The organism is Sphingobacterium spiritivorum (assembly GCF_016724845.1).
GTDB classification, from domain to species: domain Bacteria; phylum Bacteroidota; class Bacteroidia; order Sphingobacteriales; family Sphingobacteriaceae; genus Sphingobacterium; species Sphingobacterium spiritivorum_A.
In genome coordinates this window covers 4,958,050-5,015,720 of record NZ_CP068082.1, presented here as the reverse complement: position 1 = coordinate 5,015,720, position 57,671 = coordinate 4,958,050, and the positions used below count along the sequence as shown (strand labels likewise).

Below are 57,671 nucleotides of genomic sequence, written 5' to 3'. Positions count from 1 at the left end.
AGAAGAATTATTTATTTAAGATAAGTTAAGGGTTATGAAGTATTCTTTACTGAACAAACAGGATGTCGTAAGAAAGATTGTTTCGGGTGAATTGTTATTAAAGGAGGCTATGGTTGAATATAATATCAAATCAGAAAGAACCATCATCAGGTGGTTAGATGAATATCAGCGAAAACAACAAAGAGAAAACGAAAAGGAAATAAGCTCAACGAAAGCTTCTCCGATATATGCAGAGCTTTCCAGCCGGGTATTGCCTTCGAAATTACTGGAAAATTTTGAACTCATACGAGTCGTGGAAAAAGACAAAGCTCTATTTTTCTATTTAGAAGAATATGAAAAAGCACCTCGCGGTTTTGAAAAGGATATATTGATACCTAAAGGATTTTTGGATTCTATAATTATTCAGGATTTCCCTATTCGTGGCCAAAAATCATTTTTATGTCTAAAAAGAAGAAAATGGATTATTGATGGACTTGATAGATTGGTCTATAGTAAGTGGGATGACTTTACAACCTTAGTAAGAGTTACTAATGAATTTGGCGAATATATGAAAAGCGGATAGTGTTTCCGGTTTAAATTGCTTTACACCAAAGGTGTAATACAAGTTGTTTAAGATTGTTTGGAGAGATGCTCTATAGTAATAAGAAGATTAAAAATGCTGAAATGAAGTGTACGTATTTGTCAGGTATTGTATTGGGAACGATATTAATGGTAGTTTTTGTTTCATGCAGAGATACTCATACAAGGATTCAGCATGAAAAAAAGGATACTTCGGATAGTTTGAATACATATTCTTCTGCTACAGGAAAGAGAACTATAGAGAATTTTTGGGATGATTTTGATTTTAATGATGATGAATTGTATAAGCGTGATGGTGAGCAGGCCATTGCTGATTTTATAGGTCTTTTTCCATCTTATTCACCAGAAGAAATCCAAAAATCTATATTCAGAATGTTAAGTAAAGCTGAAAATAATCCAGAGGCATTTGTTTTTTTTCAGGATTTGTTTAAAAAATACTTATACCACCCGAACTCTCCTTTGCGTAATGATATGTATTACGAATGCGTAATCGACTATTTGATAATTTCAGATAAGGTTTCTGCTGATGGGAAGAATAAATATAAGCAACTGCTGAAGATCTTAAAAAAAAATAAAGCCGGGACTGAGGCTTCATCATTTTCCGTTACACTACAATCCGGTAAAGATATTCGATTGGAAGAAATTGAAGCTCCGTTTCTATTACTCATGTTTTATGAACCTGATTGCAACAGTTGTAAGACTATTATTGAAAATATGAAGAATATGCCAGAACTGAATGAGTTGATTGACAATAAGAAATTACTTAAGATACTGGCTGTATATGCTATAGGAAATGAAGATATATGGAAAGATTATTTTCCGCAAATGCCTGCCAACTGGATTAACGGAATAGATAAGAACCAGTTCATTATTAACCGTAATCTGTATGACCTGAAGGCTTCTCCCACAATGTACTTATTGGATAAAAGTAAGCATGTTATTCTGAAGGACAGCGATTTGGGACATGTGCTGTATTTTCTTACAACTAATAAACAATTTAATTAGAGTATTGAGTGTGAATAAAGTATTCTGAAATTATAAAAAATGACTAGATGGAAGTTTTAATAGTATTTGTAATTCCTTTTGTTTTTGCTGTGTTCCTGAGTAAGGTGATGATTCCTTACATTATGCTTGTCACCTACAAGAAGAGATTGTTTGATCCTGTAGATTCGCGTAAACATCATCAGCGTATTATCCCGAGATTGGGTGGGGTGGCTTTTGCCCCGATACAATGCTGTGTGCTTGTCATCACATTAGTCGTGCTTTACAAAATGGGTCCATATTCACTGGATTTGAATATTGATGTCAAACCCTGGATTATAGTGCCCATGTTGATGATGCTGGTCTGCGGTCTGGTCATTCTTTTTCTGGTAGGAATAGCAGACGACCTTATAGGTATGGATTACAAATGGAAATTCACGGCTCAATTACTTGTCGCTTCGCTCTTACCTATATCGGGTTTGTGGATCAACGATATGTACGGTATTTTTTTTATCACATCCTTATCGCCGTGGGTAGGTATACCGCTGACCATTTTTGCTGTGGTCCTTATTATTAACGCTGTGAATCTGATGGATGGATTGGATGGTCTTTGTTCAGGCATAGTAGCTATAGGTGCGGTTGTGTTGGGAGCTATGTTTATTTTTTACGGTGCCTGGTTGCATGCGATGTTTGCTTTCATAACCGCAGGTGTTTTACTCCCGTTTTTTTATTTTAATGTGTTTGGTATAGCACATCGTCGTCGTCAGATATTTATGGGTGACACGGGCAGCCTCACATTAGGTTATTCCATTGCTTTTTTGGCTGTCAGCTTTGCTATGAATAATTCAGATATAAAACCATTCTCAGAAGGTGCTATCGTTGCAGCATTCTCTACTCTCATTGTACCTGTATTTGATGTGGCTAGAGTCATGTTCATCCGTTGGAGAAAGGGAAAATCATTGTTTAAGCCAGATCGTAATCATCTTCATCACAAATTGTTACAGATCGGGATGTCGCATCGACAGGCTATGCTGACGATATTAGGTATGGCGCTATTTTTTTGCCTGATTAACGGATTAGCGGTTCATTTTATCAGTAATAACATTGTGGTGCTGGCAGACATTGTATTATGGATATGTTTTCAGTACACTTTCGATAGAATCGGAAAAATGAGATCAAGCAGATCGATTGAAGATAAAGTGCCGGATAATATAGCAGTTCTTTCAGAAGAAAGTAAAACAACAAATGAGAGCTTATATCTGAGTACGGACGAGTCTCTTGGTGCATTTTCAGAATAGAAATAGAAATTAAAGGTCTGCTGATGAAAATAGTGGTAGTAGGAGGTTCCGGTTTTGTAGGAACACAACTGATCGATCTTTTATTAAAAACTACAAGTTACCAAATTGTAAATGTAGATAAGAATGAAAGTAAAAGATTTGCGGATATAACCGTATTAACGAATATTCTTGACAAAGAATTATTGTGCAACCGCTTGTCAGGATCTGATATAGTGATTCTATTGGCTGCTGAACATCGGGATGATGTAAGTCCCACATCCCTTTATTACGATGTAAATGTGCAGGGGATGAAAAATACGTTGCAGGCTATGAAGACTAATGGAATAAAACGTATCATTTTTACCAGTTCGGTAGCTATATACGGCCTGGACAAAGATAATCCGGATGAATCTTTTTCTGCAGATCCTTTCAATCACTATGGTAAGAGCAAGTGGCAGGCAGAGGAGGTCCTTCAGGAATGGTATAAATCGCATCCGGATTGGAACATAAATATTGTACGGCCTACTGTTATTTTCGGAGAGGGTAACCGTGGAAATGTATACAATCTGTTGCAACAGATTGCCAGCGGAAAATTTATGATGATAGGAAGAGGTAATAATCAAAAATCGATGTCCTACATCAGAAATATTATTGCTTTTATTCAATTTCTAATAGAACAAAAAGGGCAGGGGTATAACGTATATAACTACGTAGATAAACCTGATTTTACAACAAATGATCTGGTATTTCACACTGGAAATATTCTGAATAAAAAAATTCCGGCAACGCGTATTCCATACTGGTTGGGAATGTTGGGAGGATACGGTTTTGATGTATTGGCCTGGATAACCCGTAAAAAGCTCAATATCAGTTCTGTAAGAGTGAAAAAGTTTTGTGCTGTTACACAATATAATTCTACAAAAGCGATGGATTCAGGGTTTGTACCACCTTATTCTATGGAAGAAGGGTTGAGGAGAATGTTAACCGAAGAGTTTGAAAAGGGATAAGGAATGGATAAGAAAAGGTTTGTGATTAATCTAATGTCAAATTTTCTGAGTGTCATATCCGGATTAGGACTATCCTTTTTTTTAACTCCTTACTTGGTGGAAACGTTAGGAAAGGAAGCTTACGGATTTTATCCGCTCTCCAATAATTTTGTGATGTATGCGGGAATAATTTCTACGGCATTAAACTCTATGGCAGGTCGATATATAACCATCAGTTTGGAACAAAAGGATATGCAGAAAGTGAACGTTTATTTTAATTCTATTCTGTTCGGTAATATTGTGATTTCACTGTTTTTTATATTACTTGGTACACTTTTCTGTTTTTTTATAGACTCTATACTTCATATACCAGTTACACAGCTGAAAGATGTTAGGTATTTATTTATACTTATATTTTTAAGTTCGATCATCACTGTATCTTCTTCTGTTTTTTCTGTTGCAGCATTTGCATTAAATAGATTAGATAAGCTGGCTATTCAGAGTATAATTGTCAATATTCTTAAATTAGTAATTATCATTACTTTATTTTGTTTTTTCACACCCAAAATTTATTTTTTGGGTTTAATCACTGTTATAAGTTCCCTCTATTTTTTTTACGCAAATTATAAAGTTACACGAAGGTTATTACCTGAAGTGTACCTAAGTATCTCCGTTTTTTCCAGAAGTGCACTGATGCTGCTGGTCGGAGCAGGGATATGGAATTCTGTCTTAGCCTTATCAAATGTTATTAATAGTCAATTGGATCTACTGATAGCAAATCGATTTTTTGAATCTTCCGGTATGGGGACACTATCATTGACAAAATTTGTCCCGAACTCCATTCAAGTCTTATTGGGTATTATAGTACCTATATTTCTACCGGAAATGATCAAGGCTTATGCTAATAATGATAAGCAAAAAATGAAGGAAATTATGAGCTTTTCATTTAAGATCATCTTTTTAGTCGCATTAATACCAATGGCTGTATTTTTTGTTTATGGAGGTGAGTTTTTCAAACTGTGGCTACCAGGTCAGGATTATCAATCCCTTCATTACATCTCTATTTTAACACTGACACCTCTTATTGTACATGCAACTATAGAAACAGCAAATCTAGTTTTTATAGTTACCAATAAATTAAAAATCGCTTCTTTTTGGGGGATTTCTTCATCACTGCTCTATTTTTTATTGGTAATAGTATTATGCAAATATAGTGGTTTAGGGCTTTATTCAATTCCGGTTGCCGCATTATTTACAGGGCTTATCAGTCATTTGGGATTTACACCATGGTATACATCCTTATGTCTGGGTGAAAAGAGGAGTTACTTTTTTATAGAAATGGTTAAAGGCCTCTTTGGGTTTGTACTCCTGATATTAATCTCTTATCTGTGGAAGTATTTTGATCTGATTCACATTAATTCATGGATGAGCTTCATGTTGAACATGTTAATTATTGGTAGCATCCTGTTGATTGTATCTGTTACAGCAAGATTCAATAAAAAAACGATTCTATATATGATGCAGAAGTTATTAGTAAGAGTAAAAGTATAATGAATATAATTCGGTTAAAAATGTGTCTTAATGAAGTTGTACACTTTAGAAATGGTATAAAAACTAAGTGAAATGAAAGAAGAGTATAAAGTTTCGGTAATTATACCAGTATTTAACGTAGAATCATTTATAGAAAGATGTAGTCGCTATTTATTTAAGCAGACTTTAAAAGAAGTGGAATATATTTTTATTGACGACTGTAGTCCGGATAATAGTATAGCCATATTACAACAGATTGTTGAAGAATTTCCAATACGGAAAGGAGACGTAAAGATTATTAGACATGAAAAAAATCTTGGATTACCATCTGCCCGAAATTCAGGGCTACAGATAGCTAAAGGAGAGTATGTATTTCACTGTGATAGCGATGACTGGTTAGAAGAAAGCGCATTAGAAGAGATGTACATCAAAATTAAATCCGAAAATGCTGATATCGTATGGAGTGATTTTTATTATACATACAAAAATTATGAAACGCTAGCACAACAATCTATCGTAGAAAACTCTGAAGAATGTATTAAAGCATTGATGTCGGAAAAAATACATGGTGGAGTCTGGAATAAAATGTACAAAAGAGATCTTTTTTTGATAAACGATGTGAAGTTTCCTGATGGACGAGATATGTGGGAAGATTTATACACTAATTTTCGTTTATTCTATTATGCAAAAAAAGTGGTGTATATACCAAAAGCATTTTATCATTACAATCAGGATAATATAAACTCTCTTGGTAGAAATCTAAACAATAAAAAATTAGCTGACATTTTTAATAATACAGATGCTACAGTCCAATTTTTTGAAGACCAACAGGCTCACCAATATACACATGAGATAAACTTTCTGAAGCTCGCTGCCAAGCAGACTCTGCTGTTTACATGTAATATAGAGAGTTTTATAAAGTGGAGAGAAATTTACCGGGAATCCAATCGGTACATTATGAAATTCAAGGCATTACCTTTTCATTTGAGAGTATTAGGCTGGGCGGCCACAAATAAAAAATGGGCACTGATTAATGTTTGGATATTTCTAAAAAATAGAAAGTATAAATCATGAAAATCGCTGTATTAATAACTGTGTTTAATAGGGTCGAAAAAACCTTGTTGTGTATGAAAAGCCTGTTTGAAGCAGAAAGGACCGGAATGGCAATCGATTTTAAGGTTTTCATGACAGATGATGGTAGTACTGACGGTACAACTAAAATAATAAAAGAAGCTTTTCCGATGCAAAATATTGAAATTTTAGAAGGTAACGGACAACTTTTTTGGAATGGTGGAATGATTAATTCATGGACGGCTGCGATCAGAGAAGGAGTCTTTGATGGTTATTTATGGCTTAATAACGATAGTATTATTCTCCCGAACATCTGGACCGAATTAGTGGCAGCAGATAAGTATGCTAAAACGAAGTTTGGAAAGGGAGGAATTTACGTAGGTTCTACTTATAACAAGGAAAAAAACGGACTTAGTTACGGAGGGTTTGATTTTATTAATAAATGGACTTTAAGGGATAAGTTCTTAATTCCTGACGGTAGCTTTCAACATTGTGAGGCAGCTCATGGAAATATTACATATGTATCCAAGGATGTAGTAAAGGAGAAGGGAATCTTTTGCGATAAATATATTCATAGTGGAGGAGATCATGATTATTCTTATTTAGCTCATAAAGATGGCTTTCCGGTTTTTATATTAAGAGAATATGTCGGTATATGTGAGAATGACCATATAGAAAAAGATGGATCAGATTTTAAAAAACTATCGTTAAAAGAACGATTTAACTACTTAAAATCACCATTAGGTTTTAATCTGCATAATACATTGCTGTTTAATCGTCGTTGTTTTCCATATCGTTATCCATTTGTTTGGCTGGCAGGCTACGGAAAAGCATTATTTCCAAAAATATTTTTCTATGCGTACCAGAGAAATCGCCGATAAAATAAGGAGTGTATATACATTATATTAAATACTAAGTAAGCAATGCCAGTTATTTTTATTTCATACGCAGATAACAGAATGGCCTATTCTTTAAAGAGAATTGGGAAACAAGCCAGAAAGCTAGGAATTTTTGATGAAGTATTGTTATACACCCCTGCAACATTGCCGCATTACATAACATCCTCTCCATTAATGCAGTACGAACGGGGGGGCGGATATTGGGCATGGAAACCGGCGATTATATGGAATACTCTTCAAAAATATGAAGATGGAACTATAGTTATTTATGCAGACGCGGGTTGTTCTCTTTATAAATCTGAAGACTGGAATTTGTATTTCAGTTTATTAAAGCAATATCATACGATTTGTTTTGAATATAAAGATCAAATGCCGGAATGGGAGCAATTTGGACAGACTTCTACAAAGATAAAGTATTGGACTAAAAAGAAGACACAGCTTTATTTTAACAATATATTAAATGCCAATTATGGCGAAAAATACAATAAGATATTAGGAGGTGTCATCTTTTGTTCTGGACGAGAGAATGAGTTTATAAAACAATGGCTGGATATCACCTTACATCAGCCTGAGCTTATAATCGATCCTACAGAAGAAGAGTTGCAGACAGAATATGATTTCCTGGTTGATCACAAACACGATCAATCCGTGATTACACCATTAGCACACATACACTCAGGCGTCATCATACTGGAAGAAAAAGCAGAAACTGCAGTACATGCAGCCATAGTAGCTTCCAGAATAAGGGCTCAGGATTATAAACAATATCTGAAACTTATGTTCAAATTAAAGATGAGATCTTTACTGGGCTCAGATTTATACAATAATGTAAAGAGAAAATTAAAAGGCAGTTAATAGACAAAAGATAGCTCTTTACTGCAGGCATATAATTCGGCTATTATAACAATTAGTAATATATCCGGATTAATCAAAAAGACTCAAAACTAATAGTGATCAGGTAAAACTGGAAAAAATATATGAATACTAAAGTAGCATTAATAACAGGTGTCACAGGACAGGATGGTTCGTATTTAGCCGAATTGTTGTTGGAAAAGGGCTATATGGTACACGGTATCAAGAGAAGAGCTTCTTCCTTTAATACACAGCGTATAGATCATTTGTACATGGATCAGCACGAACAACATGTTAATTTTAAACTCCATTATGGTGATTTGACAGATTCTACCAATATTATCCGTGTTATACAAGAAGTGCAGCCTGACGAGATATACAATCTGGGGGCTATGTCGCATGTCAAAGTTTCATTCGACTCGCCTGAATATGTAGCAAATGTAGATGGTTTGGGTACTCTACGTATTCTGGAAGCTGTGCGTATTTTGGGGTTGGAAAAAAAGACGAGAATTTATCAGGCTTCTACTTCCGAACTATATGGTGGTCTGGCTGAAAATAAAAATGATAAGGGTTTTTATGATGAGAAGTCGGCTTTTTATCCACGTTCACCTTATGGAGTTGCTAAGATATACGGCTTCTGGATCACCAAAAATTATCGTGAAGCGTACCATCTCTATGCCTGTAACGGCATTTTATTTAACCATGAATCCCCAAGAAGAGGAGAAACTTTTGTGACGCGTAAAATTACAATGGCGGTAGCTGCTATTGCATTGGGAAAGCAAGGGTGTTTATATCTCGGTAATCTCAACGCGCAAAGAGATTGGGGACATGCAAAGGATTATGTTGAAGCCATGTGGCGTATTCTGCAACAGGAGAAGGCTGATGATTATGTTATAGCAATGGGCATAACGACTTCTGTCAGAGAATTTGTACGAATGGCATTTGCTGAGGTAGGAATAGAGTTATTATTTGAAGGTGATGAAGAAAATGAAATAGCGCGTGTGAAATCATGTAATAACCCTGATTATCTACTGGAAATTGGTAAAGTAGTGGTGAAAGTAGATCCGCAATATTATCGTCCTACGGAAGTAGATTTACTCATAGGGGATCCTTCAAAATCCAAAACTCAGTTAGGCTGGCGGCCCAAATATGATTTGCCATCTCTTGTACAGGAGATGGTGCAGGTGGACATTATATTGGCTAAGGGATAATAATAGCGAAATGTTAAAAAGAGATATGGAAAATTCTGTTTCGATTATCATTCCTGTATTTAATGCAGATCAAAATCTGAAGGACTGTATTAATTCTCTGTTGAATCAGACATATAAAAATCTGGAAATTTTATTCATTAATGATTGCAGTATAGATAATAGTATTCAGATTATTGAAAGCTTTAAAGAGGCTTTGTTAGAAAAATATGGAAGAGTACAGGTTTTATCCCATAGTTATAATAAGGGAGTCGCAGCAGCGAGAAACACTGGATTAGATAATGCTACAGGAGACTATATATATTATGTAGATGCGGACGATTATATTGATCATGATGCTATTGAACAATTGGTCAATGAAGCTATTAAAGAAAATGCTGATATAGTTGGATGTAACTGGAATCTCACATTTAGTAAAAATGAAAGAACAATGAATCAGCCGCATTTTACGAGTCCATTAGAAGCAATAGAAAAAATGCTTTATGGAGTGATGCGCTGGAATCTTTGGATGTTTTTGGTGAAAAGAGATTTGTACACTAAAAATGAAATACAATTTATACCTGGACAAAATATAGGAGAGGATATGCTTGTGATGTTTAAACTTTTTGTTAATGCTCAAAAAGTTTGTTTTTTAAATAAAGCTTTATACCACTACAGACAAGATAATGCTAGTTCTTTAACAAAAACACAATCAGATACCCATCTTCAACAGGTCACATTTAATGTATCCGAAGTGGAGAAATATCTGCTCAAAAGTAAATATCGTGAAGAGATAGAGGGATTGATTAATTTTTTTAAATTGAATATTAAATTACCAATGCTTATTTCAAATAATTCTGAAAATTATAAAGCTTGGTTGAATTGGTTTCCTGAAGCCAATGTCTCTATTAACATGAATCCATTATCTTCTTTGAGAACTAAATTTATACAGAACGCTGCTGCAAAACGTCAATTTTGGTTATTGAAGCTATATTATTACTGTATTATTCGATTTGTTTATGGTATTGTATATAAGTAATCTTTTTTGAAAATGAAAATTTTGTGTATTGTGCTTATGGTATGCCTTACCAGTTGCTTTTATTTTCCTTTTAATTTTTCTTTTCTACCATCTGTAAATACGAAGTTAATTTTGGCAGCAATGGGGATTCCTTTTTTCGTATATCATATGATAAAAACAGGAGGATTCTTTTTGTCCAAAGAATTAGTTATAGCATCAATGATAGCTGTTGTATTCTCATTGATGGGAAACTTTTCTGTTGAATATAATAACACGAATGATTATGCATATACAAGCTATATTATATCAATGTGGATATGGTTTCTCGGTTCGTACACCATAATTGCTTTCATAGGGTTAGTTCATAAGTATCTGTCATTCAGGTTGCTGGCTAATTACCTGATCGTAGCTTGTGTATTACAATGTATTCTGGCACTGCTGATTAACTTTATACCAGACTTTAAACTTTTTGTAGATACTTATTTTATTACAGGTAATCTGGAATTCTTAAATAGAGTTAAGAGACTTTACGGTATTGGAGCTCACTTAGATGCTTCAGGGGGGCGTTTTGCAGTCGTACTATGTATGATATCTATATTGTTATGTAATAATGATAAAGTTAAGCATAGTAGTGTGAGTATAGTGTTGTATACTTTATCATTCATTATAATATCCATTATTGGAAATGTGATTTCAAGAAGTACAACAATTGGTATGGTTGGAGGAATTGTATATTATCTTTTATTCGGGACGGATGTATTTAAATCTAATGTTAGAGTACAGAATCTAAAGCTTATGCAAATAATGGTAGTTTGTTTAATACTATTAGGTGTTATTACAAGCTATTTCTATAGTACAAACCAAGATGTTTTTAAATTACTGAGATTCGGTTTTGAAGGTTTTTTTAACTGGATCGAAACTGGAACATGGGAAACTGATTCAACTGAAAAATTGAAAACGATGTGGGTATTTCCCGATCATTTAAAAACCTGGATTATTGGTGATGGATACTTTGAAGACCCTAACAAATCGGGGTACTTTTATATGAATACAGATGTAGGTTATCTACGTTTTATTTTTTACTGTGGAATAATAGGACTTACTCTGTTCTCTATCTTTTTTATTTATTTATCATATGCACTACAATACAGATTTGCAAATATAAAACACCTATTTATTGTTCTGATCATTCTTGTATTTATTAATTGGTTAAAGGTATCAACAGATTTTTTTTTAGTGTATGCTTTTTTGCTTTCCATGAGTAGTCCTTATTTGTACAATACATATTACAGGGAAGAGTAATGAAAATAGTCTATAACATTGTCGGCACTTTTAACTCCGGAGGAATGGAGAGAGTACTGGCCAATAAAGCAAATTATCTGGTACGTCAGGGATATGACATCAGTATTATTACGACAGATCAGAAGGGCCGCAGCCCATACTTTACTTTAGATCCCCGTATAGATCAGCATGATCTGGGCATAAATTATAAGGATGACCTGGAGAAAGGACTGTTGACCAGACTGGTAACATATTTTAGAAAACAGAAAAAGCATAGAAAAGCATTAGGCACTTTGTTGAAAAAATTGAATGCAGATATCGCCATTTCCATGTTTGACCATGACGGATCTTTTTTACATAAAATTAAAGATGGCAGTAAGAAAGTGATGGAGATTCATTTTTCCAGATACAAGCGTATACAATACAACAGAAGAGGCATATGGAAATGTATAGATAAGTATCGTGCCGTACAGGATTTGAATATTGTAAAGGGTTATGACAGCTTTGTTGTCCTCACACAAGAAGACAAGGCGTATTGGGGAGATATGCCTCATATGACCGTTATACCCAATGCAAACAGCTTTGTGCCAGAACAGCAGGCACTTTTGAAAGAAAAAAATGTGATTGCAGTGGGACGCTATGATTATCAAAAAGGATTTGACAATCTGATCCGTATATGGCAACAGGTTCATCAGGTTCATCCAGACTGGATGCTCAATATATATGGACAAGGGCCGTTAAAACAACATTTACAGCAACTGATTGATGAATTAACCCTTTCGGAAGTCATCCACCTGTGTGCACCAGTCAAAAATATTCAAAAGGAGTATATAAATAGTTCTGTACTGGTTATGACTTCCCGCTATGAAGGTTTTGGTCTGGCTTTGACAGAAGCCCAGTCCTGTGGCGTGCCTTTGGTCGCTTATGCCTGCAAATGCGGGCCACGGGATATTATTGATTCCGGACGTAACGGTTTCTTAATCGAAGAAAAGGATAGTGAAGATTTTGTGAAAAAGATAAATCTGTTAATAGAAAACGAAGATCTGCGATCGGAGATGGGTAAGCATGCATGGGAAATGTCAGAGCGCTATTCCGAAAAAGTTATTATGAATAAATGGTTAAACCTATTTAATGATCTTTCAGGTAAATCAAGATGAAAACAATTGTCATATCAGCGGTAAATCTGGTGGAAGCTGGCACACTGGCGATTCTCCGGGACTGCTTGCAGTATCTCTCGACAATGGCAGAAAATGGAGAATACAAGGTTGTCGCGCTTGTGCATAAAAGAGAACTGGCTGATTTTCCGGGTATAGAATACATTGAAACACAATGGCCAAAAAAAAGATGGATAAACCGGATATGGTTTGAATACATATCTATGAAGAAAATCAGTAAACAATTGAGTCCGGTTTATCTGTGGTTTTCTCTGCATGATACTTCACCGAATGTCGTAGCAGAGTATAGAGCTGTGTACTGTCACAGTCCGTTTGTATTTTATAAATGGAAATGGAAAGAACTGTTCTGGACGCCGAAGATCGTCCTTTTTGCGCTGTTTACTAAATATATCTACGGAATTAATATTCATAAAAACCGGTATATCGTTGTGCAGCAAAACTGGTTCAGAAAAGGTATGCTGAATATGTTTACGTTAGATAATGGCAGCGTTATCGTAGCACCTCCGCCTGCCTCAAAAACACTGAAACAAGTGGTTGCCAAAGATTGTGGTATTTTATTTCAGGATTATTCCTTTATATATGCTGCATCACCCAACAGTCATAAAAATTTTGAAGTGATTTGTAAGGCTGTAGAAGAGATTGAGACAATATATGGAAACCAAAATTTTAAAGTTTATATCACCGTTAAAGGAGACGAAAATGCGTATGCCAGATGGTTATATAAAAACTGGGGAAACCGTTTTGAATCGCTGGTTTTCGTTGGTTTTCTTTCAAAGGATATCTTACTCGATTATTATCAAAAGTGTGATTGTCTGATCTTTCCTTCCAAAGTAGAAACGTGGGGATTACCTGTTTCCGAATTTGCGGCTTTTGATAAACCCATGCTGTTGGCAGACGTTCCTTACGCTTATGAAACTGCAGGAGGAAGTCAGAAGACTGCTTTTTTTGATCCGGCAGATTACAAAGAGTTAAGCCACCGGATGTATCAATTGATTCATGGTGAAAATTCCTTCCTGAAGCCTGTTCCTAAAAATGAAATTGAAAGGCCTGTTGTTGAGTCCTGGGAAAGATTATTTGATATGCTTCTGGCAGAAGCAGAGGTTATAACTCTTAACAGATAGTTTGATGGAGAAGATGAACATATTACAAGTAGGTAAATTTTATCCTGTACGCGGTGGAGTAGAGAAAGTAATGTATGATCTGATGTCTGGTCTGTCCGCACAACAGATAAACTGTGATATGTTATGTGCAGCTACTGAAGATTATCCTGCCGGAAATATTATCCTCAATAAATATGCTAAATTAATGATCATTCGTACCCGGTTTAAGTTTGCAGCAACAATGATTGCACCAGGGATGATCAGCAAGCTACGGAAGATCGCAAATCATTATGATATTATACATATCCATCATCCCGATCCGATGGCCTGCCTGGCACTTTATATGTCCGGATACAAAGGCCGGGTTGTATTACATTGGCACAGCGATATTGTCAAACAAAGGACTCTTCTTAAGCTCTATAATCCCTTGCAAAACTGGCTTATCGGACGGGCGGATCTTATTGTAGGAACCAGTCCGGTATATGTACAGTTTTCCTCTTTTCTCACAGCAGTACAGGATAAGGTAGATTACATACCTATCGGAGTGCTGCCAGTGATTGCTAATGAGGAGAAAGTCTTAGCTATTAAAAATAAATATCCGGGTAAGCGAATTGTTTTTTCGCTCGGGCGTCTGGTAGAATACAAAGGATATGAGTACCTCATACGTGCAGCACAAAAACTGGATAACAGCTATCAGATCGTCATCGGGGGTAAAGGGCCTTTGATGAAAATGCTAAAAGATCTTATCCTACAGTTGAATGTACAGGACAGAGTCGAACTGGTCGGTTTTATCTCAGACGAAGAACTGTCTGCATATTACGAAGCGTGTGATATATTCTGTCTCAGCTCTATACAGAAAACCGAAGCGTTTGCCATTGTGCAGATAGAAGCAATGTCTTGCGGGAAGCCAGTTATATCCACTGATATTCCGGGGTCAGGCGTGAGTTGGGTGAATAAGGATGAAGTATCAGGTTTGATTGTAGATGTTGAAGACGCTGATCAGTTGGCACTTGCAATTGAGGAAATATGTGAAGATGAAAAACTCAATCAAAAATTTCAGCAGGGAAGTAAAGAGCGTTACGAAACTATGTTTACCCGCCAGTCTATGGTAGACCGATGTGTAAGATTATATCGTCAGTTGTTGATGAGTTAAGGTTTCAAGATATGATAATATCAGATAAAAATAAGTACATAATGGATAACGAGCTGTTTTTTGAACAGGTAAGACAATTATTGGATAATAACAAGACTGTCAAAATACCAGTTACTGGAACCAGCATGTTACCATTTTTAAAGCCTGCTGATCATGTGGTGTTGCAGAAAGTATTTGGACCTGATTTAAGGTGCGGAAACATTGTTCTTGCAACATGGAATAACACCTATATCCTTCACCGTATCGTATGGAAAGAAGTCGGAGGGAAGAGAATCAGATTGGCTGGAGACGGCAATCTTGTTCAGGTAGAAAATATCTGTTTATCAGATATACTCGCTGTAGCTGGTATGGCCTGTCGTGGAGAAAAGAAGATAAATATAGACTCGACTTTATATACATATATGGGACTGATGTGGTATAGACTGCGTTTTATCCGCCGTGTATGTAGTAAAATAAGAAAACTTTTAAAAGAACGTAAATAGAAAGATGATGAGATTGAGAACAGATATCCGTTTGAGGAAGATCGGTGAGGAATATATTATCGTTGATCCCGGTCAGGACATGGTTGATATGTCCAAAGCTTATACACTTAACGAAACAGCAGCATTTATATGGAATGAATTACAAAATATTGAATTTTCTGTTTCGACAATTGCAAAATTATTACAGGATAATTATAATTTAAGTCCGAAAACAGCTAATCAGGATGCAAACGAGTTGATGAAGCAACTTCAAAGTGAAGGCTTGCTAAAAGATATCTGACATGATAAAAAATAAAGTAACAGAAGTATTCTTTAAACTTTTGCGGTCAGGTCTTTGGAGTACACCTGTTGACCAAGATAATGCATTTTCCTTATCAAATGAGGAGTGGGAAGAATTATTTGTATTGTGCGTAAATCAAACTGTGGAGGCTATAGTATTTGATGCTTTCGAACATCTTAATTCTTCATTTCTGCCTCCTAAGGAAGTATTAATCAAGTGGGTGGTAAGAGTCGAGAAAACAAAACAGCGAAACACCGTAATGAATTCTGTGATCAATGAACAGCTTGCTTTATTCCAGAAATCAGGCATTCAAGCTATTTTACTAAAGGGGCAGGGGCTTGCTACGTTATATGATAATCCTGATAGCCGTACCTGTGGTGATATTGATTGGTACTTTTCCAACGAAGAAGAATACAATATGGCCTGTCAGCTTGTACAAAATATGCAGATAGAAATATACAAGACAGCCGGTTACAGCACATGTTATGTATGGAAAGGAATCGAAACAGATCATCATCAGCGTATTTTTGATATCTATAATCCATTCTGCAGATCTTATCTTAAAGAATTGGAAAATAAAGAATCCAGAAACAACATACATGTACGTGCAAAAGACAGCACATGGACGCTACCGGCGCCTGTATTGAATATCTTGCAGGTGAATTCTCATATTCTGAAGCATCAATTGTCTTTTGGTATAGGTCTTCGTCAGCTCTGTGATGCGGCCCGGTTATATTATGTACATCACCATTATCTGGATGGAGTATATCTGAAGAAAGTATATACCAAGGTAGGAATTATCAGATGGATATATCTGCTGCATGATATATTACACAGGTATATCGGACTTCCAAAAGACTATTTACCCTTTGATACATCGCCTAAATATCCGGCTGATTGGATGATGGCCGATATGTTAAGATCCGGCAATTTCGGGTTTCATGATCATAAGTTTCAGACAGATAATGATCAACAGACTTTCCGGAAGAGTAAGACACAAAGAATTGCAGGTAATTTTTTTAAATATGTACAATATGCACCGATAGAGGCGATTAGTTTTCCGCTGGTACAATTGTATTCAGGATGGAGAGTCAGATAATGGTAAACGGAGGTGTCATTGGTCATATGAGGTGGGCATGGTCTTTTGCAAAACCACAGCGCTTGCAGTTGCTCTTGTTTTTTTGTCTGGAAATCTGTGTTATCATCTTATCTCTGGTATTTGTATACTGGTCTAAGCGAGCTGTAGATCTGGTAATGGATAAGAATACAACAACATGGAAGCTTGCACTTATTTTGGTCATAAGCAGCGTTTTATTGGGATTAAGTGCAAAAATTTATTCAGAATGGCTTAATGAAAAAATACGCATGAAGATGCTGATCCGGTTACAGAATAAAGTCATTAAATCTCAGATGACAATCATATGGAAATATATAAAAAGATGGAATACCGGCGATATTCAGGTTCGTATACATACGGATTGTAATGAAATCATACAGATGATAGCTTATTCCTCTCTGGCTTTTATACTGACCTTGATCAGACTGTTTGCATCATTTGGTTTTTTATGGCTTATGGATCCTATGCTAGCCATCCTTATTTTGGCTATTTCTCCTCTTTTTTTGTTTTCAAAACTATATTTCAAACGTTTGAGAGATCTGAATTCACAGCAAAAGAAAGCAGAGAGTGATCTTGGACATGTGGTGCAGGAAAATATCAGATTCAGAACTTCCATACAGGCATTAGGATTATATGATTTTCGCTGGAATAAAGTACAGCAAAGTCAACAGATGATCCACAGACTTAAACTTAGATTATTGAACTTCTCCGCTTTTTCTCAGGCTATACTGAAAATAGCAGTCAATGCAGGGTTTCTGATCACATTTGTCTGGGGGGTATATCGTTTACGGACAGGTGAAATTTCATTTGGTACGATGACTGCATTTCTGCAATTAGTAGGACGCATTCAGTCTCCGATCATTTCTTTGATGAGCTTTGTCCCTCTTTTTATCCGATTCAGAATAGCATCGGACCGGGTCCGGGAATTACTGGATTCAGAGGTAGAAGAAGAAGCTATACCGGAATACCTATCTGATGTAAAATCTATACAGGTTGAAAATCTTAAGTTTAAATATGATGACCAGTTGATTATCAGTGATTTGTTTCTGAGGGTCAATGTGGGCGATGCGGTTGCTGTAATAGGCACAAGTGGTAAAGGAAAGACAACCCTGATCCGTTTGTTACTGGCATTGATAAAGCCCGATGAAGGCGAGATAAGGATCCATACAACTCAGGATAATTACCTGTTGACAAACAGACATCGGGCTAATATCGCTTACGTTCCGCAGGGAGATAAACTGTTTAGTACCACAATACGTGAAAATCTGACAGGAGGACATGATGAGGTAACTGCTGTACAGATCCATAGAGCACTGTATCTGTCCTGTGCTGAATTTGTCTATGATCTTCCGGATGGTCTGGATACAATCATAGGTGAGTCAGGCTATGGTTTGTCAGAAGGACAGGCCCAACGCATTGCTATAGCCAGAGCTATGATGGCAGAGCACAGTATCTGGCTTTTTGATGAAATTACTTCTGCTTTAGATACAAGTACAGCACAAGAATTATTTAACAGATTGACAGAAGCAGGGAAAGACAAAATTATTGTGTTTGTTACGCACGATCTGGTGCTGGCGAGACAATGTAATCAACAAATATATATTTAATGTAGAAAATATGATAGATAGCGGACACAGCAACCGACAGAGTCAGCGAACAGTTTATTTTCGAATAGCAGAACATACACTTAAGCTGATTCTGCCAGTGGATATTGATCTGAAGCTGGCATTACCCACATTTGCAGATTTTTATGTAAAGAATCCATTTAATGGTCAATACAATATGACTATCCGGATTACAGATGCAGATACGTCGCTGGATGTGGGTGAACTGAAAACGCTGACTAATACTTCAATTGTGTGGGAGGATAACTTTGAGTTTGCAGAGGCAGACAAATGTTATGTCACCTCTGTCAGAAGTAAAGCCGACAGCCGGCATTGGATGATGTACAGTACAAAAGATTTTGCGCATTCGGTTATCAATATAGTACGTGAAGAGCTCTATTCCAGTTCTATACTGAGCTGGTTGCTGATGGTTGTTTATGGACAAGCGATTCTGCCATTTCAAACCGTGATGATCCATGCTTCTGTAGTTGAAAAGGATGGAAATGCCTTTGCATTTTTAGGAAAAAGCGGTACAGGAAAAAGCACGCACAGCAGACTATGGATACAATATCATAAGAATACAACCTTGCTTAATGATGACAATCCTGTCATACGTATCTGTCCGGACGGAAAGATAAGGATATACGGATCACCATGGAGTGGCAAAACAGATTGCTATAAAAATAAAGGGCTGCCATTATTGAGTGTGGTACGGCTAAAACAGTCTCTATATAATGAGATGAACTGGAAATCCGGAGTTGAAGGGCTGATAACAGTATTGCCCAGTTGTTCCTCTATACGCTGGAACAGAGTGCTGTTTGATCATATGACGACTACTCTTGAATATATTATTCAGCAGCTTCCGATAGGAGTGTTAGATTGCCTGCCGGACAGGGCTGCTGCTGTATTGTGCTATAATGAAATAATTAACAAATATAAAATTCACGAAATATGAAAAGACTGATTTTTGCATTAATGTTATGCAGTGTCATAGTGTTAAATTCCTGTCTGGTTTCCAAAAGAATGGCCTATGTACAGGATATGGTGCCGGATTCAGCATACCGGATTCAGGAGGCACAGTTAACCCGTATCCAAAAAGGAGACCGCCTAAGTATCATTGTCAGTTCCAAAACCCCCGAACTTGCGGCACCGTTCAATATCGGAGAAGGAATGTATAATGTCAATGAGAAAGGAAATATATCTACTGCCGGGACAAGCCCCGCAGGTGCAAATATGGCAAAAGGCTATCTGGTAGATCAGGAAGGAGAAATAGATTTTCCGGTATTAGGTCCCATATCTGTAGAGGGGTTGTCTCTGGAGGAGCTTAAAGAGTTGATTCGCAGGAAACTGATAGACGGCAGATTGATCAATGAACCTATTGTAAGAACCGAATTACTCAACTTTAAAGTTAATGTAATGGGGGAGATAAACCGGGTAGGTGTATTAGATGTACCGGATGGATCGATCACCCTTTTTGATGCAGTTTCCAGGGCTGGAGGACTGACTACAAATGGTGCGCCTAATAAAATAGCTGTCATCCGCGAAGAAAATGGAGTAAGGAAAATGACAATCAATGATATACAATCCGAAGCCGTATTCCAGTCCCCGACATATATCCTCAAGCAGAATGATATTGTATATGTTATGCCCCGGGGAGGCACAGTAGGAGCTAAAGAACAACAAAGCTGGCAACTAATATCCACAGGTATCGGACTTGTTGGTTTGCTTATTTCTACACTAATCCTTTTAAAATAGCAGATAATAATGGTAAATAATCAAATAACACAGAATATAACAAAGGCAGATAAATCGGTCAATATTATTGACCTGTTTAAGTATTTAATGATACATTGGAAATGGTTTGCGCTTTCTGTTTTGCTTTTTGGAGGGTACTATTATTACCAGTATAGCCGTTCCACCTTTATGTATAGAAGCTCTGAAATGGTAATGATCAAGACTCCTATGAATACACCGTCTACTGCCCGAATCACACGGACAAATTCTGCCTTTAATTCAGTAAGTGTGGCAGGAGAAATATTACAGTTGAACTCAAAGGAACTTATGAGAAGGACAATTGATCGTCTGAATGCAGATGTGAGTTATGTAATCCGTAACGGACTAAGGGATCAGGAGCTTTATACACAAAGTCCGGTAAAAGTAACCTGGATGGATAAGAAACCGGATCAAAGCTTTTCATTTACGCTTACCCCGTTGGATGGCAAATATGTATTGCTCAAAAAATGGAGTAACGGAGACAGAGCAAAAGAGTTAAAGATTGAACTGAATAAAGAAAGTAATACTCCGGTAGGCAGGATAGTAGTCACAGCTGAAAAACAATTCACAGCATCAACAGTGGGTGAAGACATACAGGTGACCAAATACGCCCATGAAGCAATGGTTGGCTATATTATGGGTAATCTTAAGATCCAGCAAATGGAAGAAGATGCTTCTTTATTACAAATTACATTGGAAGATCAGTCTATCAAAAGGGCGAATGATATAATCACCACATTGATAACCGTGTACAATGAATTCTCGTTGGAAGATAAGAATCAGATCGCTATTAATACCGCTCAATTTATCAGAGAACGTTTGCAGATTATTGAAAGTGAACTTGGAAATGTGGAGAATAATATTGAGCAACTTAAGACAGCCAATCAGGGGGTAGATGTGAATGTTGCCGGAGAGATGTATTTATCGGAATCCAGGCAGCACCTGGAAGAACGAAACAAATTGGAAACCGATATCAGGCTGGTAGATATGATGCGTAGTCACCTGGACAATAAGACCAAAAGAAATGAACTCATTCCCAGCAATACAGGATTGGTCGAAGCCAATATTGAAAACCAGATTACGGATTACAATACAACATTGCTTCGCAGAAACCGCTTAGTAGAAGGCAGTAGCACAGAGAACCCTATAGTACAGGATCTGGACAAAGCTTTGGGTGCAATGCGGGGAAATATAGATCGGGCTGTAGAAAATGCTACTGAAGGTCTTAGGGTAAAAATGCAGAAGGCAAGGAGCGAAGAACAGCAGGCAAGAGGTAAGGTGATTCAGATGCCTCAGAAGCAGAGAATTATGCTTTCGGTAGAAAGGCAACAGAAAGTAAAGGAAGAACTGTACGTGTTCTTGCTTAATAAACGGGAAGAGAACGCTTTGAATAAGGCGATGACCGATGACAATATCCGAATTATAGACCCTGCATCAGGCTCCGATGCACCTGTATATCCAGTGCGCTTCAAGAAGGTAATGACTGGTGTCGGAATAGGGATTGTGCTGCCTGCAGCTGTTCTTTTGTGTCTGTTGATATTCAATACCGGAGTCCGCGGAAGGCAGGATATAGAAAGTGTACTGGATATCCCATTTCTTGGAGAGATACCGCAGGCTGGAAAAAGAAAAACAGATAGCAATAAGGTATTAGTCAGTAAGACTGGTCGCGATGTACTTACAGAGGCCTTCCGCATAATAAGGACAAATATTGGTTTTATGTCGAGAAATGGAAATTCTCCTCAGGTGATTACGTTTACATCATTCAGTATCGGAGCAGGTAAAACCTTTACAGCCCTAAATCTGGCTGCTACCTTATCTTTTCTGGATAAAAAGATTTTAATATTGGATCTGGATCTTAGAAAGGGGACCATCAGTTCCAGAGTCAATGTAAAAAGTGCACTTGGTGTAAGTCATTATCTATCGAATAGTCAGGTAGCTATTGACGATATTATATGCAAAAGTGGGATAGCAGATAATGTAGATATCATCTCCATAGGAATGGTAGCGCCCAATCCCGTTGAATTGTTATTAGGCAAGAGACTGGATGAGCTTATAGCTGACCTTAGAAACAGGTATGATTATATTATTGTAGATGGAGTACCTGTGGGACTTGTCGCTGATGCGAGTATTGTCAACCGGATTTCGGATCTGACTATATTTATGGTCCGTGTAGGCAAAATGGACAGAAGGCAATTGCCCGAAATTGAAAAAATACGTCAGGAAGGCAAACTTTCCAATATGTCTGTCATTCTGAATGGACTGAAACAAGGTCGCAGGGGATATGGGTACGGATATGGATACGGATACGGATATGGTTACGGATACAGCAATGAAAAAAGACACAATTTATTTTCTTCATTATTAGAAAAGATAAAAGGTCTATAAGCGATACAAAACACTGCGTCAGTTGGCGTCCCCGCCAACTGCTTATACAATAAATTCTCTCCTTTCTAAGGAGAGATGCCTGCAGGGCAGAGAGGTTTAGCAAGAAGCTGATAAAGTAATAAGGCTAAAAGTTGTATAAGCGATACAAAACACTGCGTCAGTTGGCGTCCTCGCCAACTGCTTATACAATTAATTCTCTCCTTTCTAAGGAGAGATGCCTGCAGGGCATAGAGGTTTAGCAAGAAGCTGATAAAGTGATAAGGCTAAAGTTGTATAAGCGATACAAAACACTGCGTCAGTTGGCGTCCCCGCCAACTGCTTATACAATTAATTCTCTCCTTTCTAAGGAGAAATGCCTGCAGGGCAGAGAGGTTATTCAAGAAGTTGATAAAGTGATAAGGCTAAAAGTTGTATAAGCGATACAAAACACTGCGTCAGTTGGCGTCCCCGCCAACTGCTTATACAATTAATTCTCTCCTTTCTAAGGAGAGATGCCTGAAGGGCATAGAGATGATTTCTAGTACAACTTAAAGAAAGAAGAAGGCTGATCTTATTTTTATTTAAGATCAGCCTTAATAGTTAGTATAATATAAGTGATGCCAGTCATTAGACAGCACTTATATCTTAGTGTTATTATCTGTCAAGTACACACCGGATGTTGTAATACGAACCGCTAAGTATATAATCATCTACTTTTGGTTTACTGTTATTAACAATGTATAAAATACTGGCCTGAAAAGGGTAACTGCCAATTGTTGTATAATCTGTAGTCCAATATCCTCCTGTAGTCCCTATAGTTAGTGTACTGCCATCCTTGTTAAATTGTACCCATTTACTGCTGGCATTCTGACGAAATCTGTCATATCCTATGAAATTTGATCCAAAACTTGACGCTGACTCATATGTCGTAGATGAATTAGCTAAAGGAAGTAAAGTGTTATATTCAGCAGCGGTAGGCATACGCCATGTATTGAGAGGAAGTACATTTTTACATGGGTCTACCAGATTACGAGGATCATATGTAGTTGGGTAAGGTTTAATGCTCATCCAGTTCCAGCCATCCGTTCTGGCGTACTGACTAGCCGCATTTATCGGTCTAGGAGTTGTATCTTCATTTCTGATTTTATATACACCATTTTCATAATAGAGATTTCCGGTAGCCCAGTATACACCACTCACGATCGTAACATCCAGAATATTGATATTTGCAATCATCTCTTTACCTACAGCAGGTACTATCGTGTTTGCAAAATTTACTGTTTTGTTGGATGCGGTAAGTGGCCCTACTGTCAGATTCGCAATATTTACCTGAAAGTTCGATATCGCAGATCCGCTTGGAAGTGTGTAAAACGAAGATGACACAATGTTATTGGGAAGAGTTACATTTATGGCCGATACACTATGTTGTCCGGTTATATTATAAGCGAGTGCACCACTTGTCGTATTAAGTGTTACAGTACCTTTATTAAAATACGCTGCGTTATTCAGAGCTGCATTCAGTACAGTAATAGCATCAGTCCTTGAACTGGCATCAAAGCGTACGGTTACCTTAGCCAGTGCATGCTTGAATGTGATAGGTACCTGCACGTCTACTGCTGAGCCCTGACCCGGAGTACCTGGAACAGTTACCGTATTGGAGCCGCTGCTGGCAATAAGCAAATCCTTGTCATATGACGGTGTAAATACAGGATTAGCTTCGTTTGGTAGTACTGGTACATCCGCAGCTTCATTATAAGAGTAAGCATACCATTTATAAGTGCCTCCCTTTACGACATCTATTTTGGCCGCTTCTGCCTGTGCCCCTGTCGCGCTGGCTGTTGCCTGCACAGATCCGACCACTGCACCTGTCGTAGCATTCACTACGACTACTCTGTACTTGTATCCGTCAGTCATATTGGCAGCACGTTGTTTACTGTTGGATGGTTCTGTCTGAGTTTTGATCGGACCTGAAGTAACAGATACTTCGGCACTGATATTGCCTAGCTGCAACAGCTGGCTTTCGCTGTCTGTATTAGTTTGGGGTAATGATGCCTGATATTTTGACGGAGTACCATCGGAGGCTTCCTCAATACCATTTATTGAAAAGGCTAACTGAGCCACCTGATCCGGTGAAATCTGTTTTTCTACCTCTTTTTTAGCACAACTACTTAAAATCAGCAGGCTGAATGAAAAGAGTAAAACTCGTGTATAGGTTTTTATTTTATTATTCTTAGTGTACATAACTTGTATTAATGATTAATAATCTTAAAATGTTAAATCTCTGCTTTCTGTGTCTGTAGTCCAGTCCTCTACCTGTGGATTTGCTGAATTGGTTCCTGTTCCTCCCGGTACTAACCTTGCAGATGAGGCTGCTATACCTTGCTCCAGCTCTATAGTATTGCTAATAATAGCTGGCGAGATGTAGTCTGTTTTATTTTTTTTATTCATCATGTTATAATTTTTATATAGTTTTTAATGTGGATATTAATTATTCTGCAAATGCAATCACTGCGCGGCTTAGTTTAGGATCATTATAATACATGTTATCTACACCTCCGGCCGCTACAGTGGTCAGTTGTCTTGCCGGTACAGCAAATTCATTGACCAGTATACTTTTTACAGCTTCAGCACGAGCTATACTCAGACGCTGGTTGATTTCTGGTGTTCCTGTTCCTTTATCAGCATATCCGGTGATCCGGTATATGACCTGAGCATCACCCTCCTTAATTACTTTTGCAAAGAAACCCAGATTCACACGGGTTTCGTTAGATATCTCACTGGTACCGATTTTGAAAGTGACCAGTATCGGCGCTGCCAGTACATTTTTATTCACGACGACGTTGGTCATGGATTTGTTGCCAGCTTCTTCCAGTTGTTTACTGAGTACATCGTTGTTTGCGGCTAGTTCATTTACCCTGCGACGCAGGGCATTGAGCTCCTCTTCATCGTAGCTGATGATAGTTGTCTTACTTTTGTCCCATCCACGCTTTTTGAATTTGTAGGTCAGTCCGATCAGTGCACTCAGCGTCCCTTCTTCTTTACGTCTGCCTGTTTCTCCGTCAAATCGGTCGTTGACCATACTTCCGCGAATATCCAGCGTCAGGTCCAGCGCCTCTGCCAGTCTGAACGTATTGTAGATACCCAGATTAGCACTTATTTCCCGCTGTTTTGGCTGATCATTAGTAATCATCCATCCCAGACCCAGATACGGACTTATATTGTAAATACGGTTTGCATTGTAGCCACTAAAAATATTAGACAGATTGAAGAGCATATCTCCGTAGACATGATAGTAATTGAATTTTTGTTTATCCAGCCATTTGGAAGCGTCATATACTTCTCCGGTAGAGTGGCTTCCGTTTTGGGTTAGTCCCTTGATCTGATAGCCTCCGGCACCCAGACGTAAGCCTAATCCGGGAGAAAACCATTTTCCAAGATGGAGACCAAAATGTGGAGTCAGGTTTTCAGATAAAGGTGCCTGTTTGTTGTGATCTCCGAAATAAACCTGAGCACCTGCTCCGGCTCCCAGAAACCAGTTGCTCCAGAAAGTATTCGTGATTACTTTGTATCTGTTGTTATCTGTAACAACGGTTGTATCTTTTCGGATAGTTTGCTGGCTATACCCAGTCAGAGAAATGCATAACGCAATAAAAAGTAAACTTATTATTCTCATATAATTTATATTTAATATTATTTATTATGTATGTTTTAAAAAGTCGAAAAAATCTATTTTTTGCATTATGCCTGTATTGTATCAGACATATTTAATTTAGTGTGTTGTGATAGGACAAAAATATGATTAGTGAGTTAAACTCGTAGAGGTGCTGTGTCTGAATTTTTATAGTCAAATCCGGAAAATATTGTTTTAAAACGTTTAAAAAGAGGTTGTGTGGAGGTATCTCTACAATTTTAACCTATACAATGAGGCTATTCCTTGATAGTTTCCGGGTATAAATGGTGATTTTTACAGGGAAAATATTGAAAAAGAGTTATTTAACGAAGCTTAAAAGTATACATGTTGACTGATAAATATGGCTAATTATCTTAATCTGCTATTGGATGCTTTTGTCGGAGAAGCTATTTCTTCTTTTATAAGTATCAAATATATTTGATACCTTGGGCATAAGCATTGAAAATTATCGAGTTATACAAGAGACTTTTTAATGTTTCATTTTTCTGTTGGAGAAAATATTAATTGATTATTGCCTGATTGCTATATATTATTTGTGAAAATTGCGGTTCTTCTAATTTTCAGACACTTCTGATCCGGTTATTATAGTTATGTAGAAAATAGTATGATTTTTTGCATTTGATTTAGAACTGTATATATTTATGTCATGAAATTTAAATTTTATGCCTTCTTTGTTGTCCTTTTAATGCAACTATGTCATTTAGATACTTATGGACAAGCTGTTAAAGCCCCGATAATGGGATGGAGCAGTTGGAATAGTTTCCGCATTAATATTGATGAAAAATTAATTAAAGAACAGGCAGATGCTCTGATTTCTTCCGGTTTGTATAAAGCGGGATATCGCTATATCAATGTGGATGATGGTTATTTCGGAGGGCGTGATAAGAATGGAAAACTCTACGTAGACAGCACAAAATTTCCTAACGGGATGGGGGCTATTGCAGCTTACGTACATAGCAAAGGTTTGAAGGCAGGATTATATTCTGAGGGAGGTAAGAATACTTGCGGATCGATATGGGACAATGATACCAAAGGTATTGGTGTCGGTATGTACGGACACGAAAAGCAGGATGCGGAATTATTTTTCAAAGAGTGGAATTTTGATTTTATTAAAGTAGATTGGTGTGGCGGACAGGAAATGAAATTAAATGAGGAAGAACAATATACGAAAATAGTTCATGCGGTTAAAGAGGCTAAGCCAGATGCCGGATTCAACCTGTGCCGTTGGCAGTTTCCGGGAGAATGGGCGCTCAAATTAGTAGATTCTTGGCGGATCTCAGGAGATATACGTAATAATTTTGCCTCGGTATTGGAAATCATAGACTTAAACAGAAATCTGTATAAATATTCCTCACCGGGACATTATAATGATATGGATATGTTGCAGGTTGGCAGAGGGATGAGCTATGAAGAAGATAAGACGCATTTCTCTATGTGGTGTATGCTCAATTCACCTTTGATGGCCGGGAATGATCTGCGCACGATATCCGAGCAGACAATAGAAATATTGACCAATAAAGAATTAATCGCATTGAATCAGGATAAGCTATTCTATCAGGCCAGAAGTGTTCTTCGTGAAGGTAATATAGAGGTCTGGGAGAAGCTGCTGTCAGACAAAAAGAAGAAAGCAATAGCTATAATGAACCGTGAGAACAGGGCTGTTGATTATACATTAGATGCGCGATCTGTTGGACTTACAGCAGGTAATAATATACGTGACCTCTGGTTACACCGTTCATTAGGTAAGATTGGGAAAGAACGAAAATTTACTATTCCTGCACATGGCATTGTAGTGCTGGAGGTCAGTATCTGATGCTGTAGTTCAGAATTCAGATCATGTGTAGTAATACATAGCCAGATGCAGATATTAGCCGTTGAATAGTTTATTTCGTTTTATCGTTTTGCCTTTTCTTAATTGTATAGCATGGTAAAGAGAGGGTACATCGTTAGTCCAGTTTTTTAAAGTCAGGATAATAGCCATAATCTCCAGGCGAGTCAGAAGCCCAAGCCAAAGACAGATCTGAAAAATCACAACGGATTGGCAATGTATATTGATTTCTACTAATGTTGCAAACAAAGAGAGTGTCCATATCTTTGCTCCAATGGAATGTGTTGCGACTTCTTTTTTGAATTTGAGAAAACTGATGATATATGTCATCGCTTCAGCGGCAATCAATATAATAAGTGCTGTACTGTTTTGATGAAAAAATCCAGGACAATGAATATAGGTAGATACCGCTACCAAAATAAAGAAGACCTGATCTACACCCGAATCCAGTCTTCTTAACCGCTCTGTCGATACCTGAAGCCGGCGGGCTATAATCCCGTCAAATACATCTGAAAGCAGACCAAGTGTTAACAAGGTAATTGCGTAGACTTCATAATGTGAAATATGCAGGATACTCATCACAATAAGAATAAGCCCTATCATCAGTCTTGACCATATCAGTAGTTCAGGAATTTGTTTTTTTGTCATAATTAGGAATGGCAACAGGGATTAATTAACAGTTTTATGACTTCTAACCATAAAAAAAGCAACCTAAAGTATTACTTTTAGATTGCTTAACCTATTTTTTGAGTATTTTATTTATTCACAATGTCCGTCCGGTGAACAGGTAGGTCCGTTACTGACTATAAGGGGTGATATAGGGTTTTTAGCAACCCATTCTTCGAATGACTTATTCAGTGCGTCAGCAAAGGCTTCTGTGGGTTGTGCTCCGGAAACAGCATATTTGCGGTCAAAGACAAAGAATGGTACGCCTCGTACACCGATGCTCTGTGCTTCCTGTATATCCTGCGTCACTTTGTATGCATATTCATCATTTGATAGTGCCTCTTTGATATCATCTTCGGTCAGCCCGATTTCCTGTCCCAATGCGGAGAGTACGTTTTGATCAGCCATATCTTTCCCTTCGGTAAAATAAGCTTTAAAAAAGCGCTCTTCAATTTCATCTCCCAAACCTTTAGTCTTTGCAAATTGAATGACCCGATGCGCATTGAAGGAGTTGACAGTGACCACATGGTCAAGATCATAATCCAAACCTGCATTTTTTGCTGTTTGAGTTACCTGGTCTAACATTGCACGTACCTGATTGGGAGGCATACCTTTGCGTTCGACAAGATATTGTACATGATCAAACTCTTCTTTTTCAGGCAGTGTAGGATCAAGTTGAAAGCTTTTCCAGATAATCTCTATATTTTGAGCATTAGCAAATTTGGAGAATGCACCTTCAAAATTACGTTTTCCGATATAGCAAAACGGACACATGATATCGCTCCATATCTCGACCTGCATTTTATTTGTTTGAGTTATATTCATATTTTAAGTTCTAAAAAATACCAAAACAAATTTAATGAATTTGGGAAGGATAGTGTGGTCTTTCAATCTACTTCAGAGATACTCCTTTGAAATGTTGCAATTGTATGATTTGCCCTTTACAAGTGTATGACAAATAAGATCTATTCAAACTTTTTGACCAGAAGGAATTGATCATCTTTTAAGGGTAGATAACCGTATTCATATACAAATATATATACCTTACCTGCTGTGGTTTTATACTGATGTGTGAAAAAATCAAATTGAAATCCAGCTTCAATAAGGATTGTCTTATCCACTTTTACCTTATGACCTTCTGTCAGCGATTCCATCAGAATTTTTCTGTTTTTGCGTAAAACAGCATTAACTGTCCGTACATAAGATGTCTGGTTGCTGTTTAATCGGTTATTGTAATTGTTCCGGCAGCCGTCATCACAAAACCGTTTGTCTGACCTTCCTTTTAGTGTACTGTTGCACTCTATGCATACTCTTTCTGCTATTTTCATGGATTTGCAGCTTTTCCTAACCGTTTTTAAACGCTTATAAACGTTTATAAATGGTAATAAATGTTTAATAACCGGATATTCCTGTTCGTCCTTTGCAACTTTGTATCAGTGCTTCGGAAGTGAATAGTAATCACTTTACAGAATCAGGAAGTTAATTAATTTTTTTTACTTATTCAAAATTTTATTGTTATGAACGCTTTAAGAAACAGTATTCAGTTAGTAGGCAGATTAGGGATAGATCCTGTAATCAAAGCTACAGTAAAAGGATCCAAAATGGCTCAGCTCCGTTTAGCCACCAATGAAGTATACAAAAATGCACAGGGAGAATGGGTCGAGAATGTACTCTGGCATAATCTGGTGGTATGGGGCAGCCTTACCCAGATAGTAGAGCAGCGATGTGCTAAAGGCACGCAAATCATGATTGAGGGAATGCTGACATACCGGGATTACGAAGATAAGGAGGGGCAAAAGAAGGTTGTTGCTGAAGTCAAAGTCAGACAATTACAGGTACTTGACAAAAACAAGAGTCCCAAGAATAATGCTGATATCCTGCACGAACAGGTTGAACAAGATCAGGACTTACCTTTCTGAGTTACTGATCCTGTTATCTGCAACAGGTATCTGCGAATAATGCTATTAATACTATTTTTATTCCGGATACCTGTTGTTAAAATCAGACAATTTCTGATCTTAAAATCGCTTTTTCCTAAACAAATATTGTCTCATATGTGTTATGTAAGTGTCACTGTTTAATATTTTATACATATGGAAATAAGGAATTCTAGTAACGGAAGAAATGGTGTGTTTACAGCATATATTGATGATCAGCAAAGTGGTCAGATGCATTATGAAGAAGGCGAGGACAGACTAATTATTGACAGCACAGAAGTGGATTCTCATTTTGAAGGTCAGGGAGTTGGCAAGAAACTGGTATTGGAGGCAGTAGATTATGCACGTAAGAATGATCTGAAAATTGTTGCACAATGTCCGTTTGCAAAATCCGTTTTTGATAAAACTCCTGCTTTTCAGGATGTATTAGCTGAAGACTAAATCAAAGGCAGATTCGTGCAATACGCACTGATCAGCAAATATTTTGTAGATATAAAGCTTCAATTTTCAAGTTCTACAACTCTTTTATGTCCAATCTGAATTACTGGCAATCAATTTGAGGTATAGCCGTACAACAAGTGGTATATTTGCCCACTTTTGAATAAGACATATGAGGAAGATACAATTTGGAATTTTTTTGCTGTTAGGCTTATGGTTTATAAGTTCATGTAATACCGACAGAGAAGATACTTTTGGCGATGAGCTCGCTAAAGTATTTCAGCAAAAGGAATACAGGAACTTTGATACCACAGCATATTTAACCGTATTTAAACAAGAACTCTCAAAAAATAAAAACCAGCTTCATAATCCGAAGTGGGTTACAGAATTTGCTGATTCTACCTCAGGGATGACTTTTATCAGCAGAAATCTTAGTAAAGGCGTAGTTGATACGTTATGTATGTATCTGGAGCAGTCTGATAAGCACGGTTTGTCTGAAGCATACTTTCATACGAATCAAATCAAAGAAAGTTTTGAGAAGTTAAATACATTGAAATCCGGTAAAGTGGAGGATATCTATCCTTTACTTGCGAAACTTGATTTGTTTGCAACAGACGGTTATGTTACTTATATCAGTATTTTAAGGGGTGGAGCTGTTAATCCAAAGCAGCTATACGGTCGCTATTTTGAGAAAATGCATAAAGTAACCAAGCAGGAGGCCCGCAGAGTATTGGATAGTATCGATATTAAAGACTATCTGGCTGAGGTACAACCTAAGAACTCCTATTATCTGAAATTGCAGGAGCTGCTGCAAAAGGGCGGACTTAATAAAGAAGAGAAGGAAAACATCTATCTCACGCTGGAAAAATTACGTTGGAGGGGCAAAGATTTTCCGGAGAAATATATTATTGTCAATATTCCTGAACAAAAACTGCGTATGGTAGACAACCGTAAGACAAAGGAGGTAATGAATGTGTGTGTAGGGGAGACAATTTACGGACCATATGCAAGAAGAGCAGGAGCAACAGACAATCATGAGACGCCGGTATTAAGTGGAGAGCTGGATCGTATGCAGGTCAATCCGGTATGGAATATTCCGGCAAGTATTGTAAAGAAGGAACTTATTTCCAGCCTCCGCTCTAATCCAAACTATCTGGAATCCCGCAATATGGTGGCCTATAATAAAAAAGGGCAGATGGTCGATCCTAATACAGTAGACTGGTCTTCGGACTCGGTATTAAATTTTAAATTCAAACAGAATCCTGGAGCTGATAACTCTTTAGGAAACATCAAATTTATATTTTCAAATCCTTATAGCATTTATCTTCACGATACGCCAGCCAAACAAATGTTTTCTGCAAAGAACAGAGCTGTGAGTCACGGATGTGTAAGGGTAGAAAAACCTGCTGCATTGGCAGCATTTTTAGTAAATGATGAGAAAAAAGCGGAACAGATTGCGACTGAAATTGCAGATACCCTTAATAAAAGCCGCTGGGTAATGATGAAAAAAACAATTCCTGTATATATTACCTATTATACAACGTGGGTAGATGATGAGGGAAAATTATACAAGCTTCCGGATATATATGGATATGATGAACGACTAAAAAAGGCAATGAAAAAGTATTATAGCCTTTAATAATTAAGAGCTCAGTATCACAACCTGCTGAAATTAAAGCACAAAATCGCATCGGACTAAAACACGATGCGATTTTTTTATTTTCTTTCTGATTACAACGTATCTTCTAATGCACGATCTAAAGTCGGGAACTTAAATTCATAGCCCAGTTGTCTGATCCGATCGTTGGAAAGTCTGGATCCTTTCAGGATCATATCAGCCTGTTCCCCTAATATAGCTTTAAGTATAAACTCAGGCACGGCAGGCAGGATGATACGTTTGTGAAGATGTTGAGCAAGTTTATGAGTGAAATCCCTGTTGTTAATATGCTCAGAAGCTACGGCATTAACAGGACCTTTTACATGCTGATGGTCCATTGCAAAGGCGATAATACCTGTAATATCATCTATATGTATCCAGGGGAAATATTGTTTACCATTACCTAAAGCTGTATTCAAATACAGGTTTGTAATACGCTTCAGAAGTGGAAGTGCACCTCCGTCTTTGGCCAAAACAATTGAAGTCCGGATTTTTACGACACGCTCAGCAAGGCCTTCATTTTCAAATTGATCTGCTTTTGCTTCCCAGTCTTTGGTCAGATCTGCAAGGAAATCATTGCCGGGGCTATCGGATTCTTTGAATATATGATCAGAAGTAACCATACCGTAGTAACCACTTGCAGAACCGGATATAAATGTTTTGATTTGCTGGTTTCGTTTTTTCAACGTATCAAAGATAAGTTGCGCACTGTCTATACGGCTGCTTCTCAGGTTCTGCTTTTGTTTCGATGTCCACCGCTTGTCGAAAATATTTGCACCCGCAAGGTGAATAATATGCGCTACCTGATCAAATGCCTGTTCATCGATACGGTGCTGTTCAATATCCCACTCATACTCATTCGCAGTCTTTTTATGTCGCGTGAGATAACGTAATTCGTATTTATTACGCAATAGAGTGTTCAGATGCTTCGCAACAAGTCCATTGGCTCCGCTTATAAGTACGATTTCTTTCATAGATTAACAGTCAAATTGTCTGCTTGCTGTGTATTGTTTGGTATAGCCTTCTGAAGATAGTAATACAACAACCCGCTCTTCTTCATAATCTCTTGGTACCTGAATGACAAAATCCAGCTTACCGTCTCTATCCAGATCACCGACAAAAACAAGTTCCATAAAGGTGTCATTGAATGAACTTTCATTTAGCATAATTCCCTGATCCTTACCGTCTATGGATAATGTAAGTGAATAATCTTTTACTTCATGAAATTTCTCCTGTTTATCATCATCCAGCAGATGCGTTTCTGTAGATAATATCTTTCCCAGACCCTTTAGAATATATTTACTTCCCTGAAAATCAAAGGATGCAGATTCCTTAGGCCATATTTTAGCTGCTGTAATTTTTAAGGAGCTTACTTTTCCTGTTTTTAACTGAGGAAAATCCAGATATACCAGTGTCTTATGTTTAGAGCTCAGGCTTTCAGTATTCATGCCACTACATTCATCGTAGCCTTTTTCGATTGTATAATCTGGTTTTGCTAATTCAAACTGACCATTCACTTCATTTAAACTCAGCCACCGAGGACCGGGAAGAAAATCAGATTTTTCATTTTCCTCTAACCGGTAAGTTCCGTCAAAAAACACATGGCTTTCTTTTGTTTCAGAAGCTGGTGTCGGCTGTTGAGCTACTGGCTGTAAAGTATCTGTGATACTATCTTTTTTGGGTTGATGTGATAACGTGTCCACTGTATTCGTGGATTTTGTTCCGGAAGACTGACATCCCATAGTAAGAATAATAACAGATGCGAAAAGACAATTTTTATACATAAGTAGTATTAGTTTATCATAAAGGTAAACAAATATCGAATGTTAAGTAACAACGGATGCGAAAAAAATGGTGATATTATGCTGTACATACCGGCAACATGATAGTGGCACAAGCGTAGGCTTGCGACAGACAAATGACAACAGCTAAACCCGGTTAATTCTCTCCTTTTTAAGGAGAGATGCCCACAGGGCAGAGAGGTTAAAAGTAATAATAGTATTATGTATTGCTATTGGTAAGGACAGCAAAAAGAGCAAGAGTAGCGTCTAAAGCTATCCCTACCAATAATTAGCTTTTATCTTCAGGAGAGTGCACGTTGCAGAATCTCGTAAGATCTGAGGCGTTTGTCATCATCAAAGATATAAGATGTAGTCATGATTTCATCCAAATGGTATATTTCAGCGAAAGCATGGAGTTCTTTTCTTAAAGATTCTTCATTTCCGGTGAATGTACAGGAGACCATGCTTTGTACGGCTTGTTCTATTTCTGTGATGCCGGCATAAATAGGTTGTTCTGTAGGTGGAGAAAGTGGTCTGCGGGTATTGGTAACTATACCTGCAAACAGATTGTACAAACTTGTTGCCAGATGTGCGGCCTCATCATTGCTGTCCGCTCCGATAACATTGACACATGCAATAGAATAAGGTTGCTGCAACTGTGCTGAGGGTTTAAAGTTTGTTTGATAAATCTCCATAGCACTTTTCAGCATAGCAGGAGCAAAGTGTGAGGCAAAAGCGTAGGGAAGTCCCAGTTCTGCTGCCAGATGAGCACTATCTGTACTAGAGCCTAATATCCATAAGGGTACATGTTGTCCTTCAGCAGGAAATGCACGGACTTTAGCATTGAAATTGTCCTCACTAAAAAATTGTTGTAATGCTTTGACATCGTCTGCGAAATAGAATTGCGTATGCATATTATTGCGGCGAAGTGCCATAGCCGTCAGCTGATCGGTACCGGGAGCTCTTCCTAATCCAAGATCAATACGTCCCGGGTAAAGTGTTTCAAGTGTGCCGAACTGTTCGGCCACGACCAGAGGTGCATGATTGGGCAGCATAATTCCTCCTGAACCTACTCTTAAGGTAGAAGTGTGAGCTGCGACATGACTGATCAGGACGACGGTTGCCGAACTGGCAATATATTCCATGTTATGATGTTCTGCAAGCCAAAGACGTTCATAACCTAATGTTTCTATATGTTTTGCGGCAGTAACAACGCGGTCAATGGCTTCTTTAGGTGTTCCTCCTTTTTTTATAGGAGCTAATTCCAAAGCAGAGAATTTGATTTTTTTCATAACATAAAGATACGAGTCCGATCAGGGAGAATTGTAATGAAAATGTAGGATTAATGTAATCTGGAGGCCATTATTACAATGTAATTATTGTCATAATCCTGTGTGAAAAACAGAAATTGTTCTCCGCCGTCTTTGATCTTCCAGCGTTTTCTGAGCTCTTCCGGTTTGTCCGGAAAGTTTTTGGCGATAATATTGGCCTGTTTGGGATAATCAGCCTTTTTAAAAGCAGCGTAGGGGAGTGTCTGCGTGACAGCAAATATTCTTCCGGGAAAGGAAGTTTTCAGTTCTTCACTTGTATAGAGGTGCGTGCTGGAATGTAATTTATGCAGTTGGTATTGCTTACCGACAGTTTTGAATGCGCCTGCTTTGGTAATAGCTACATCCGGATCATACAGATAAGCTAGTGCTGTACTATAGTAATTTGTTTCCTGACGTTCCTGCTGATAAGTAAAGCTTAGCTCTTGCTGACTGCCTTGAAACAGGCGGACACTATGTATTTCCGGTTCTCCCTCGTACCCCTTTTCCTGCACAAAAAGCAATTCTTTGCAATCGTTGTCCACGCTGATTACATACACATCTTTTACATACTGCAAAGATGCCAGAGCTATAGAAATATCCATTAACGGAGCGATTTTACTGATGATGGTCGTCGCTTTTGTGAAAAAAAGTGTTTGAAGATCTGCAATATTAGGTTCGCAATCTGCTAACAGAAATACTTTTCGGCTGTTTACTCTTCGCGAAGGGTCAATATAGATATAATCCAGGCTATTATCAGGCTGTTGCCTGAGATAAGCTACAGCATCTGTTGATACAAATTTTACATTTCTGATCGCTAATGTTTTAAAATTGTGCTGTACAATTTCTGACAGGGCCGTGTTAATCTCACAATGTATCACCTGACGGACTTTTGTAGCGAAAAAATAAGTATCTATACCGAAACCGCCTGTCATATCAAGGACTGTACTATCCGTTTTGACGATATTGCACTTGAATTCTGCTGTCTGCTCGGATGAGGATTGTTCAAGATTCAGTTTCTCCGGAAAATATATTCCCGGGGTATTTGCCCACTTCGGTAATTTGCGGGCGATACGCTGTCTTCCATCAAGTTGGGTAGCCAGTTCTGCAGAAGAGACAGCTGCAAAAGGACTTTTCTTCAGCGCAACAGCAGAAGGTGTAGCTTTACTGTTGTGCTGAAGAAATTGTTGAACTTCCTTTTGTAATATATTGTAATTCAATTATTTGTTTTTAACAAGCATTTGGCAGGTATAACTGTCTTTCAGCTCTTTAATAATTTCTTTATTCAGCAATACACGATCTATTGTTTCCTGATTGTAATAGCGTATTGTGATCAGTTCAAGACCTGATTCTACCGTCACTTTATATCTTTTTTCCAGTTCTTCGAGTAATGCGGTTACATTATCACCGGTATTGTCTACAGCTACAGAAAACTGGATTGCGCTGTTATGCATCATATTGATCTTGATGCGGTGCAGGTGAAAAAGATTGAAGATATGGCTCAGATTGTCTTCTACGATAAATGAAAAATCACGGGGAGATATATTTATAAATACCTGATCGACCTTAAATATAAAAGAAGGAACAGGCAATGTCTGATTCGTGCTTTTGATCGTCGTACCCGGCTGCGTACTGTCTATGAAAGAACGGACATGCAGGGCAATTTTCTTGTTTTGCAGTGGCTTGATGGTCTTGGGATGGATCACCGTAGCTCCGTAATATGTTAATTCGATAGCATCCGTGTATGAAAGCTCGGGAATAAGCTGTGTCTTTTCAAACCATTTGGGGTCTGCATTCAGTACTCCGGGTACATCTTTCCATATGGTGACGGATTCTGCATTCAGGCAGGCGGCAAATATTGCCGCAGAATAATCTGAACCTTCCCGTCCAAGGGTTGTAGTGAAGTTTTCAGAAGTAGAGCCTATAAAGCCCTGTGTGATCAATACATAGTCATCCAGAAGTATTGGCAGTTCTTCGCGAATTTTATCTTCGGTTTTCTGCCAGTCTACTTTTCCTTCACGGTAGGTGTTGTCCGTGAAAATATAGTCACGCGCATCTGTCCATTTGGATTGCACTCCCATATGAGCAGCATATGCAGCTATAATACGGGAGGAAAGAAGCTCTCCCAGTGATACAATCTGATCGTACAGGTAATCATAAGTATCCTGCGGTTCCTCTTCCAGAATCCATTCGGTTTCGACAAATGCATTCGCAATTTCGTCAAAAATCGGATGCGAATGATCTGCAAATAACTGATCCAGAATAGAGAAGTGACTTTTTTTGATTTCATTCAGAAGTTCAAAGGCATCTCCGGATTGCTGAAAAAAAGTCTTGGTAAGTTCTTCTAAGGCATTAGTTGTTTTTCCGATGGCAGATACAACGACCAGAAGCGGTTCTTCCTTATATTTGAGAATAATGGATGCCACATTCTTTATGCTTTCCGCATCTCTTACCGAAGCTCCTCCGAATTTGAATACTTGCATTGATATTACTATGTTTTGGGTTGATTGCTACTAATTTGCTGAAGATACACTTTACCGGAGTCGGTCAGCAGATGTTCAATTTCCTGGTAGGGGATGCGCAATGCGGTACTCCCTTCAACATAGGATTTGATTTCGTATGGATTGTAATAAAACAGCAGGCTGTCTTTTTCCAATGCAAAATTTTCTGCCAAAGCATATTTTCCGTCTTCAAAAAAATACTTTCCGGAGAGGTTTTCATTGTCTTTAAGACGTTCCGCTTTCCGAAAATATTTTTCCGCAATTTTAAGCAATTCTTTTTGTTTTTCCTTACTGATCAGGTCCGGTAAGGTGATTTTTTTATTATTGAGGATGTCAAAATTGGAAAGAATCATGACATGATTGCCATGTGCTCCTCCGCTGAAGTCATCGATCTGGGTAGCGATAGATAGGATCCGGGTGTTATTCAGCACCACATAGCTATGCAGCTCTCTGAACCAGGCGATATGGTAGCTCGGATTGGCAGCATCTTCCACAAATTCGTTAAAACCGCCTAAAAAACTTTCCGCAGCCTGACGAACACTGTCTTCACCATCAATAAGGATGGACGATCGCAGCAACTGATTGATCTTGTCATTCTCAAATGAAGGGTAGGAAGCTTTAAAATAAGTGGTGTCAATGCCGGATTCTCCTTCAATAAAATAGGGACTGTTTTCATAAAAATCTACCAGTTTATACCGTAGTGTATCCCGTGCTACCTGTGACTCTCCCTGTCTTTCATTGCCGGAATGGCAACTTGTCCAAAGTAGTGCAGCAAAGATTCCACATACTATCCCATACCTCATTTTTCCTATCCCCATTTTTTATGAAAGTGTTTGTTTACGATGCTTAGAAAGCCGCTTCCCATATGTAAAATATGTGTGGAAGAATATCTTTCTTTTAGTGATTAATGCTGACATTCAGCCATTCGCCATCAAATGTTGCCTGATATTTTTTATAAAACTCTATTGCAGGTGTATTCCAGTCCAGTACCTGCCACATCATGCCGGAATATCCTTTACTTTTACTGTATTCAACCGTTTTGTCTAATAGCTTTTTACCTATTCCTGTTCCACGCATCTGTTCTGTTACGATAAGGTCTTCCAGGTAAAGTCTCCGGCCCTTCCATGTAGAGTAACGTATATAATAAAGCGAAATGCCGACGATATTGCCGGATACTTCAGCTACAAATGCCCCCCAAACCGGATTTTTGCCAAAACCGGATTCTTCAAACTCTTCCATAGTCACAGTGACCTGTTCCGGAGCTTTTTCAAATAACGCCAGTTCCTTTATGAGTTCAAGCATGGCTGGACAGTCTGCTTTCACAGCTTCGCGTATGATTACTTCCTGCATACTTATTTTGCTTTAAAATGTTTGATTACTCTTTTTCCGAAGACAGTGCTTCCCAGTCGAATCATTGTACTTCCCTGTTCTATAGCCAGGCGATAGTCCGAAGACATGCCCATGGACAACGTGTCAAAGCTATCTTCTTTTCTGAAAAAGCTGGATTTTACTCCGTCAAAAAGCATTTTTAATTCATAAAACTCTTCTTTTATAACCTTTTCATTATCGGTATTTGTGGCAATACCCATCAGACCTCTGATCCGGATATTTTGAAGTGACGAAAACTCCTCATCACGAAGTAATTCGATCAGTTCCGTATGATCCAATCCGAACTTAGAATCTTCGTCTGCGATATATATCTGTAGCAGACAGTCGATTATACGGTCATGCTTTAAGGCATGCTTGTTGATTTCCTTCAGCAATTTGATAGAGTCTACAGACTCGATCATATGGATAAAAGGAGCAATATATTTGACCTTATTGGTTTGAAGGTGACCAATGAGATGCCATTGGATGTCTTTAGGTAACTGTTCCTGTTTTTCAACAAGTTCCTGAACCATATTTTCTCCAAACACACGTTGCCCGGCTTCATATGCCTGTAGAATATCCTCGTTTGGTTTGGTCTTTGATACGGCTACTAATGTTACGCCTAATGATTTGATTTCCTGATTTATTTCTTCAATGTTAGCTGCAATACTCATAACGTACAAATTTAGGATATAAAATAACGAAAAGCATCATATTCCGAGCCTTTTTGTAAATTTGTTCAAAATTATAAAATGCAACGTTTATTATTCGGTATATATTTAGTGTTTTTTCTGTTTTACTCCTGCGGTGATTCCTTGCCGAAGGATGTATTGTCTCGGTCCAGGATGACTGATATTCTGGTAGAAGTACATCTGATAGACGGCTATCTGAATACGCTTAGTGCAGACAGTTCCCGTCGTGTCATTGACGGGTATTATCAACAGGCATTTACCAATCTGGGGACAGACTCGGCAACGTTCAACAGAAGTATGAAATACTATGCTGAGGATCCTATATTAATGGCTGATGTGTATGAAAAGGTCAGCGGACGATTAATGAAAATGGATCAGGAGTACAGTAAGATCGATTCGATACGCAATGCAGGTATTCAGGACAGTGTGAGACTGGTAACTCATCTGCAGATGCTGGCCTCTAAAGCACATGATCTGATACTGAATGTACCTAAAGAAGCTGGTAAACTGACCTATGATGCCTACCGTGAGACCTTTATCACGGAAGCGGGATTAGGTAGTCTGATCGGAAAGTATACCCCTGCAGCACCTCTGGTGCCTGCTGTGGAACAGCTGCCGGAAAAAGCATTGCCGCCGATACCTATGCCTGAACAGGAAAAGACTGTCGCAGACAGTACGAATATACCATTGACGCCTGTGAAGTCGCCTTTGGTGAAGCCTGTGATGTAATTACAGGCCTGAATAATTAAAATGTTGGTTTATTGAAGAGAGAACGGAGTATGATTTATCCTGTAAATGCAAGTGACAAACTCGGCCTGGCCGAGATCAAAACATATATTAAACAAAAGTGCCTCAGTGAGCCTGGCCGTGAGATGGTCGAGCGTATACAACCTCAGGTAAAATACGATCAGATTGATCGTTTCCTGAGACAAACAAATGAGTTCAAAGATCTGCTGGTCAATGATTCTTCACTACCTGTAGATCACTTATATCCTATCAAATCCTTAGTAGAGAAGGCTAGGGTAGAAGGGGCTTTTCTTGCAGAAGAAGAGTTTTACAGAGTGTTGCTTTCTTTGCGTACAGTCTATGCTGTAATTCGCTATTTTAAAGAAAGAGAAGGACAATATCCCAATCTTGAAGTCCTGTTTGAACATGTAGAGATTGAAAACAGTATTATCCGGAATATTGAGTCTGTTATTGATGAGCGGGGTAAGATGAAGAATAATGCTTCACGTCTGTTGCTGGATCTCACCCAACAGATTCTGAAAGCAGAACAGGAAGCACACAAGAGAATAGACAGTATCTTTAAGCAGGCTCAAAACAACGGATGGACGGCAGATGGAAACCTGACTATTCGTGACGGTCGTCTGGTGATTCCGATCCTGGCAGAGAATAAGAGAAAACTAAAAGGCCTGATTCACGATGAATCTGCCACCGGACAAACAGCTTATATAGAGCCTGAAGAGGTGTTTCACCTTAACAATAAGATTCGGGATCTGGAATTTGAGCGTCGTCGGGAAGTAATTCGTATTCTGGTCGAGCTGACGAATGGATTGAGACCTCATATTCCATTATTGTTATCTTACCATAGCTTACTGACAAAATTGGATTTTGTACGTGCCAAAGCCTTGTTTGCTTTAGATATAGATGCAGATATGCCTGAATTGTCAAAAGAAGCAGAGGTAATGCTACATAATGCACGTCATCCTTTATTGTTCTTACATGCAAAGAAAGATCAGCATACGATCGTTCCGCTGAATATTAATATCAGTAATGCGGAACGTATTATTGTGGTATCCGGCCCCAATGCAGGAGGGAAATCGGTGTGTATGAAGACGGTCGGATTATTACAACTTATGGTGCAGTCAGGCTTACTGATACCTGCGGATCCAACCTCCAGAGTAGGTGTATTCCGGCAGATCTTTGCGGATATAGGTGATGACCAGTCCATAGAAAGTGATCTGAGTACATATAGTGCCCACTTGTCTAAGATGAAGCATTTTACAGAGTTTGCCAATGCGCGTACCCTGGTGCTGATAGATGAATTCGGTACAGGTACTGACCCCTTATTTGGCGGACCGATGGCTGAATCGGTATTGGAAACATTGAATAAAAAGCAAATCCGGGGTGTGATTACAACGCACTATTCTAATCTTAAGGTATTTGCGAGTAATACAGAAGGTATAGAGAATGCTTCCATGTTATTTGATAATGTGGCGATGAAGCCTTTGTATATTCTGCAGGTCGGTAAGCCGGGCAGTTCTTATGCGTTTGAAATTGCTCAGAAGATCGGGTTGAGAAAAGATATCCTGGAACTGGCCCGACAAAAAATCGGTACGCAGCAGAAAAAGGTAGATACTTTATTGGTGGATCTGGAGCGGGATAAAAAGGAAGTCATGGAAACGAAGACAGCTATTCTGAAACGTGAACGTGAACTGGTGGCTCTGAAAGCGGAGTATGAAACGCTTCAGTCTTATCTGGATGAGAATAAAAAGCAAATTCTCAAACAGGCTAAGGAAGAAGCGAGACAGATTCTTAAAGATGCTAACAAACTGGTGGAGAACACCATTGCGGATATTAAATCTGTAAATGCAGATAAAGAAAAAACAAAGGAAATAAGAGGAAAGCTTACGAAGGCTGCCGCTGATCATAAACCGGCTCATGGAGTTGCAACACCTAAAGTAAAAGTACAACCTGAAGAAGATACAGCCATAGAAGTCGGTGATTGGGTGAAAATTGTAGACTCGGGAAATGAAGCTCAGGTCATCGAGGTGGCGCGGAACAATAATCTGATACTGGCACTGGGTGACTTACGTACAGTTGTAAAGCGTTCTAAAGTCAGCAAATTAAGAAGTAAGGAGAAGTCAAAAGCTATCAAAAAGAGTAGTAATACACCTTCAGCTGCCGATTTTAGTCCGGAAGTAGATGTGAGAGGCATGCGTACAGAGGATGCACTGCATCAGATCGAACTGGTATTGGATAGAGCTGTTATGATCGGATATCCGAGCCTTAAAATTGTTCATGGCAAAGGAGACGGTATTTTGCGTAAATTTATACGGGACTATCTGCGTAAGTATAGCCATGTATCCAGATTTGAGGATGAACATGCCGATAGAGGAGGAGACGGTATTACCTATGCTTATATAGATTAAGAAGTTGATAAGGTTTAGAGGGTTGATATAGTTGATAAAGCTATAGCATATATGCGTTTATTGGTGTCCACACCAGTAATACTATAGAGGCATAAGCAATATGCTTGCACCAGACAAAGTCTAACAGTTAAATCAGATTAATTCTCTCCTTTTTAAGGAGAGATACCCGCAGGGCAGAGAGGTTTGGTGAGAAGTTGATAAGGTTAAGAGAGTTGATAAAGTTAGAACTTGTGTGCTTCTATAGTTAAAAAAGCTGCCTGTATCGTGTACTGTTGGTGTGGACACCAACAAATGCGTCAAATGCGTTTGTCGGTGTCCACACCGGCAACACTATAGAGGCACAAGCAGTATGCTTGCGCCAGACAAAGTCTAACAGTTAAATCAGATTAATTCTCTCCTTTTTAAGGAGAGATACCCGCAGGGCAGAGAGGGTTGGTGAGAAGTTGATAAAGTTCAGGATTGCTTTATTTGAAGATTATTATTGTCCTTACCAGCAGATAGTTTTATTATATTTGAATTTTCAATTTGGGTATTATGTTTGGAGATTTTTTTCAGGATGAACGTGTTCAGGCAGTCTTTGTATCCATTCTGTGCGGATGCGTTATCGGTTTTGAACGTGAATACCGCAATAAATCGGCAGGTTTCAGAACGGTTGTACTTATCTGTTTCGGTTCTACTATTTTTACTATGGTCTCCATGTTGGGAGAACAATCGGATGACCGTATTGCTGCTAATATCGTTACCGGAATAGGCTTTTTAGGTGCAGGTGTGATCTTTAAAGGTAAAATGTCTGTTTTGGGACTGACTACTGCGGCTGTCATCTGGTCTATGGCCGCTATTGGTATGGTGATTGGTACCGGAGAGTTTGTGTTGGCATTCTTTCTTACAGGCTGCATGTTTATTATTCTGGCTTTCTTCCATAAGATTGAGCGTATGTTGTCCGGTTTTTTCTTTACGAAGACTTTATATATTACTTTTCAGGATATAGGGTTGTACCATCTTAAAGATTTTGAAGAGTTGTTACTCGATGGCAGCGTAAAGCCGGTGCGCAAAGGGCTGGAAAAGCGTGGCAATCAGTTGATGGTTATTTATGATATTACCGGCAGGCGTAAGCATATTCAGGCTGTCAATGAAAAGATTGTTGGACTGGATTATGTATATGAATTCTCTTATTCTTAATTCATTTCAATTATGTCATTTAACATTTGTCAATCTGCTTTTTATATCCTTCTGATCTTTGTCTTTTCACACGCTCCGCGTATAGCTTTTGCTCAGGAAGAGCCGGCCCGTACATTAGATATCCGCATATTGGAATCTATTGCTGAAACACGTACCCCAGCGCAGAATGCTACCTTTCATTTTATATCAGACTCCCATAATTACATGCAGATCGCTATTCCGGCAGGTCTGTTTATAGCAGGAGCCATCAGTGATGATAAACAGATGCGTCAAAATGCAGGATATGTCATCAGCAGCACAGCAGTGACAGCTTTGTTAAATATCGGATTAAAACAGGTTTTTAAACGTTCCCGTCCTTTTAAGAAATATAATAATTTCACAGCGCTGGCTACCCCCGGCTCATTTTCTTTTCCTTCGGGGCATACATCGGCGGCTTTTAGTACCGCCACAGCTTTGTCTCATGCCTATCCCAAATGGTATGTAATAGCTCCGGCCATGTTATGGGCAGGAAGTGTAGGCTATTCGCGTATGTATTTAGGGGTGCATTATACTTCGGATGTTGCTGCAGGTGCCGCTCTTGGTGCAGGAACTGCGTTAGGCATGGGTTTTATGAAAAAATAAACAGGATTTAACTTTATAAGCCTTCTTAGCATTCTCGTTAATATAGTTCTTGTAGTATAAAGATTAAATAAGGTGTAACATATATAATTTGTGGTATTTTTATTATGCCTGCATGCTACTTTATGTTACAAATCAGAGGGATATAGTTGCATAAAATCCTATATTGTGATTTTTCATCAAAATAGTTATCCACAATTCACAATTGTTAAATTTTGTTAAATTATTAAGAAATTAAAGGCCTTATTTTAATTTCTGTAAGAAATGAGCGGATAAATATAAATTTTTCAATTCGGCTCCTTCTATTTAGAATATTTGTAAATAACTTGATGATAATGAGCCCCCTGATCTGTATTAAGTTTATGTTAAGTTTACAAATATTCAACTCCTCTTTTTATTTTTGCAGGACAAATTTCATAATTCAAAATAATGAAGAAATCTTTACTATTTTTTGCTTTAGTTCTTGCAAGCTACGGTACGATCCAGGCGCAGGTAACGACAAGTAGTATGACTGGTTCCGTTACTCAAAGCAGTGGTCAGAAAACTGCAGGAGCGACAATCAAGGCAACACACGTTCCTTCAGGAACTGTTTATTCTGGTTCTGCAAATAGTGCCGGAATATTTAACCTACCGAATATGCGTGTAGGAGGACCTTACAAAGTAGAAATTACTTATGTAGGTTTCAGTCCGCAAATCTACAATGACATCTACTTACAACTTGGACAGGCGTTTGTGTTGAATGCAAATTTGTCTGATAATGAGACAATGTTAGATGAGGTTGCGGTAACTGGAGTTAAAAAGGGAAGAAACTTCAAAACTGGCGCTGAAACTACCATTTCAAGAAAACAGTTAGAAAACTTACCTACAGTTAGTAGAAGTATTAATGATTTTACACGTTTAACTCCACAGGCAGATGTTAAAGGTAGTTCATTATCAATTGGAGGTATGAATAACCGTTTCAATCAATTTACAATTGATGGTGCAGTTAGTAATGACGTATTCGGTTTGAATGCTTCAGGTACAAACGGAGGCGGAACAAATACCAATCCAATTTCATTAGATGCAATTGAGCAGATGTCTGTTCAGATTGCTCCTTTTGATGTCAGATATAGCGGATTTGCTGGTGGTGGTATTTCTGCTGTTACTAAATCCGGAACCAATACTGTACAAGGATCTGCTTACTACTTATTCAGAAATCAGGATTTGACAGGTAAAACACCTAAGTTTATTTTGAAAGACGGAGAGAAAGCTACGAAACTGGCTAACTTCTCAGAAAAAACATATGGCGTTCGTTTAGGTGGACCTATTGTTAAGGATAAACTATTTTTGTTTTTCAATTATGAAAAAACAAAAAGTAATACTCCTTTAAATAATCCGGTAGGAGAAGGACAATCCAAATTATCTGTTGCTGATGCTCAAAGAATAGCGCAAATTGCAAGAGATAAATACAATTATGAAGTTGGATCATTCACCGATCTTATTGATGAGAATGAATCAGATAAAGTATTCACTCGCTTAGATTATAACATTAACGAAAAGCACAAGTTATCTGTAAGATATAACTATATCTCTGGTTACGATTTAGGTAATACACGTAGTGCTAATGCAGTAACATTTGCGAATGGAGCTGTAATTAAGAAATCCAAAACGCACAATGCTACTTTAGAATTCAACAGCAGATTTAATAATTCAATCTCAAATAACTTCTTATTAGGTTATACTCAGGTAAGAGACTTTAGAGATTTTAACGGAAGTTTGTTTCCAAGAGTGAGAATTAGCTTAGGAGAACCTGTATATAATTTAGGAACTGAGGCTAACACTAATATTAATCAGTTGGATCAGGATGTATTTACATTAACAAACAATCTAACATTCTATAAAGGCTTGCATACTGTTACTGTAGGAACACATAATGAGCTTTACAAGATGTATAACGCATTTACAGCAAACTCAAACGGTTCCTACAACTTTACAAATTCTCCTACTGCAGATGTAAACCCTGCTACAGGACAGCCGTATACAGCTATTGAAAACTTTGAAAGAGGTAAAGCTTTATCTTCTCAGTTCAGCTATAGTAATACAGATGATCCGCGTCAGGGAGCGAAGTTCAGTGCTGCACAAATCGGTTTTTATATACAGGATGACTATCAAATCCAGCCTAATATGAAAATTACTGCTGGTGTTAGGGTAGATATTCCAATGTATTTTGATAAACCAATGGAAAATACAGATTTTAACAATTCTATTTTAGCTTTGCGCTACGATGTGAAAACAAACAGAATGCCTAAACCTGCATTTATGTTTTCTCCTCGAGTTGGATTCAACTGGGATGTTAATTCAGACCGCTCAACAATTGTACGAGGTGGTTTAGGTATTTTTACTTCTAGATTTCCATTTGTATGGGCCTCAGGAGCATTTTCTCAAAGTGGAGCATTGTTAGGGGGTAATAACTTAAGTTCAGGAAGAGATAATATTCCTGTTGTTAATTTTATTCCTGATCCTAATGCACAACCTAAATTTGCAGGAACTGTCACTCCTTCAGGTAATATCACAGTGTTGGATGAAAACCTTAAATTACCTCAGATTGCGCGTATTTCAGCTGGTGTAGATCAGGAATTGCCATATGGAATTAAAGGTACAGTTGAATTTATGTATGCTAAGAATCTAAGTGCATTTAGATTTACTGATATTAACCTGGAAAGACCTACAGGCCAATTACAAGGTGCCGATAATCGTTTGATGTATTCAACAGTAAATAAGGACAGACGTATACTTGATAACTATTCAGAAGTTGTATATATCGATAACGTAAATAAAGGAAACTCGTGGTCAGCAACTGCATCTTTAGCAAAAGACTTTAATTTTGGTTTATCAGCGTCCTTAGCTTATACTTATACAGAATCAAAAGATTTGTTTTCAGGAACTTCATCTCAAAACAATTCAAATTTCTATCGTGTAGCGACAGTTAACGGATCAAACAGTGCTTCAGTAGCACATTCACCATATAGCACAGGTAGTCGTGTTTTAGGTATTTTATCCTATTCGAAGGAATATCTTAGACACTTAGGAACTACTATTTCATTAGTTTATAATGGTCAGGATGGAGCTCGTTATTCATATATGGTTACTGGAGGTCTTGGAGGTCATGCACAAGATGGAAATAATCAATTTGCATTAATGTATATTCCTAGAGATCAATCAGAAATGCGTTTTGTTGCTACAAAAGATATGACGGTTGATCAACAATGGGCTGCATTCAATTCATTTATTGAATCTGATGATTATCTGAAAAGCCGTCGTGGTAAATATGCTGAGCGTAATGGTGCCAGAACTCCTTTTACACATAAATTTGATTTAAGAGTAGTGCAGGATCTATTTACTAATATTGGCAGTACAAAAAATAAATTGCAATTATCAATTGACATCATGAATGTTGGTAACCTGATTAATAGTGATTGGGGTAAACAATATAGTGGTGGTGGAAGTTTCTGGGATAACTCATTCAGACCAGTTACGTTTGATAGCTATGTTTCAGCAACAGATAATACTCCTCAATACAGATTGAACAATTTGAATAACAATAAACCATATTTTGAGCAGGATATTGTATCCAGATGGTCTGCACAAGTAGGTATTCGTTATATCTTCAACTAGTTAAGAAGATACACATCTTCTTTAGATAAAGTCCCCGTCAGAATTTTCTGACGGGGACTTTTGTTTTAATATAACCGTTATTAAATAATTGTTATATTAATGTTGTTTTTATCTCTTTTAAATAAAGTTGGCGCTTTTGTTTTGTAATTTTATGTAATTTAATTTAAAATTATGATTATGAAATATTTTGGTTTTCTATTAATTTGTTTGTTTTTTTTATCGTGTAGTAAAAAAGATATTTATCCTGTTGAGCAAAATGGAGATAAATTATCTCTACAACAAACACTAACAGCAAGTACTCCGTATTACTTTGATTGGGAAAATGATACTTATCTGCCTTCATTAAGTACTACAAATCTTGTTCCTCTTCCTTGGAACTCAGGAACAACATCAATCAATCCAAACTTTGTTGATGACTATAAAAAAGCAGATGGCTGGGTATTATGTTATAATACATTTTCTCCTACTGTTTACTTAAATGACCCGAATTACACGTATTATTTTGCCCTATACAATAGATATAGTGGAATATTACGGTTTTATCACTGGATTCCTGCAAACCCAATTGCAACCTCTTATGTTACTCATGGATTATCCTTGTATGGAAATAGTAATAATTCCAGCATGTTAAATTTTAATGCTGTGGAAGTTGTTCCAAAGGAAATTCAAAGATCCTTTTCTCTTATGAATGAACAGCAAGTAACGTTATCCGGTGGAAGTTGGTATGTTTTTGATTATGAAATGGCTTATGATAAAAACATTGCTAATTCATCCTTCCCAAATGTGGGTATTGAGCTAAATCCTAAATGGGTCAACGTAACTACAGTCAATATTAACGGAACTTCTACAGGTAAGATTGAAGGAACGATTGGAAATCCCGGTTCACCATTTAATTTGGTTAATTTTCTTACAAAAAGCGTTACTACTTTGTATGGGAATTTAGCTTATACAAATCTAATTAGCGCCTTAACTTCTAAAAATGGTAGTGCTAATATTTCAGCTGAAAATGAAATGAAGAAAACCATGTCCGACGGTGGTAAAGGAATAGTTAAAGGTATCTTAAATGGTATGTTTGGTTTAGGCGGAAGTCCCTCAACATATCAGAAAGTAAAACTGACAACTCAATCAGATATTAAACTTAACGGAACAATGGTTAATAACGGTTCACTATTCAATATTAAATTAGCTGTCCCTGGACAAGCTAACTATAATAATGTAGTGGGATTAAAACCAAATTTCAACGAAGTAATGGGAATTTTTAATCTGAGGTCAGCTCCTGTAATAGATGCCCGTCGTGAAAGTTTCTGGTACAGTTTTGTTGATGATCAATACGGAGAAGAAGACTATACAGAAGTGGATGTTGATTATTACTCTCTAAAGAACGATGCATATACTATCGAATGGAATCCTGCTGTTATAAATTCTGATCCTGTAAGTGGTGCAAGAATTGAAAATTTAACGACTCAGATTGTTTCTATCTATCCTTATTCTACATATAACAGTTCAGGTGTAGGATTTTCAACATTACTTCAAAAAGGAGATTGGAATCTCGCTGTTGGTGCAAATTTTGAAGTTTTGGTAAATGGAAATCATGTTCGGGAGCAGAATGGTAAAGATATTCTTGGTCTTTCACTGCCTAATTCTTCTGAAGAATTTATCATTGTAAAAGATAAATATGCTCTTGGATATCCTGGTGAAATAGGGTTAAGAATTATTTTTGATGTGGTTCCAAATAATGGGGGTAAGAGAACTAAAATTATTAAAACTTTTGCAGCCAAAATAAGAGATATTATTTAGTATTATTCTTAAATACGAAAGAGAATATTTATTATGAATAAACAAGAATCCCCGTCAGAATTTCTGACGGGGATTCTTGTTTTAATGATTTTAGATTGATCTCTAAAAATTCGGTTTTAGCAGATACTTGTCGTAGAATCTGAAGATATGTTCTGCTGCATCTTCTGCACTATCGACTACACGATACAGTTTCAAATCTTCTTCACTGATATAGGCATTGCCCAACATTGTATTTTGAACCCAGTCGATTAATCCGCCCCAATATTCGCTACCTACCAATACAATAGGGAAGCGGGCAATTTTTCCGGTCTGAATCAGCGTAATGGCTTCAAACAATTCATCCATCGTTCCGAATCCCCCGGGCATAACAATATATCCCTGAGAGTATTTCATAAACATGACTTTGCGAACAAAGAAATAATTAAATTCCAGTAGCTTATCTCTGTCAATATACTTATTGTGGAATTGCTCAAAAGGAAGTTCTATATTCAGACCTACGGATTTACCTCCGGCTTCATAAGCACCCTTGTTGGCTGCTTCCATAATACCGGGACCGCCTCCTGAAATAACACCGTAACCTCTTTCTGTCAAGAGCTTGCCGATATCGACCGCCATTTGATAATATTTATGTTCTCTGGGAGTTCTGGCAGATCCGAATATGGATACACAAGGACCTATTTTAGCTAGTTTTTCAAAACCATCAACAAATTCCGACATGATCTTAAAGATCTGCCACGAATCTTTCACCTTAATCTCCTGCCAAGTTTTGTTCTCGAACGCACGTAAGATTTTATCTTCCTTCATATTTAAATACTGTTTAAAAAAATTATAGCCATCCTCTGAGGATGACTCTTACAAGATATACATTTTTTCTAAAATCAAAAATAATTATGCTGTCATAGTTTTTGCAGGCGCAGAAAAAATAAATTACAGGACTCAGGCACAAAAGATAATTTACTTATCACCCGATCAGCCTGTAAGTGAGTGTTTAATAGCCGTAACGCATTCCCTTCCGATAATTATGTGCTGCTATTTCTGTTTCCCCAATTTACATTAATCTAACAATAGCACCATGTTTTCTTAAAGATGCTTTAATACCTACTTAATATGTAAAAGCTAGGTTTGCAGCATGAAATATCGATTTAGCAGCGTGTGTGAAGTTTGGAGATCAATCCTCTTAAATTTCTGACTATTCGCCGAATCCAGATACATGCAATCAGATCTGACCACAGTTTTCAGTACGTATTAATCCGTAAACTATTAAATATTCGTGTACATATTAAATATCCATGTAGTACAGGCTACACAAATACGAATGAATATAGTTTGGATATTCCATATGACAATTGAAAATGAAATTTTATGCATATGAAACTTTACTTCAACTACATGTTACTTTTACTGGTCGTCTTTACTTCCTGTAATTCTTCTGAAATTGAAAAACTAGAGCTTTCCCAATCGTCTGCATCTGTGGCGCAGGTACTGCCGGAGGGGACAAACTGGATGAGCTTTATCCAGGGAGAACGTAAGCTTTCCTCACTGAGTATTCCGGGGACACATGATGCCGGTGCTCGCTATGAACCTGTTTCGGGCACTGCAAAGACGCAAAACCTGACCATCGCAGAGCAACTGAATGCCGGAGTCCGTTTTCTGGATGTGCGTTGTCGTTTTGTAGATAACAACTTTGCTATCCATCACGGACCAGTATATCAGCATCTCAATTTTGATGATGTACTGCAATCCTGTAAAAGCTTCTTACAGGAGCATCCTTCAGAAACCATTATTATGAGTGTCAAGGAAGAGCACACGCCCAGTGGCAATTCGATGACTTTCGAAGAGCGTTTTATCAAGTATACCGATACCTATTCAGGTCTGTTCAGGTTAGATACAGATATTCCTTCTTTACAGCAGGCACGGGGTAAGATTGTGTTATTAAGAAGGTTTGGCAGCGCACAGGCACTCGGTATTCAGGCCTATAACGGATGGTCGGACAATACCTCTTTCACCATTCAGAATCAGGAATCTACCCTACAGGTACAGGATGCTTATCAGGTGAGCAGTAATACAGATAAATGGAATGCCATTAATACCTTATTAAATACAAGTAAGAATACGGATCCGGCTTCCGGAACATTGTTTTTGAATTTCTCCAGCGGATATCAGAAAAAATTATGGGTGATCCCTAACATTCCATCCGTATCCAATGAGATAAATCCCAAATTATTAAACTATTTCAATCAGCAGACGACCAGCCATTTCGGGGTTATTATTACCGATTTTATTCATGCTGATCTGGCTAAAAGTATTTTCAATACCAATTTTTAAAACAATATCATATACATGAAGAAAAACTATGTGTGGCTGGCAGCGATGCTGTTTTGCCATGTGGGTGTAAGTACCCCGAGCTATGCAGGCATATCCGGATTTGGGAATGCCGTTATCCGCTATGACCAGCGACCTCTGAAAGGAATTGTCAAAGGTATCGACGGATTACCGCTTTCCGGTGTATCTGTACAATTGGCAAAGTCCGGCAAAGCTGTACAGACAGATCAGCAGGGAACTTTCGAACTGAGCGCACAGGTCGGTGACCAGCTAAAAATAAGCAGTATAGGATTTCTGACTCAAATCATCACTGTAGATGAGCGTCTGCAATACAATATAACACTACAGGAAGACAGTCAGACCTTGTCTGAAGTGGTGGTCGTCGGATACGGCAAGCAAAGCCGCAGTACAGTGACGGGTTCTGTTGCCAGTGTAGGTCTGGACAGAGCCAGTTCGCGCTCCATGAACAATCTGGGGGATGTATTGCAGGGTAAAGCACCCGGTGTAGTGGTGACGAATGAGGGTGGAGATCCTACCGCCAAACCTCGTATCAATATCAGGGGACTTGGCGGTATCAACGGAGAAGAACCTCTGTATGTCATTGACGGATCCATATATTCAGGAGTGCCTATGCTCAATCCTAATGATATCGAATCCATATCTGTACTGAAAGATGCAGCGGCTTCTATTTACGGAGCACGTGCTTCAGGTGGGGTGATACTGGTCACGACCAAATCGGGACGCAAAGCGCCTGTAAGTATCAATGTCGATGCTAAGCAGGGTTTTCAGTCTGCATGGAAAAAACCAAAACCACTAAATGCTGTACAGCGGGCACAGGTATCTAATCTGGCTGCCGATAATGCCGGTGTAAACCGTAATGATGCCTTCAATGCGGAGAAATATCCGGACGGGCAGATTACCCGTACCAACTGGATAGATGAAGTCATGCAAAATGGTTACATTCAGGATTATAATGTTTCTCTGGATGGTGGAAATGAACATTCAACAATATATTCGAGTTTCAATTACCGTAAAGGAGAGGGGATACTGCTCAATACCTATAATGAACGTTATAATATCCGTATCAATGCCAAACATGAGATCAAGCCCTGGCTGACTATCGGTGAAAATCTTTATCTGAATTATGACAACGGGAACGGGGCCGCTACAGGAGACGGTTACACCGGAGCTTTGATCTCTGCGATCTATTACCCGTCAAATGTACCGGTATATGATGAGAACGGAGCTTTTTCCGGACTTCCGCTACCTTACGGACCGGGAGCATACGGAGATATTATCAATCCGGTAGCTTATCTGAAGCGTCTGGATATTGATAATCCTACTTACAATCTTGTAGTGAATCCGTATGTAGAACTGAAGCTGGCTAAGGGGTTGAAATTCAGATCTAACTTCAGTATGACACAGGGCTTCAATAACTTTAAACAGTTCACTACCCGTGTTCCGGAAATCGGGAAACCATCTAATTCCAATAAGCTAACCCTGAACGATAAACGCTCAAGTGATATACTTGCCGAACAGATCCTGACGTATTCTCTGGATAAAGGCGATCATCACGTAGACGCTTTGGCCGGATTCAATTATCAGAAAATTACATCCCGCTTCAATGAGATCACAGGACAGGGATTTGTAAGTGAAGCTCCTGAGATGCGCTATCTGGTCAATGCAAGTGAGACACTCGCTCCATTGGATGGTTACGAAGCTTCGACGCTATTGTCTTATCTGGGGCGTGTCAACTATAATTATAAACAAAAGTATATGCTATCTCTGACAGGCAGAAGAGATGGGAGTTCGCTAGTGGCTCCGCAAAACAGATTTCAGAATTACGGATCTGTAGCAGCGGCATGGTCGCTTAAAAAAGAGAATTTCCTGCAGGATGTAAACTGGCTGTCCGAACTGAAATTAAGAGGTAGCTACGGGGTATTGGGTAATCTGGGTAGTCTGGATCCATTTGCTGTAAATCCGTTGCTGAGCCGCTCACAGATCTTTATGGGAAATACGCCGACACGTGTTACCTATCTGGCTGAAACAAAAAGAGCCAGCACTGATCTGACCTGGGCGGAATCTGAGCAGACGAATATCGGATTAGACCTGGGACTGATGAATAACCGCCTTTCTGTTATAGCGGATTATTTTATCAAGAATACTAATAATATGATTATGGAGTTGCCATTACCGGGAACTACAGGATTGAAAAATCAGATTGTAAATGGAGGAAGTGTGCAGGATAAAGGGATAGAATTGGGTATTCAGTATCAGTCTAAAGGAGAGAGTGAGTTCCAGTATGGATTTGGAGGGAGTATTACCTCCGTTAAAAACGAAATAAAATCTTTAGCAGGAGGGGTGCAGACGCAGGCTTTACCTATCAGTTTCCGTCAGATGTTAAATCCTGTAGTTCTGCAGGTAGGTGAGTCTCTTTATTCTTACAAAGTGGTGCAGACAGACGGAATCTTTCAGTCAGAAGAAGAGGTGAAGGCGCACACGAACGGCAGCGGAGGACTGATTCAGCCGAATGCCAAGCCGGGAGATTTTCGTTTTAAAGACGCTAACGGTGACGGCAAGATAGACGCACAAGACCGCGTTTTTGTAGGTAATGCCTATCCTACCTTCTCTTACGGCATCAATTTCAATGCATCTTACAAAGGCTTTGATCTGAATATGTTTTTCCAGGGTGTACAGGGTAATAAGCTATTCAATGCGATGAAATTCAGTACTCTTAATGCCGGTGTGGGACAGCAGTATAATATGCTCGAGGGCGTATTGGATGCCTGGACTCCTGAAAATCGCAGCAATGAACTTCCGCGTGTCTCTTTACGTGATGAGAACCGTAATTTCTACGAAACATCAGATTTTTATGTAGAAAACGGCTCTTATTTGCGTCTGAAAAACCTGACACTGGGCTATACACTGCCAAAGGCATTATCCGAACGTATGAAACTGAAAAATGTACGTCTGTATGCCACGGGAAATAATGTATTTACCCTGACCAAATACACCGGATTTGATCCGGAAGTCGGTATGGATAGCTATGGTATGGACTCCGGAAGATATCCGCAGGCAAGATCTTTCATTTTTGGATTGAATATTGGCTTTTAATTGAAACAAACACATGCAAAATAATATAAAGAAAACAATGCTGCTTGGTCTTTCGGCAGTATCCTTATTCACGGCTTGTAATAAGCAACTTGATATTGTACCTGAAGGTGCTCCTACAAAGGCTAATTTCTGGAAGACAGAAGCTGATGCGATAAGTGCCAGTAATGCACTGTATGCCTTATACGATCAGTCCGAATCGTTCTATGGAAGAGGATTGTTCTGGTTTATCAATGCCAGCGATGATATGGTGACCGGCAGAGCAAATGCACAGGCGGATAATATGAAAAACTTTAGCCGGGCCTATATCGGCGGATCTTATACCGAAAACAATTGGGTAGATCGTTTTATCATTATCAAGCGCGCAAATGATATTATCCGGTATGTTCCTGCTATCCAGATGAGTGCGGCAATTAAAAACCGGGTACTTGGTGAAGCATATTTCAACAGTGCTGTGATGAACTACGAACTGGCTGCCAACTACGGTGATGACCGGATGGGAGTACCGATCGTGACAGTGGAGAATATGGATCATACAGAAGCGGTACCACGTGCTGCCAATATTACTGAAAACTACAAGCACGCCATCAATCAGTTTAAGAAAGCCGCAGATTTGCTCCCTTTCTTTGATACCTATGCTGCTGCAGATCAGGGCAGGGCACATAAAGTAGCTGCCTGGGGATATTTATCCAAAACCTATTTATATATGAAGGATTATGCAAATGCAGAGCTTTATGCGGATTCCGTTATTAATTTCGGTAAAAGAAGGTTAGAGGATAATTATAAAGATGTATTCACTACTGCACGTAATTATGGTACTGAATACATCTGGTCTGTGACCAGTAGTGCTGCAGGACCGGACGGATGGGGTAGTATTCTGCCAGGCGTAATGCTAACGAATGGTGGCTGGGGAAAATACAATGGCTGGGGCTATTATCTTCCGACAAAAGAATTGTATGATGCCTATGAGACAGGAGATATCCGCAGAGAAGCTACGATCCTGAAGCCGGGAGATAAATTTATGTATTTCGGCGTAGAGACTACTTTTGCTCCTCCAAGTGCTGCATTGTCCGACTATCAGTTTAATAAGTATATGGAGCCCTTCTCTCATGCCAATCCTATAGGTACTTATGTGAGTCCTAATGGTGACCATAATTCGACTTCGCTCAATGTGCCTTTAATGAGATATGCGGAAATTCTGCTGATCAAAGCAGAAGCTGCAATCAATCTGCGAGGAAACGGAGCAGGAGATACACAGCTCAA

The 57,671-nt window shown here is 38.3% G+C and carries 49 protein-coding genes (1 of these 49 running past the window's edge); 34 read left to right on the top strand and 15 right to left on the bottom strand.

The genetic code is table 11. The features are described 5' to 3' along the window. Positions 1-34: 34 nt before the first annotated feature. The 21 genes from I6J03_RS21480 to I6J03_RS21380 all read left to right on the top strand — a co-directional run bounded on the left by I6J03_RS21480 (position 35) and on the right by I6J03_RS21380 (position 22,730). Positions 35-562, top strand: coding sequence for an ISAon1 family transposase N-terminal region protein (locus I6J03_RS21480; protein WP_003006196.1), 528 nt, complete (start codon positions 35-37; stop codon positions 560-562). Positions 563-663: 101 nt separating this feature from the next. Then, positions 664-1,584: a DUF5106 domain-containing protein gene (locus tag I6J03_RS21475; RefSeq protein WP_201693976.1), complete on the top strand. Its 921-nt coding sequence runs from the start codon at positions 664-666 to the stop codon at positions 1,582-1,584. 47 nt (positions 1,585-1,631) lie between these two features. Then, positions 1,632-2,858 (top strand): MraY family glycosyltransferase, encoded by a 1,227-nt coding sequence (locus I6J03_RS21470; protein ID WP_003006187.1) that lies wholly within the window; start codon positions 1,632-1,634, stop codon positions 2,856-2,858. A gap of 23 nt (positions 2,859-2,881) precedes the next feature. Next, entirely contained in the window at positions 2,882-3,844 is a 963-nt protein-coding gene (locus tag I6J03_RS21465; protein WP_003006184.1) for an NAD-dependent epimerase/dehydratase family protein, read from the top strand. A 3-nt stretch (positions 3,845-3,847) separates the two neighbouring features. Continuing rightward, positions 3,848-5,374, top strand: coding sequence for a lipopolysaccharide biosynthesis protein (locus I6J03_RS21460; RefSeq protein ID WP_201693975.1), 1,527 nt, complete (start codon positions 3,848-3,850; stop codon positions 5,372-5,374). Between the two features lie 72 nt (positions 5,375-5,446). Further along, positions 5,447-6,427 carry a glycosyltransferase family 2 protein gene (locus I6J03_RS21455; RefSeq protein WP_003006175.1) on the top strand — a complete coding sequence of 327 codons (981 nt, stop codon included), beginning with the start codon at positions 5,447-5,449 and terminating at the stop codon, positions 6,425-6,427. Then, entirely contained in the window at positions 6,424-7,305 is an 882-nt protein-coding gene (locus tag I6J03_RS21450) for a glycosyltransferase family 2 protein (RefSeq protein ID WP_003006172.1), read from the top strand. The genes I6J03_RS21455 and I6J03_RS21450 overlap by 4 nt, the downstream gene beginning before the upstream one ends. A 42-nt stretch (positions 7,306-7,347) precedes the next feature. Next, positions 7,348-8,178: a hypothetical protein gene (locus tag I6J03_RS21445; protein WP_003006169.1), complete on the top strand. Its 831-nt coding sequence runs from the start codon at positions 7,348-7,350 to the stop codon at positions 8,176-8,178. 122 nt (positions 8,179-8,300) lie between these two features. Beyond that, on the top strand, positions 8,301-9,386 hold the full coding sequence (gene gmd, locus I6J03_RS21440; RefSeq protein WP_003006166.1) for a GDP-mannose 4,6-dehydratase: 1,086 nt from the start codon (positions 8,301-8,303) through the stop codon (positions 9,384-9,386). Positions 9,387-9,396: 10 nt separating this feature from the next. After that, a complete protein-coding gene (locus I6J03_RS21435) occupies positions 9,397-10,401 on the top strand; it encodes a glycosyltransferase family 2 protein (RefSeq protein WP_003006162.1) in 1,005 nt (334 codons plus the stop codon). Between the two features lie 111 nt (positions 10,402-10,512). After that, on the top strand, positions 10,513-11,682 hold the full coding sequence (locus I6J03_RS21430) for a hypothetical protein (RefSeq protein ID WP_201693974.1): 1,170 nt from the start codon (positions 10,513-10,515) through the stop codon (positions 11,680-11,682). Next, positions 11,682-12,818: a glycosyltransferase family 4 protein gene (locus I6J03_RS21425; RefSeq protein WP_003006154.1), complete on the top strand. Its 1,137-nt coding sequence runs from the start codon at positions 11,682-11,684 to the stop codon at positions 12,816-12,818. Before I6J03_RS21430 ends, I6J03_RS21425 begins: the two co-directional genes overlap by 1 nt. After that, positions 12,815-13,957 carry a glycosyltransferase gene (locus tag I6J03_RS21420; protein WP_003006151.1) on the top strand — a complete coding sequence of 381 codons (1,143 nt, stop codon included), beginning with the start codon at positions 12,815-12,817 and terminating at the stop codon, positions 13,955-13,957. The genes I6J03_RS21425 and I6J03_RS21420 overlap by 4 nt, the downstream gene beginning before the upstream one ends. A gap of 13 nt (positions 13,958-13,970) precedes the next feature. Further along, complete coding sequence (locus tag I6J03_RS21415) at positions 13,971-15,089, top strand: glycosyltransferase (RefSeq protein ID WP_201693973.1); 1,119 nt, start codon at positions 13,971-13,973, stop codon at positions 15,087-15,089. Between the two features lie 41 nt (positions 15,090-15,130). Beyond that, the gene (locus I6J03_RS21410; RefSeq protein ID WP_198137104.1) at positions 15,131-15,571 is read left to right on the top strand and encodes a S24/S26 family peptidase; all 441 of its coding nucleotides are present in this window, start codon (positions 15,131-15,133) and stop codon (positions 15,569-15,571) included. Positions 15,572-15,575: 4 nt separating this feature from the next. After that, positions 15,576-15,851 (top strand): PqqD family protein, encoded by a 276-nt coding sequence (locus I6J03_RS21405; RefSeq protein WP_003006140.1) that lies wholly within the window; start codon positions 15,576-15,578, stop codon positions 15,849-15,851. 1 nt (position 15,852) lies between these two features. Beyond that, positions 15,853-16,950 (top strand): nucleotidyltransferase family protein, encoded by a 1,098-nt coding sequence (locus tag I6J03_RS21400; RefSeq protein ID WP_003006138.1) that lies wholly within the window; start codon positions 15,853-15,855, stop codon positions 16,948-16,950. Then, on the top strand, positions 16,935-18,575 hold the full coding sequence (locus I6J03_RS21395) for an ABC transporter ATP-binding protein (protein ID WP_003006135.1): 1,641 nt from the start codon (positions 16,935-16,937) through the stop codon (positions 18,573-18,575). Before I6J03_RS21400 ends, I6J03_RS21395 begins: the two co-directional genes overlap by 16 nt. A 10-nt stretch (positions 18,576-18,585) precedes the next feature. Then, entirely contained in the window at positions 18,586-19,527 is a 942-nt protein-coding gene (locus tag I6J03_RS21390) for a hypothetical protein (RefSeq protein WP_003006132.1), read from the top strand. After that, positions 19,524-20,327 carry a polysaccharide biosynthesis/export family protein gene (locus I6J03_RS21385; protein ID WP_003006129.1) on the top strand — a complete coding sequence of 268 codons (804 nt, stop codon included), beginning with the start codon at positions 19,524-19,526 and terminating at the stop codon, positions 20,325-20,327. The genes I6J03_RS21390 and I6J03_RS21385 overlap by 4 nt, the downstream gene beginning before the upstream one ends. 9 nt (positions 20,328-20,336) lie before the next feature. Continuing rightward, positions 20,337-22,730: a GumC family protein gene (locus tag I6J03_RS21380; RefSeq protein ID WP_003006127.1), complete on the top strand. Its 2,394-nt coding sequence runs from the start codon at positions 20,337-20,339 to the stop codon at positions 22,728-22,730. A gap of 633 nt (positions 22,731-23,363) precedes the next feature. Here the strand turns inward: I6J03_RS21380 and I6J03_RS21375 are convergent. From I6J03_RS21375 to I6J03_RS21365, 3 genes are read right to left on the bottom strand one after another with little or no spacing between them, the layout of a single operon-like run. Beyond that, a complete protein-coding gene (locus I6J03_RS21375; protein WP_201693972.1) occupies positions 23,364-24,950 on the bottom strand; it encodes a hypothetical protein in 1,587 nt (528 codons plus the stop codon). A gap of 24 nt (positions 24,951-24,974) precedes the next feature. Beyond that, positions 24,975-25,160 (bottom strand): hypothetical protein, encoded by a 186-nt coding sequence (locus tag I6J03_RS21370; protein ID WP_201693971.1) that lies wholly within the window; start codon positions 25,158-25,160, stop codon positions 24,975-24,977. A 37-nt stretch (positions 25,161-25,197) separates the two neighbouring features. Further along, a complete protein-coding gene (locus I6J03_RS21365; protein ID WP_003006119.1) occupies positions 25,198-26,382 on the bottom strand; it encodes an OmpA family protein in 1,185 nt (394 codons plus the stop codon). A gap of 664 nt (positions 26,383-27,046) precedes the next feature. Between I6J03_RS21365 and I6J03_RS21360 the strand changes: the two genes are divergently transcribed. Beyond that, entirely contained in the window at positions 27,047-28,213 is a 1,167-nt protein-coding gene (locus I6J03_RS21360) for a glycoside hydrolase family 27 protein (protein ID WP_003006116.1), read from the top strand. Between the two features lie 54 nt (positions 28,214-28,267). Here the strand turns inward: I6J03_RS21360 and I6J03_RS21355 are convergent, their stop codons facing one another. From I6J03_RS21355 to I6J03_RS21345, 3 genes are all read right to left on the bottom strand, one after another. Beyond that, entirely contained in the window at positions 28,268-28,876 is a 609-nt protein-coding gene (locus I6J03_RS21355) for a CDP-alcohol phosphatidyltransferase family protein (protein WP_003006113.1), read from the bottom strand. 111 nt (positions 28,877-28,987) lie between these two features. Further along, a complete protein-coding gene (locus I6J03_RS21350; protein ID WP_201693969.1) occupies positions 28,988-29,719 on the bottom strand; it encodes a DsbA family oxidoreductase in 732 nt (243 codons plus the stop codon). Between the two features lie 140 nt (positions 29,720-29,859). Further along, positions 29,860-30,222: a hypothetical protein gene (locus I6J03_RS21345; protein ID WP_003006106.1), complete on the bottom strand. Its 363-nt coding sequence runs from the start codon at positions 30,220-30,222 to the stop codon at positions 29,860-29,862. A gap of 189 nt (positions 30,223-30,411) precedes the next feature. On the opposite strand from I6J03_RS21345, the gene I6J03_RS21340 reads away from it, so the two are divergent. The 3 genes from I6J03_RS21340 (at position 30,412) to I6J03_RS21330 (ending at position 32,908) form a co-directional block, all read left to right on the top strand. Beyond that, positions 30,412-30,813, top strand: coding sequence for a single-stranded DNA-binding protein (locus tag I6J03_RS21340; protein WP_003006103.1), 402 nt, complete (start codon positions 30,412-30,414; stop codon positions 30,811-30,813). A gap of 174 nt (positions 30,814-30,987) precedes the next feature. After that, a complete protein-coding gene (locus I6J03_RS21335; RefSeq protein WP_003006100.1) occupies positions 30,988-31,272 on the top strand; it encodes a GNAT family N-acetyltransferase in 285 nt (94 codons plus the stop codon). A 169-nt stretch (positions 31,273-31,441) separates the two neighbouring features. Then, positions 31,442-32,908: a L,D-transpeptidase family protein gene (locus tag I6J03_RS21330; protein WP_003006097.1), complete on the top strand. Its 1,467-nt coding sequence runs from the start codon at positions 31,442-31,444 to the stop codon at positions 32,906-32,908. Between the two features lie 92 nt (positions 32,909-33,000). Here the strand turns inward: I6J03_RS21330 and I6J03_RS21325 are convergent, their stop codons facing one another. The 8 genes from I6J03_RS21325 to I6J03_RS21290 all read right to left on the bottom strand — a co-directional run bounded on the left by I6J03_RS21325 (position 33,001) and on the right by I6J03_RS21290 (position 40,557). Beyond that, on the bottom strand, positions 33,001-33,900 hold the full coding sequence (locus tag I6J03_RS21325; RefSeq protein ID WP_003006094.1) for a TIGR01777 family oxidoreductase: 900 nt from the start codon (positions 33,898-33,900) through the stop codon (positions 33,001-33,003). Between the two features lie 3 nt (positions 33,901-33,903). Next, on the bottom strand, positions 33,904-34,710 hold the full coding sequence (locus I6J03_RS21320) for a hypothetical protein (protein ID WP_003006091.1): 807 nt from the start codon (positions 34,708-34,710) through the stop codon (positions 33,904-33,906). Positions 34,711-35,009: 299 nt separating this feature from the next. Next, positions 35,010-35,999 carry an LLM class flavin-dependent oxidoreductase gene (locus I6J03_RS21315; RefSeq protein WP_003006088.1) on the bottom strand — a complete coding sequence of 330 codons (990 nt, stop codon included), beginning with the start codon at positions 35,997-35,999 and terminating at the stop codon, positions 35,010-35,012. A gap of 50 nt (positions 36,000-36,049) precedes the next feature. Continuing rightward, positions 36,050-37,234, bottom strand: a complete 1,185-nt coding sequence (locus tag I6J03_RS21310) for a class I SAM-dependent methyltransferase (RefSeq protein ID WP_003006085.1) — start codon at positions 37,232-37,234, stop codon at positions 36,050-36,052. Next, positions 37,235-38,497, bottom strand: a complete 1,263-nt coding sequence (locus I6J03_RS21305; protein ID WP_003006083.1) for an aspartate kinase — start codon at positions 38,495-38,497, stop codon at positions 37,235-37,237. A gap of 8 nt (positions 38,498-38,505) precedes the next feature. Further along, positions 38,506-39,333, bottom strand: coding sequence for a DUF3298 and DUF4163 domain-containing protein (locus I6J03_RS21300; RefSeq protein WP_003006079.1), 828 nt, complete (start codon positions 39,331-39,333; stop codon positions 38,506-38,508). 79 nt (positions 39,334-39,412) lie between these two features. Then, positions 39,413-39,865, bottom strand: a complete 453-nt coding sequence (locus I6J03_RS21295) for a GNAT family N-acetyltransferase (RefSeq protein WP_003006076.1) — start codon at positions 39,863-39,865, stop codon at positions 39,413-39,415. Positions 39,866-39,867: 2 nt separating this feature from the next. Continuing rightward, complete coding sequence (locus I6J03_RS21290) at positions 39,868-40,557, bottom strand: YggS family pyridoxal phosphate-dependent enzyme (RefSeq protein WP_003006073.1); 690 nt, start codon at positions 40,555-40,557, stop codon at positions 39,868-39,870. Positions 40,558-40,728: 171 nt separating this feature from the next. On the opposite strand from I6J03_RS21290, the gene I6J03_RS21285 reads away from it, so the two are divergent. The 6 genes from I6J03_RS21285 (at position 40,729) to I6J03_RS21260 (ending at position 50,975) form a co-directional block, all read left to right on the top strand. Further along, a complete protein-coding gene (locus I6J03_RS21285; protein WP_003006070.1) occupies positions 40,729-41,304 on the top strand; it encodes a DUF4296 domain-containing protein in 576 nt (191 codons plus the stop codon). A 50-nt stretch (positions 41,305-41,354) separates the two neighbouring features. Next, positions 41,355-43,727 (top strand): endonuclease MutS2, encoded by a 2,373-nt coding sequence (locus I6J03_RS21280; RefSeq protein ID WP_003006068.1) that lies wholly within the window; start codon positions 41,355-41,357, stop codon positions 43,725-43,727. A gap of 534 nt (positions 43,728-44,261) precedes the next feature. Further along, positions 44,262-44,906 carry an MgtC/SapB family protein gene (locus tag I6J03_RS21275; protein WP_201693967.1) on the top strand — a complete coding sequence of 215 codons (645 nt, stop codon included), beginning with the start codon at positions 44,262-44,264 and terminating at the stop codon, positions 44,904-44,906. A 12-nt stretch (positions 44,907-44,918) separates the two neighbouring features. After that, positions 44,919-45,527, top strand: coding sequence for a phosphatase PAP2 family protein (locus tag I6J03_RS21270; RefSeq protein ID WP_003006061.1), 609 nt, complete (start codon positions 44,919-44,921; stop codon positions 45,525-45,527). A 426-nt stretch (positions 45,528-45,953) separates the two neighbouring features. Further along, entirely contained in the window at positions 45,954-49,178 is a 3,225-nt protein-coding gene (locus I6J03_RS21265) for a TonB-dependent receptor (protein WP_003006058.1), read from the top strand. 177 nt (positions 49,179-49,355) lie between these two features. Further along, positions 49,356-50,975, top strand: a complete 1,620-nt coding sequence (locus I6J03_RS21260) for a hypothetical protein (RefSeq protein WP_157600426.1) — start codon at positions 49,356-49,358, stop codon at positions 50,973-50,975. Between the two features lie 102 nt (positions 50,976-51,077). Here the strand turns inward: I6J03_RS21260 and I6J03_RS21255 are convergent, their stop codons facing one another. Then, positions 51,078-51,779 (bottom strand): LOG family protein, encoded by a 702-nt coding sequence (locus tag I6J03_RS21255; protein WP_002994802.1) that lies wholly within the window; start codon positions 51,777-51,779, stop codon positions 51,078-51,080. 558 nt (positions 51,780-52,337) lie between these two features. Here I6J03_RS21255 and I6J03_RS21250 point away from each other — a divergent pair. The 3 genes in view from I6J03_RS21250 to I6J03_RS21240 are tightly spaced (at most 15 nt apart) and all read left to right on the top strand, a layout consistent with a single transcriptional unit that may run on beyond the window. Beyond that, a complete protein-coding gene (locus tag I6J03_RS21250; RefSeq protein ID WP_003006051.1) occupies positions 52,338-53,300 on the top strand; it encodes a phosphatidylinositol-specific phospholipase C in 963 nt (320 codons plus the stop codon). A 15-nt stretch (positions 53,301-53,315) separates the two neighbouring features. Then, positions 53,316-56,411, top strand: a complete 3,096-nt coding sequence (locus tag I6J03_RS21245; protein ID WP_003006048.1) for a SusC/RagA family TonB-linked outer membrane protein — start codon at positions 53,316-53,318, stop codon at positions 56,409-56,411. A gap of 13 nt (positions 56,412-56,424) precedes the next feature. Then, on the top strand, positions 56,425-57,671 hold the 5' portion of the coding sequence (locus I6J03_RS21240) for a RagB/SusD family nutrient uptake outer membrane protein (protein ID WP_003006045.1). 286 nt of this gene lie beyond the right edge of the window; only the first 1,247 of its 1,533 coding nucleotides appear in the window; the start codon lies at positions 56,425-56,427; its stop codon lies beyond the right edge, outside the window.

Coding starts and splice junctions, on each gene's coding strand:
- I6J03_RS21285 (WP_003006070.1), top strand. CDS start 40,729: ATGACTGATATTCTGGTAGAAGTACATCTGATAGACGGCTATCTGAAT.
- I6J03_RS21400 (WP_003006138.1), top strand. CDS start 15,853: ATGATAAAAAATAAAGTAACAGAAGTATTCTTTAAACTTTTGCGGTCA.
- I6J03_RS21480 (WP_003006196.1), top strand. CDS start 35: ATGAAGTATTCTTTACTGAACAAACAGGATGTCGTAAGAAAGATTGTT.
- I6J03_RS21355 (WP_003006113.1), bottom strand. CDS start 28,876: ATGACAAAAAAACAAATTCCTGAACTACTGATATGGTCAAGACTGATG.
- I6J03_RS21445 (WP_003006169.1), top strand. CDS start 7,348: ATGCCAGTTATTTTTATTTCATACGCAGATAACAGAATGGCCTATTCT.
- I6J03_RS21320 (WP_003006091.1), bottom strand. CDS start 34,710: ATGTATAAAAATTGTCTTTTCGCATCTGTTATTATTCTTACTATGGGA.
- I6J03_RS21305 (WP_003006083.1), bottom strand. CDS start 38,497: ATGCAAGTATTCAAATTCGGAGGAGCTTCGGTAAGAGATGCGGAAAGC.
- I6J03_RS21350 (WP_201693969.1), bottom strand. CDS start 29,719: ATGAATATAACTCAAACAAATAAAATGCAGGTCGAGATATGGAGCGAT.
- I6J03_RS21270 (WP_003006061.1), top strand. CDS start 44,919: ATGTCATTTAACATTTGTCAATCTGCTTTTTATATCCTTCTGATCTTT.
- I6J03_RS21315 (WP_003006088.1), bottom strand. CDS start 35,999: ATGAAAAAAATCAAATTCTCTGCTTTGGAATTAGCTCCTATAAAAAAA.
- I6J03_RS21335 (WP_003006100.1), top strand. CDS start 30,988: ATGGAAATAAGGAATTCTAGTAACGGAAGAAATGGTGTGTTTACAGCA.
- I6J03_RS21330 (WP_003006097.1), top strand. CDS start 31,442: ATGAGGAAGATACAATTTGGAATTTTTTTGCTGTTAGGCTTATGGTTT.
- I6J03_RS21360 (WP_003006116.1), top strand. CDS start 27,047: ATGAAATTTAAATTTTATGCCTTCTTTGTTGTCCTTTTAATGCAACTA.
- I6J03_RS21410 (WP_198137104.1), top strand. CDS start 15,131: ATGGATAACGAGCTGTTTTTTGAACAGGTAAGACAATTATTGGATAAT.
- I6J03_RS21260 (WP_157600426.1), top strand. CDS start 49,356: ATGAAATATTTTGGTTTTCTATTAATTTGTTTGTTTTTTTTATCGTGT.
- I6J03_RS21275 (WP_201693967.1), top strand. CDS start 44,262: ATGTTTGGAGATTTTTTTCAGGATGAACGTGTTCAGGCAGTCTTTGTA.
- I6J03_RS21405 (WP_003006140.1), top strand. CDS start 15,576: ATGATGAGATTGAGAACAGATATCCGTTTGAGGAAGATCGGTGAGGAA.
- I6J03_RS21280 (WP_003006068.1), top strand. CDS start 41,355: ATGATTTATCCTGTAAATGCAAGTGACAAACTCGGCCTGGCCGAGATC.
- I6J03_RS21370 (WP_201693971.1), bottom strand. CDS start 25,160: ATGATGAATAAAAAAAATAAAACAGACTACATCTCGCCAGCTATTATT.
- I6J03_RS21250 (WP_003006051.1), top strand. CDS start 52,338: ATGCATATGAAACTTTACTTCAACTACATGTTACTTTTACTGGTCGTC.
- I6J03_RS21415 (WP_201693973.1), top strand. CDS start 13,971: ATGAACATATTACAAGTAGGTAAATTTTATCCTGTACGCGGTGGAGTA.
- I6J03_RS21325 (WP_003006094.1), bottom strand. CDS start 33,900: ATGAAAGAAATCGTACTTATAAGCGGAGCCAATGGACTTGTTGCGAAG.
- I6J03_RS21295 (WP_003006076.1), bottom strand. CDS start 39,865: ATGCAGGAAGTAATCATACGCGAAGCTGTGAAAGCAGACTGTCCAGCC.
- I6J03_RS21385 (WP_003006129.1), top strand. CDS start 19,524: ATGAAAAGACTGATTTTTGCATTAATGTTATGCAGTGTCATAGTGTTA.
- I6J03_RS21470 (WP_003006187.1), top strand. CDS start 1,632: ATGGAAGTTTTAATAGTATTTGTAATTCCTTTTGTTTTTGCTGTGTTC.
- I6J03_RS21380 (WP_003006127.1), top strand. CDS start 20,337: ATGGTAAATAATCAAATAACACAGAATATAACAAAGGCAGATAAATCG.
- I6J03_RS21340 (WP_003006103.1), top strand. CDS start 30,412: ATGAACGCTTTAAGAAACAGTATTCAGTTAGTAGGCAGATTAGGGATA.
- I6J03_RS21300 (WP_003006079.1), bottom strand. CDS start 39,333: ATGGGGATAGGAAAAATGAGGTATGGGATAGTATGTGGAATCTTTGCT.
- I6J03_RS21255 (WP_002994802.1), bottom strand. CDS start 51,779: ATGAAGGAAGATAAAATCTTACGTGCGTTCGAGAACAAAACTTGGCAG.
- I6J03_RS21365 (WP_003006119.1), bottom strand. CDS start 26,382: ATGAGAATAATAAGTTTACTTTTTATTGCGTTATGCATTTCTCTGACT.
- I6J03_RS21245 (WP_003006048.1), top strand. CDS start 53,316: ATGAAGAAAAACTATGTGTGGCTGGCAGCGATGCTGTTTTGCCATGTG.
- I6J03_RS21465 (WP_003006184.1), top strand. CDS start 2,882: ATGAAAATAGTGGTAGTAGGAGGTTCCGGTTTTGTAGGAACACAACTG.
- I6J03_RS21475 (WP_201693976.1), top strand. CDS start 664: ATGAAGTGTACGTATTTGTCAGGTATTGTATTGGGAACGATATTAATG.
- I6J03_RS21345 (WP_003006106.1), bottom strand. CDS start 30,222: ATGAAAATAGCAGAAAGAGTATGCATAGAGTGCAACAGTACACTAAAA.
- I6J03_RS21265 (WP_003006058.1), top strand. CDS start 45,954: ATGAAGAAATCTTTACTATTTTTTGCTTTAGTTCTTGCAAGCTACGGT.
- I6J03_RS21375 (WP_201693972.1), bottom strand. CDS start 24,950: ATGTACACTAAGAATAATAAAATAAAAACCTATACACGAGTTTTACTC.
- I6J03_RS21390 (WP_003006132.1), top strand. CDS start 18,586: ATGATAGATAGCGGACACAGCAACCGACAGAGTCAGCGAACAGTTTAT.
- I6J03_RS21435 (WP_003006162.1), top strand. CDS start 9,397: ATGTTAAAAAGAGATATGGAAAATTCTGTTTCGATTATCATTCCTGTA.
- I6J03_RS21395 (WP_003006135.1), top strand. CDS start 16,935: ATGGAGAGTCAGATAATGGTAAACGGAGGTGTCATTGGTCATATGAGG.
- gmd (WP_003006166.1), top strand. CDS start 8,301: ATGAATACTAAAGTAGCATTAATAACAGGTGTCACAGGACAGGATGGT.
- I6J03_RS21420 (WP_003006151.1), top strand. CDS start 12,815: ATGAAAACAATTGTCATATCAGCGGTAAATCTGGTGGAAGCTGGCACA.
- I6J03_RS21425 (WP_003006154.1), top strand. CDS start 11,682: ATGAAAATAGTCTATAACATTGTCGGCACTTTTAACTCCGGAGGAATG.
- I6J03_RS21460 (WP_201693975.1), top strand. CDS start 3,848: ATGGATAAGAAAAGGTTTGTGATTAATCTAATGTCAAATTTTCTGAGT.
- I6J03_RS21290 (WP_003006073.1), bottom strand. CDS start 40,557: ATGAGTATTGCAGCTAACATTGAAGAAATAAATCAGGAAATCAAATCA.
- I6J03_RS21455 (WP_003006175.1), top strand. CDS start 5,447: ATGAAAGAAGAGTATAAAGTTTCGGTAATTATACCAGTATTTAACGTA.
- I6J03_RS21450 (WP_003006172.1), top strand. CDS start 6,424: ATGAAAATCGCTGTATTAATAACTGTGTTTAATAGGGTCGAAAAAACC.